This window comes from Winogradskyella undariae, assembly GCF_013285155.1.
Taxonomy (GTDB): domain Bacteria; phylum Bacteroidota; class Bacteroidia; order Flavobacteriales; family Flavobacteriaceae; genus Winogradskyella; species Winogradskyella undariae.
Genome location: NZ_JABTEL010000005.1, coordinates 1 through 57,671, shown reverse-complemented (window position 1 = coordinate 57,671; position 57,671 = coordinate 1). Strand labels below are relative to the sequence as shown.

Sequence of the window (57,671 nt, the reverse complement as noted above, 5' to 3'; positions counted from 1 at the left end):
TGGCAAAATTGAAAGAGATGCAAACTCGTTTTCCTAGTATCGATCATTTTATGATTGGTAGAGGACTCATTGCTGACCCGTTTTTACCTAGCATGATTAAAAACGATACTACAGAATATCCAGAAAATAGATGGGAAATTTTTAGAGAATTCCATGATACTATTTACCATCAGTATGATGAAGCTTTATCTGGGCCAACTCCTATAAAAATGAAAATGCAAGGGTTTTGGGAATATTTTGCTCAGTCGTTTTCAAACCCACAGAAAGCATTCAAAAAAATAAAAAAAGCAAATAATCCTAAAGCTTACCAACAAGCCGTTGCTGAGATTTTAAAGAATGGGTAGATTTCAAACTATATTTGCATCAAACTGTTTCAAATTTAGTTTCATTTTCAACTTCAACACGTGAAAGATCTTTTACTCATAACACCCCCATTCACCCAATTAAATACGCCTTATCCTGGCACAGCCTACCTTAAAGGTTTTTTAAACACGAAAAGTATAGACGCTTTTCAAATGGATTTGGGTATTGAAGTTATTTTAGAACTTTTTACTAAAAGCACATTTAAAGAAATTTTTGAACTTGCTTTTGAAAACAATCGCATTCAAACAGAAAATTGTCAACGTATTTATGCTTTAAAAGAGCATTATTTACAATCGTTAGATGATATTATCTTATTTCTACAAGGGAAAAATCAAACTTTTGCTAGACAGATTTGTACCAATGGTTTTTTACCACAAGCCTCACGTTTTGAACAATTAGATGATATGGATTGGGCTTTTGGCTCTATGGGAAACCAAGACAAGGCTAAACATTTAGCTACGTTATATATTGAAGATTTATCTGACTTTATTGTAGAATGTATTGATCCTGATTTTGGTTTTAGCCGTTACGCTGAGCGCTTAGGACAAAGTGCAAATTCTTTTGATGAACTTTATGAGAATTTACAAGATGACAGTACTTTTATAGATCAAATTACATTAGAAATATTAGACGCTCAAATTAAAGAAACGCAGCCAAAACTGATTTGCTTTTCGGTACCTTTCCCTGGTAATTTATATAGTGCTTTTCGTTGTGCACAATTTATAAAATCTAATTATCCTGAGATTAAAATTGCCATGGGAGGCGGATTTCCGAATACAGAATTGCGTTCCGTAAATGATGTTAGAGTTTTTGAGTTTTTCGACTTTATAACTTTAGATGATGGTGAACTTCCAATTGAGTTATTATATAACGTTGTCCTTAAAAACGAAACTTCTTTTAAACGTACTTTTCTATTAGAAAACGGAAGCATAGTTTATAAAAATAATAGCACAGCCCCAGATTACAAACAACAAGATGTTGGCACTCCTGATTATTCCGATTTATTATTAGATCGATATATTTCTGTTATAGAAATTGCAAACCCTATGCATAGTTTATGGAGCGATGGCCGATGGAACAAACTCACCATGGCACATGGTTGTTATTGGGGGAAATGTACGTTTTGCGATATTTCATTAGACTATATTAAAATTTACGAGCCTGTTGCCGCTAGTCTTTTAGTAGACCGCATGGAAACGTTAATTGAACAAACTGGAGAAACTGGATTTCACTTTGTAGATGAAGCTGCACCACCGTCTTTAATGAAAGCTTTAGCTCTCGAAATTATTAAACGAAACCTCAGCGTTACTTGGTGGACAAACATTAGATTCGAAAAGAATTTTACGCAAGACCTTTGTGTTTTACTAAAAGCATCTGGATGCATTGCTGTTTCTGGTGGTTTAGAAGTAGCTTCCGACCGTTTACTTGCATTGATTGATAAAGGTGTAACTGTAGAGCAAGTAGCACAAGTAACGCGTAATTTTACCGAAGCAAACATTATGGTACACTCGTACTTAATGTATGGCTACCCAACACAAACTGTGCAAGAAACCGTTGATAGTTTAGAAATGGTACGTCAGCTTTTTGAAGTTGGAATTTTACAGTCTGGCTTTTGGCACCAATTTGCATTAACAGCTCACAGTCCTGTTGGTTTAAACCCTGAAGAATATGGCATTTCACCTAATTACAAAAACATCACTTTTGCGAATAATGATGTTGATTTCACGGATTCTACAGGCATTGATCACGCACAATTTAGTTTCGGATTAAAAAAATCACTCTTTAACTTTATGCATGGTATTGGTTTTGAAATCCCTTTACAAGATTGGTTTGAATTCGATATTCCTGAAACTGATATTGATCCTGATTTTATTTATAATTGCTTAGCACAAGAACCTGTTTTTAATATTAAACCAACAGCAAAAATTGCTTGGTTAGGTACATTTCCTTTAGTTCACGAATTTTCTAAAACTAAAAAAGGACATAAAAATGACTTTATGGAAATCACATTTCATGATACCCTAGAAACATTTCAGATTACAACAGAAAAAGAAAAAGGAAACTGGTTATTAGATACTTTAGAACAAATAACCCCTCAAAACAAACCGCAATCTTTTAAACAATTAAAAGTCAGTTTTGAAACACATTTTGAAGATTTTGAATTGTTTTGGTATTCAAAACCTATTCATGTATTGAGAGATCATGGTTTATTGGTTTTATAAATTCAACTTAAAAAACAACAATTAAAGCATGATAAATTATTAGCCTACAATTTGTCATCTCCAAAAATTTCGCAGAACTTTGACGCTTCAAAATGCTGAGTTATAAAACTTAGTTTCAAACTAAAAAAGATAATTTCTTAATGAGAAGACACAAAGCCATTCGATTTTTAATGGTCATATCTGTGTTATTGGTGCTCATCATGTTTTTAACCATGGTGGTCAAAGAATATTACGAATTGAAGGGCACTATTTTTATATCTGCGCTTCTAATTCTACCAACATTAATTTTCGGATACAAATATTTAGATTTACACCACGAAGATTACGCCTACGAGAAAATATCTGTCGTCATTTGGGTTCCTATAGGCGCAGTACTATGCTATCTCTTAAATATTGTTGGTGGTTTAGGTAGTATTTTAGCGGTTGGTATTGTTGGTACAATTGCTGCATTTTTACCTCATCTTAATAAAAGATCTAATTATTTAAAACAATTACCTGCAAGTATTTATTGTGGTGCTTTTGTAGGAATGTCTAGTGTAGAAACAACGCCTCATATTTGGTTTGTAATTGCTGCCGGAACCTTAGCGGGTTTCTTTTTTATGATCTCTAAAAATTTATTTTTAGGTGTTGGCGGTAAGCTAGGAACTATGGCTTTTGGCGGTGTTATTGCTGCTTCATTTATATACTGGTTAATTGTATGAACGAATTTATCCTCATCATATCCGGTATTTTAGGTGCAACACTAACCTTTTTCATTAGTGAAAAACTTAGGCAAGGCGCTGTTAAAGCTTCAGCATTACTGTCTTTAATTGTTGGATTGTTCTTTTATTGCTTTCCAGACTTGCTTAACCCTTACTTAACGAAGCATATTCAAATTGTATTTATAGGCTCATCATTTATCGGCATGGTTTCAGCAAGCACCATGAAGAGTTATACACTATTAGCGATAGCAGGAACACTATTCACTATTATCTATATGAGTAAAAAAAATGTATTTAATGGCTATGGCGGATCATTAGGAACGCTTGCTTTTGTTTCATTACTGAGCACAATGGCATTTGCTACCGCTGTATCTCAGCAAACTAAAATTAAGAATACAATTTCAGTATTTTGGAAAAAGATATTCAAACGTAAAAAGTAATTTCGCTGTTCTTATTTCAAATCTTTTTTTCATCTCAAAACCTTATAAAAAGAATGTCTTATAGATTATAACATGGTCTTATGAAAACTATAACAAACATCCTGTAAGGCTTTAAAGAAATTCTTAACTAACGTATCTTTACAACCTATTTAAAAGTGGAAATTATGCAAGACAATAAAACACTCAATTATATAAAAGATGTATTAGAACAAATGCCTTCAGACTGGCTAAATCTAACAACGCATCGCTTAGATATTTACAATGAAAAATTGGCTAAAACACAGTTTTTAGATCAGTTTGAAACCTTATACAAAGACAATAATTCAGAATCTTCGGCATTAAAAGTTTTACCTACAGCATACGATTATATTCGATTAGGTCACCCACTATCTAGTATTTTAGAATGGGGAATTGCCAACTTAAACGATTTACATTCTGAAAATGTGATTAGTTTTGGTTCTCAAACAGTTCCTGTTTTAGCAATTCTAAGAACCAATTTATTAGAAAACAAAAACACGCAAATTGTTTATACAGATGCATTACCAAAATCTTTTGATGCTGCGCTTATAAAACATGTTTATGGCTACAATTTTGAAGTAAAACAAGTTGAAAAGGTAGACGACATTTCTAAATTTGAAGGCAGTACTATTTTTATTTCTAAAGAAGATAAAATTGGTAATTATGAACTGAATCCTAATATAGATTTCATTATAAGTCTACATGACCACCTTGGAAGTATTTTAGTCGTTAACGGAAAAGAAAACGAACATTATGTTTCCGATATTCAGCATGTAAGACGAAGAGAAACTGTTGCCATGACACCTTCAAATTCACTTATTGCTTTAAAAGCATTAGTTGCTCAAACATTTATAGCGACTAAAGACGATAACGTTGAAGCAAATAAAGCTAGTGTTTTAAATTCACTTAAAGACATTACAGCAACCACAGCATTACCTTTAGTGGCTTCTAGCGGACTTTCTATGCAATATGCCATTATGATGGGATTGGTTGATGATGCGCTAGAAAAACACAAAGGAAAAGCTATTAAATTTATTGTACCACCAAACTGTTATGGCGGCACCAATGACCAAGCCAGACGTGTTGCTGCATGTTTAGATAATGTGGAAGTTGTAGATTTACCTGTGGATGGTGATAACGATATGGTGCAAAGTATTCATACTGTTTTAACTAAAGTTGCTTTAGAAGATGCCGTTCCTTATATCATTGCTGAAATCCCAACAAACCCTAGAGTTGAAGTCCCTGATTTAGACGCCTTAAAAGCAGCCCTAAGTAAAGAACGAAAAACTGCCGACGGTAATATTGCTATTGATCCTGTATTTATACTAGATCAGACTTTCTGCCCTAATGTTCATTTTTTAGGTGAAGGTGAAATATTATCAACGGTAAGAACTATTTCTTACGCTAGTGGATCTAAATTTCCAAGTGGCGGAAAATGTACAGCGGGTTATTGTGTAGCTAACAATAAAGCTGAAGCACTAATTGAAAAAATAGAACTTCATTTAACGTTATGTGATAATGAAGCTACAGATCAGCAATACGAAATCTTAGCAAAGCAATTACCATCTATGAAACAAAGAATTGCGGATGCTTACACTAACACACGCGATTTTGTAAATTATATACATGAAACTCTTCCTGGCGCTAAAATCAATTTTGTTTCTGAAGAATTAGCTGAACAAGGATTTACACCTTCTGTTTTTTCATTAGATCTTCCTACAAAAGGAAATACTGCTGAAGAAAAAGAAACGTATAAACGTGCTTTAAATCATAAGTTAATCAACTTAATGATTACAGAAATCCCTGATGAGAGTAAATACTGTGTGAGTTACGGTCAATTAAAAGGTTGTTATTGGACAATTCCGGCAACTTCTACCCAAGGTACCACAAAAGAAGGCGATAAAGATTATATTGCACGTGTTGCTTTGTCACCAAATATGGATTTAGAATTACACAAAAAAGTGTTTTTAGATTTTGTTGAAAGCATATAAATAATAGTCATCGTCAGTTCGAGTGTTTATTGATTTGAAGTGCAACGGAAAATCAATTAATGTATCGAGAACAATTTGTTTTACTAACCGTTCTCGATACGATTTTAAAAAAACAAAATCACTAGAACTGACGTTGAATATCGATTGAGGATTTCAAAACATACAAGTAAAATCAATTTTAATAAAAAATACAAATGGAAATTTTAGAGTGGATACAAGATTGGTTTAAAGAGAATGCCGATGGCGAATGGGAAAAAGGTGATGCAATCCAAATAACCACTTTAGACACCCCAGGTTGGGATGTAGAAATTGATATTTCAAAAACATCAATAGCTAATCTTGAAATAAAATGGGTTCTTAACGAAAACGGCAGACAAGATTGGTATGGCGTAAAAATTTCTAATAAAAGATTTAGAGCCGCTGGTGATGCCGGAAAACTTATTTTCTTATTAAATCTATTCAAAGAAATGATTGAGAAAATTGAAAACGAATAAGGAAACCTTAAAAGTCTCCCGATTCGTTTTTATATATTTCGTAAAAACAAGATTCTCTACTTGCTAGGAGGCGTTGTTGGTCGCACCTCTATTTTACTAGGTAAAGTTCTAGGATTCATTTTTAATAAATCTACAACCAACTCTCCTATATCTTCTATCTGAATTTTCCATGCTTGATCTTCACTAGGCCTATTTCCGTTAAAATACGTAGAAACAGAACCTGGCATAATTGTACTCACTTTAACTCCATACTTACGCAAATCTAACATTACAGCTTGGGTAAACCCTGTTAATCCAAATTTACTAGCATTATAAGCAGAACCTTTAGCAAAAAAGTTTGCACCTGCTAAACTAGATATCGTAATGTAATATCCTTTAGATTCTTTAAGCGCTTTAACACTCGCTTTTATTGAATTAAATGCTCCAGTAAGATTAGTATCAATAGTATCATTCCATTGCTCTACGGTTAAATCTTCAATACTAGCAAAAAGTCCTAAACCTGCATTTGCAATTACAATATCTAATTGACCAAATGTACTTATCGCTTGCTTTACTGCTTCTTCTTGACTTTCAAGTTGTCTTACATCTGCTTGGACTCCAATTATAGATCCAACACAATTTGTTTTAGAGGCTAACTCTTTTGCAGTTTCATCTGCAGAATTCTTATTTCTACTTGTAATTACAACTTTTAAACCTTGGTTTAGTAATGCTTCGGCCACTCCATAACCTATTCCTTTTGTTCCACCTGTTATTAAGGCTACTTTCCCTTTTAAATTTTTCATTCTTTTCTTTTTACCAAATTTACAAAACAAGAAAGGAAACAATACTTTTAGAATGTTAGGATTATGATAAAATCTACTTAATCTTATCCTTATCTAAAGCTATAAGCTATAAGCTATAAGCTAATCTATATTATTCATTTTGCTTTGGTGGATAACTTGAAAACACCTTTTCTACTATAACCTTAAACTGTTCTTCTCGCTTTTCAGGTATGTCATTATCAGTATAGCTACTTTCAGTTATAGCTTGCCAAAACATCCCTGTTTTTGTATCGTCTACAAACTCGATACTAATTTCTCTTGTTGCTTTATTTTGACCAATTGGAATACCAACAGAAAGTCCACCTCCAAGACGACCTCCGCCTCCACCGACGCCAACTCCGACATTACTATTATTTCGACCTTGAATATTTTGACTTTTAATATCTATGAAGAAATCAGGATTTTCAGATCGCGTTAAGCCCATTGTTTCAAGTTTAGCATCCATAACTCTAATTAAACGTTTATTATCTAATTCAGATAAGCCTGTAGTCATATCATCAAAGTAATTGTAAGATTTGTAAGTATTGAAATCTGTTGCCTTTTCATAGTCGTAATTAACTTTTACAGCACAAGACACTAATAGAAAAGTAATCAATAGAAATTTTAAAGACTTCATATTTTTTATTTTAAAAATATGAAAAATCAAATACTAATACCAAAATGTTTCGCTAATTAAATATTAACGTACTTATTTAAAACTATTCACCTTCATCGTTAGGCTCAATAGCTTTCGTTAAAGAAGATGAAATAATACCCGTTGGAATTGCAACAACCCCTAAACCAATTAACAGCATAAAGAATGTAAAAATCCGACCACCAATAGTAATTGGATAAACATCACCATAACCAACAGTTGTTAAGGTTACGATAGACCACCAAAGACTTGAAAATATAGAAGAAAAATGCTCTGGTTGTGCTTGGTTTTCAAAATAATAAATACCTACTGCTGTAAAATAGATAAGCATCAAAGTAATCATCATAAAAAGAATAATCTGCTCTTTTGCCAAGCGCATGGCATTTGCAAAATGACGCATAGCCTTATTATAACGCACCAGTTTAAACAATCTAAACAAACGGAACATACGCAATAAACGCAGCGAACGTAAATCGATACCGAAAGACAAATAAAAAGGTAGAATAGCTAAAAAATCTACGATACCGAAAAAGCTAAAAATAAATTTAGTCTTATTCTCAGCGACGTAGATACGAGCTAAATATTCGAATGTGAATACAATGACACAAAAAGCCTCAATAGCTTTTAAAACTACATGAATTTGTGGTTTTAAATCAGGTAAAGTCTCAATTGAAAATGTTATAACAGATAATATAATTAGAAACTGAATGAAATAAGCAAACCGTAAACTCCTTTTAGTTCCGTTAAGTTCTACGAGGCTTTTGAGATATGCTTTCATTCTAATAAATAATCATTAATTGTTTAATAATTTCCAAAGTTGATCTTTTAATTCCACTAAACCTTGCTGTGCGACAGAAGATATAAATAGATAATCTACAGATAAATCTTTATCTAATATTGTAGATATTTCAGACTTTAATTCATCATCCAACATATCAGACTTAGAAACCACCACAAGGCGATCTTTATCTAACATTTCAGGATTATAACGTCTAAGTTCGTCTTCTAATATTTCGTATTGCTTAACAATATCTTCAGCATCTGCAGGAATTAAAAATAGCAGAATTGAATTTCGTTCAATATGCCTTAAGAAATAATACCCTAAACCTTTTCCTTCTGCAGCACCTTCAATAATACCAGGAATATCAGCCATTACAAATGACTTAAAATCACGATACTCAACGATACCTAAGTTAGGTTTTAAAGTTGTAAACTCATAATCTGCAATTTTAGGTTTTGCAGAAGTTAAAACAGAAAGTAATGTTGATTTTCCTGCGTTAGGAAATCCAACCAATCCAACATCTGCTAAAACTTTAAGTTCTAAAGTAATATCGAGTTCTTCAAGTGGAATTCCAGGTTGTGCATAACGTGGTGTTTGGTTTACTGAATTTTTAAAATGCCAGTTACCACGTCCTCCCATTCCTCCTTTAACTACAATTCTTTCCTCACCTTCATCGGTAATTTCAAACATTATAGTATCAGTTTCAGAATCACGGACAACAGTTCCTAATGGTACATCTACGTAGATATCTTCACCATCTGCACCTGTACTTCTTCCTGAACTACCATGAGAACCATGGCCTGCTCTAAAGTGTCTTTTAAACTTTAAATGGATTAATGTCCAAAGATTAGAGTTTCCTCGTAAAATTACGTGACCTCCTCGTCCACCATCTCCACCATCTGGACCACCTTTAGCAATATATTTTTCGCGATGTAAATGCGATGATCCTTTTCCTCCGTTACCAGAAGACACATGCATTTTTACGTAGTCTACAAAATTTCCTTCAGTCATATTCATTTCCCACCAAAGTGGGAATCTTTTTAGTTAGATCCCTATTTTATTAGGAATAACAATTTATAATTTATCAATCGCAGCACTTAATCGTACTGTAATTTCTTCAATACTACCAACACCATCAACACCAAAATATTTATTTTGCTCAGCGTAATAATCTTTTAAGATGGCTGTTTTTTTATAGTATTCTTTTATTCTATTTCTAATAATGCTTTCATCAGCATCATCAGCTCTTCCGCTTGTTTCACCACGTTTTAATAAACGTTGTACTAACACCTCATCATCTACTTCTAAAGCTACCATGGCATTAATCTGAGAATCTTTAGTTTCCATTAATTCGTCTAATGCTTTTGCTTGAGCGTTAGTTCTTGGAAAACCATCGAAAATAAAACCTTTTGCATCTGCATTTTTCTCAACTTCCTTATTCAACATGTCAATAGTTACCTGATCTGGCACTAACTCTCCTTTATCAATAAAAGACTTTGCTAACATTCCTAAAGCAGTTTTGTTTTTAATATTAAATCTAAAAACATCGCCTGTAGAAATATGAACTAGATCATATTTTTCCTTTAAAAAATCCGCTTGGGTTCCTTTTCCTGCACCTGGAGGGCCAAATAGCACTAAATTAGTCATGTGTTGTGTAGTTTTTAATTGATATACTGCTGGTAAATCTCTTCCTAATCCATCATAATCAAGACCGTAGCCAACGATGAATTTATTGGGGATTTCCATACCAACATAATGAAGTTTAAAATCTTTATTGTAAGCTTCAGGTTTATAAAACAACGTGGCAATAAGTAATTGTTTTACATTTTCATTTTTAAAAATACGGTGTACTTCCTCTAATGTATTACCTGTATCTATAATATCTTCTAAAATAACAACTGTTCTTCCTGTTAAATCTTGAGTCAATCCAATAAGACGTTGAATGTCTTCAGTTGACTTTACGCCTTCATAAGAAGCTAATTTAATAAAAGTAACTTCGCATGGTTTTGGATATTTCTTTACAAAATCGCTTACCACCATAAATGAGCCATTCAAAATCCCAATAAACACAGGTACTTCATCGCCTAAATCTGCAGCGACATCATTTGCCATTTTCTGTACAATAGTGTCTAATTCTTGTTCAGACACAAAAGGTTTAAAGTATAAATCGTGAAGCTTTACCACAGTCTTTTTATTTTAGAATGGCAAAGATACATATTTGATAGCTGATTGCACATTTTTTGATTTAGGAATTTATAAGTATGTATCATTTTTACCGTATTTTTGCTCTTGAAAAGCAGATATTTAATCCTAAAAAAGTTTCCCTTTCTTATTAAGGGAACAATAATCATTGATGAACTATTTTTCTTCAAATTTTAAACTTGGCATTCTTGGCGGCGGACAACTTGGTAAAATGATGTTGTACGACACTCGTAAATTTGACATTTATACTTGTGTTATAGATCCTAGCCCAGAAGCACCATCACGACTCGCTTGCGATGAATTTACTATTGGTGATTTAATGGATTACCAAACCGTTGTTGACTTCGGAAAAAAAGTAGATGTTTTAACTTTTGAAATTGAAAACGTTAATGTTGATGCTTTAGAAACCCTTGAAAAAGAAGGTGTAAAAGTTTTCCCTTCCTCTAAAACATTAAGAACCATCCATAATAAAGCGACTCAAAAATTATTTTATCGCGATAATGACATTCCAACTGCTGAATTTTCAAGATTTGCTTACACTTCTGAAATTGATGAAGCTATAGATAATGGCGGATTAAGCTATCCTTTTGTATGGAAAAGTGCGCGATTTGGTTATGATGGCACAGGTGTAAAAGTGGTTAGAAGTCTTACGGATTTAAGTAATTTACCAAATGTAGAATGTATCACCGAAAAGTTAATTCCTTTTAAAAATGAATTAGCTGTCATCGTTGCGAGAAACGAAAAAGGAGATGTAAAAACATATCCTGTGGTAGAGATGGAATTTCATCCAGAAGCTAACCAAGTTGAATATGTTATTTGTCCGGCTCGTATTCCTGATGCCATTGCAAAAAAAGCAGAAGCTGTAGCTTTAAAGGTCGCTTCTACTTTTAAACACGTTGGTTTATTGGCTGTTGAAATGTTTCAGACTGAAAATGATGAAATCTTAGTAAACGAAGTTGCACCAAGACCACATAACTCTGGTCATTACAGTATTGAAGCAAGCTACACGTCTCAATTTGAACAACAAATTAGATGTGTCTTAGGATTACCTCTTGGTAATACCGAAAGTAAAGTTGCTGGTGTTATGGTAAATCTTGTAGGTGCTGAAGGCCATACAGGAAATGTAGTCTATAAGAATATTGAAAACATCTTAACGATGGATGGCGTTACACCGCACATTTATGGTAAAAAGCAAACAAGACCTTTTAGAAAAATGGGACATGTTACTATTGTAAATGAAGATATTGCTGTAGCTCGAAAAATTGCAGAACAAGTAAAGCAAACGATCGAAGTGATCAGTGAATAAACTTGATTTAATCACTTTCAATAATTTCATTTAGTAAATCAATACGTTTCATCTTTTAAGAAACACAAAACCTATTTTATTACTTTCTGTTAACGGATTCAAAAAAATTGGTAATACTACCTTAGTTACCTTAACTTTGGTGTTATCATTTTGTACCCTATAAACAAGGGTGCCAAAAGTAATATTATCAAAAAATAATTAACACAGAGAATGAGTAAAGTAGCCGTAATAATGGGAAGTAACAGCGACATGCCAGTAATGCAAGACGCTATAGATATATTAAAAGAATTTGATATTGAAGTTGAAGTTGATATCGTTTCTGCACATCGTACACCCGAAAAATTATTCGATTTCAGTAAAAATGCACACACTAGAGGTATCAAAGTTATTATCGCTGGTGCTGGTGGAGCTGCACATTTACCAGGTATGGTTGCCTCTTTATCACCATTACCAATTATTGGAGTGCCTGTAAAAAGTAGTAATTCTATTGACGGTTGGGATTCTGTATTATCTATTTTACAAATGCCAGGCGGAGTTCCTGTAGCAACTGTAGCTCTTAATGGCGCTAAAAATGCTGGGATTTTAGCGGCTCAGATTTTAGGTAGCGCAGACCAAAGTATTTTAAACAAAATTGTAGATTATAAAGAAGGATTGAAAGCTAAAGTTATTGATTCTGCTAAGGGTTTAAATAACTAAGCACTCAATGTTTCTCGCTGTCTGGTCGAGCGCAGTCGAGACCTATTTGGAGTTCTCGACTGCGCTCGAACGGACAAACATCTGTTGAACGAAACGAAGCAATTGTATGAAATCCTATTTTATTTACATTATTAAATGTTCCGATAATCTATTATACACTGGATTTACAAATAATATTTCGCGACGATTTAATGAACATGCAGAAGGATTAAACAAAACATGTTTCACTTTTAAAAGAAGGCCTTTAGAATTAATATTTCATCAAGAATTTAATGATGTAAATCAAGCTATTTATTTTGAGAATAAAATCAAAAAATGGAGTTCTAAAAAGAAATTAGCATTAGCTAATGATGATTTCGATAGGCTTCAAATTTTATCTGAATGTAGAAATTTCACACATTCAAAATATAAACCTACAGAAATAGAGGTATCGACCGCACTCGACCAGACATACTAATAGATTACAAGTATCAATAATGTAATTCATATCAAAACAGAAAACAATGACAATTCTTAATAAAGCATTTGAAACACCATATAAAACAGCCCCTTTTTCAGAAATAAAAACAGAAGATTATTTACCCGCTTTTAAAGAAAGTATTAAAAAATCTAAAGCTGAAATCGATGCCATAACAGCAAACACTGAAGCACCAACTTTTAAAAATACGATAGAAGCCCTAGATTATTCTGGCGAAGAATTAGATCGTCTTTCTAGTATATTTTTTAATTTGAATTCTGCTGAAACCAATGACGAGATTCAGAAAATAGCACAAGAAGTGTCACCACTTTTATCAGAATTTGGTAATGACATCACTTTAAATGAAGCTTTATTTAAACGTGTAAAAGCTGTTTACGATTCTAAATCGACTTTAGATTTAACAACAGAACAAGCAACACTTCTTGATAAAAGATATAAAGGATTCTCTAGAAATGGAGCAAATTTAGCTGAAGACAAAAAGACCAAACTAAGAGCAATTGACAAGGAATTAAGTCAATTAAAATTAAAATTCGGTGAACATATTCTTGCAGAAACTAATGCTTACGAATTACACCTTACCAACCAAGAAGATCTTTCGGGTTTACCAGAAGGTGCAAAAGAAGCCGCTAAGCAATTAGCAGAAAGCAAGGATAAAGACGGTTGGTTAATTACGTTAGATTACCCAAGTTATATTCCGTTTATGACGTATGCGGACAATAGAAAATTAAGAGAAGAACTCTCTAAAGCTTTTGGTAGAAAAGGATTTCAGAATAACGAATTAGACAATCAAGATATTGTTCTTAAAATTGCCAAGCTTCGTTTTGAGCGCGCTCAACTTTTAGGTTATAAAACGCATGCACATTTTGTTTTGGAAGAACGCATGGCACAAACGCCAGAAAAAGTAACATCTTTTTTAAATGAATTATTAGAAAAAGCAAAACCAGCTGCTAAAGATGAATTTAAAGCACTTGAAGATTTTGCTAAAGATTTAGATGATATTGACCAACTTCAAAAATGGGATTCTGGTTATTATTCTGAAAAATTGAAACAAAAATTATTCAATTTAGATGATGAACAGTTGAAGCCTTATTTCAAATTAGAAAACGTTATTAACGGTGCTTTTACCGTTGCTGAAAAATTATTTGGATTACAATTTGAAGAAATTGATACCATTGATAAATACCACGAAGATGTTTTAACTTATAAAGTTACAGATGCTGATGGCGAATTAGTTTCTATATTCTATGCTGACTTTTTTCCAAGAGCAGGGAAACGAAACGGAGCATGGATGACCTCATACAAACCGCAAATGATTAAAGATGGTAAAAACGAAAGACCACACATTTCTAACGTTTGTAATTTTACTAAACCAACAAAAAGTAAACCTTCTTTATTAACGTTTAATGAAGTTACTACGTTGTTTCATGAATTTGGTCACGGACTTCACGGCATGTTAGCCAACACAACCTACCCAAGCTTATCGGGAACTAGTGTGTATTGGGATTTTGTTGAATTACCAAGTCAGGTATTAGAAAACTGGTGTTACGAAAAAGAAGCTTTAGAGTTATTTGCTACGCATTATGAAACAGGAGAAGTGATTCCGATGGAATTGATTGAAAAAATTAAAGCTTCTGCTACGTTCCACGAAGGTATGCAAACGTTACGTCAGTTAAGTTTTGGATTATTAGACATGGCATGGCATGGTGTTGATCCTTCAGAAATTAAAGATGTAAAAGCTTACGAAGTTAAAGCTTTTGGCGACACAAGTCTATATCCTGATGTTGCTGAGAATTGTATGAGTACAGCATTCTCTCATATATTTCAAGGCGGTTATTCTTCTGGTTATTACAGTTACAAATGGGCCGAAGTTTTAGACGCCGATGCTTTTGAATATTTTAAAGAAGAAGGTATTTTCAACAAAACGGTTGCTGATAAATTTAAAACTTTTGTTTTATCTCAAGGTGGAACTGAAAACCCAATGACTTTATATAAAAAATTTAGAGGACAAGAACCAAAACCTGAAGCTTTATTGAGACGTGCTGGCTTGTTGAAATAAAATGAGAAGCTTATGCGTTCAATATTTATGAAACTATTAAAATTTATTGGACACATTATCATCGTTATAATTTTAACAACAATTACTCAAGTTGGTGGATTAATATGGTTGCTTGCTATTATTATTTCATATAAAATAAAAAAGGGAAAGCGCATTGTTTTCCCTTTACTTTATCTACTCTTCAATCTCGTAATTATTCCACCTATTGCATCTTATTTAGGACGAGAAAAACTACCAACATTTAAAGAGAATTTGAAACCTCATAATTGGTTTTATCCATTAGCGTTTAGAAATTACGTTAATCCAGATTTAAAAAGCGAATTAGAAAAATCCGCACAAGCTTTAAGTGCATCAAATATCAACATAACTTATTTAGATGCCAATTTTCCTTTTATTAATGGATTTCCGTTGCTTCCGCATTTAAGCCATAGTGATGGAAAAAAGATAGATATTTCATTGATGTATTTAGATCAAGATGGAAATTCAACCAATAAAAAACCTTCTGTTTCTGGTTACGGTGTTTATGCTAATTCCAGTAATAATTACACATCCGAAACCTGTATAAAAAAAGGCTATTGGCAATATGATTTCACTAAATATCTTACCCTTGGCACTATTAATAATTTAAAATTAGATGATAAAAACACTAAATTATTAATAGAACAAATACTATCCATCCAAACAACGGAAAAGATATTTATAGAACCTCATCTTAAACAATCATTGGGATTACGTCATCAATCTAAAATTAGATTTACCGGCTGCCAAGCAGTAAGACACGACGACCATATTCATTATCAAATAAAATAAACTTTCAATAATTATTGAAAGTTTAAAAATTATTATATATTTGCGTATGGAATATCAAGAAGCAAAAGAAAAATTTATTAGTACTTGGGGAAGTTTAGGGTCACTTTGGGGCATAAACAAAGCTATGGCACAAATACAAGCATTGCTTTTTATTTCTACCAAACCACTGTCTATGGAAGAGGTTATGGAAGAACTTAAAATTTCTCGTGGTAATACGAGTATGAATTTAAGACAATTGATGGATTGGGGAATTGTTACTAAAGTTTTAGTTTCTGGTGAACGAAAAGAATTCTTTACTACCGAAAAAGATGTACAAGAATTAGCACGTATTATCGCAAAAGAACGAAGCAGAAGAGAAATAAGACCTGTAATAAAAGTTTTAGAAGACGTCTCTTCTATTAAAGATGATGGCACGGAAAAAACAAAAGAGTTAATAAAACAAACCAAAGCTTTAAATCTACTTACACAAGACTTAGATAACTTAATGAATAAAATGGTCAATCAGAAACAGAATTGGCTAACAAAATCAGTTATGAAGCTGATGAAATAGCCCAACTAATAATCTCAATAAAGATTATTAAATGAATGCTCTATATGACAATTGAAAAGCAATAAACAAAAACAAAGGAAATAAGATTATATTTTTTTTAAATAAAACTTTCAGTATTTTCTGAAAGTTTAAAACAAACAAAAAGAATGAAAACACTACAAAACCAAACCTTACTTTACGACAGAGATTGCCCATTATGCAATGTTTATACAAGTGGATTCATAAAAACTGAAATGTTAGATCATAATGGTAGAAAAGCCTTTTGCAATTTAACTGATGAAGAACAAAATTTCATAGATTTAAATAGAGCTTCAAACGAAATTGCTCTTTTTGACAACCAAAGCAAAACAGTAATTTATGGAGTAGATAGTTTACTTAAAGTGATTGGTCATTCAATACCTCTAGTAGAAAGCATAGGGAATTTTAAACCTATAAAGTTTGGACTCAAAAAATCATATGCATTCATTTCATATAATAGAAAAGTAATTATCCCGAGTAAAATAGACAAAACAGAAACGTTACAGTGTGTACCAAGTTTTAATACTAAATACAGGTTAATTTATATTGTATTTGCAGCCATCATTACAAGTATTGTACTCTTTAAATTCAGTAAATTAATTACTATAATTCCGGCATCTAATTTATTAAGAGAAAGTTTAATTGCATTCGGTCAAATTGGGTTTCAAGCTTTATTCATTTCAAAATTAAACTTTAAAAAGCAACTGAATTACTTTGGTAATCTTATGACTATTTCATTAATGGGAAGTTTCATATTGATTCCTGTATTAATCCTAAACCCAATCATAGAACTACCACAAATAGCATTACTTTTTTGGTTTGGGCTAACAGTCTCATTTATGTTGTGTGAGCATATAAGACGTATTAAACTATTAGCGTTACCAAAGCATTTATCTGCAACTTGGATACTTTACCGCCTTCTCGTTTTACTACTAATTTTATTTTTATAAGATGACTTACAACGCCATAACATATCTCTTGTATTTACCTCTAATTAGTTTTATTATGCTTAAGGTTGGCTGGCTGTTTTATAAAAATGGCGAAGTTTTTTTACTGAATTTATTCAACCAAAACCGCCCCTTAGTCACCAGTATTAATAAACTCTTATTAATTGGTTATTACTTACTAAATATTGGATACGTCATCTTAACTATTGCTTATTGGGAACATTTAGAAAGCGTAACAGACATCATCAACTCTTTAAGTCTAACCTTAGGAAGAATTATCATCGCATTAGCAATAATGCACTATAACAACATTTTTATTTTAAAATACATTTACAAACAAAAACTTTTAAATCAATAAATTATGGAAAATTCTAAAATCATTATCGGCTACATTATTTACTTACCAATAGTTATTTTACTAACAATTTACATTTCTAAAATGCTATTTAAAAATGGCAAAATATTTATGATCGATATTTTTAAAGGCAAAGAAGAAATAGCATTAGCAACCAATAAGTTATTCGAAATTGGATTTTACCTCATAAATATCGGGTTCGCATTATATATCATGAAAATCTACTCTAGCGCATACTCAACCATAAGCTATCAAACCTTGATGGAAATATTAAGCAAAAAAATTGGTGGATTCACTATCTATTTAGGCGTGATGTTATTCTTAAATCTATACTTGTTTTTTAGAGGACGAAGAAAATCGAAACAAGTATTCACAACAACTAAAGCGTCTTAACCATGAAAACAATCATCATAGCAGGAGGCACTGGCTTCTTAGGCCAAGTTTTAGAAAACTATTTTACAAGTAATGGTTACGGCATTATAATCTTAACTAGAAAACCCACCAAATCAAATCATATTTACTGGAACGCAAAAAATCTAGACCAATGGACCAAAGCACTTGAGGGTACATATGCACTCATCAACCTTACAGGTAAATCTGTAGATTGTAGATATACTGAAGCTAATAAAAAACTGATTCACGATTCTCGTATAGATTCTACTAACGTATTAGGAAAAGCAATTCTTAAAAGCAAAAAACCACCAAAGGCTTGGCTTAACATGTCTACTTCAACAATTTATAAAGATTCTTATCAAAAACAAATGACGGAAGAAAACGGTGATGTTGGTAACGACTTTTCTATGAATATTGCTAAATCATGGGAAGCTACCTTTAATAGTATAGAAACAACACAGACAAGAAAAGTCATCTTAAGAACCTCAATTGTATTAGGTGAAAACGGAGGTGCATTAATCCCTTTAAAACAATTAACAAAATTTGGATTAGGAGGAAAACAATGGCATGGCAAACAAAAAGTTAGTTGGATTCACGAAACAGATTTTGCAAGAGCTATTGATTTTTTAATAAAGAACAACCTCAACGGAGTCTTTAACATTGTTTCACCAAAACCAACTACAAATACTAAATTAATGACTACACTTAGAAGATCATTTAAAGTTCCTTTCGGAATTCCCCAACCAAAATGGCTCATCAAGTTGGGTGCAAAAATTATAGGTACAGAACCTGAATTGGTTCTAAAAAGTAGAAACGTCATTCCTGAAAAATTAATTCAAAAAGGATTCACATTTAAACATCAAACTATAGAACAGGCTATAAGTAATCTTATATAACTAAATTAATTCTCAATTTTTTAACTTATTTTTGACTTAGTAATCAAATCAATAAATGCCTAAGCACCAAATCAACCCAAACGATTGGGTAAAACTATATTCAGACTACCTCTTCAATTACACCATTACACGTGTAAGTGACAGAGAAATTGCTCAGGATTTAATTTCTGAAACATTTCTTGCTGGATTAAAATCAATGGTTAATTTTAAAGGAGAAGCAAGTGAACGCACTTGGCTAATTTCAATTTTAAAACGAAAGATCATTGATCATTATCGAAAAATAAATTCTAATAAAGGTAAAGCTGAAGTTAGAATGAACTATCATAGTGATACCGAAACGGAAGGCGATTGGTTAGAAGAGCGCGTTTCTGATGCCTCTGACAAAACTGCTGAAGACAAATTAGTAAATTCTGAATTAGGTGATGCGATCTACGATTGCTTAGGTAAATTACCAGAAAAACAAGCCGAAGTTTTTAAAATGAAAACAATGTTAGATTATGATACAGAAACAATTTGTAAAGAATTGGATATTACTGCGTCTAACTTATGGGTGATTATCCACAGAGCACGAACAAGTTTAGCTGAGTGCATGGAAAAAAATTGGTATAATTAAATTGAAAATTCTGTTTACAGAAAAAAATTAAGATGAAAAAAAGTTTTTTATTTGTTAGTTGCGATGAAGCTCAACATATTTGTGATAAAGCACAATACGGTGAAGCATCAACCAGTGAACGATTTAAATTAATGTTACGCTTGCTTTATTGCCATGTAACAAAAACCTATTCTAAAAAAAACACAAAATTATCAGAAACCATAGAAACTTCTAAAGTTCAATGTTTAAAAGCAGAAGAACGAAACAAGCTTCAATCTGAATTTGAAAAAGAATTAAGCAAACAGAAATAAAATTAATAACCAAACTATAGGTAAGCTCTCTACCCAAAAGGCACTGTAGTATTTCGATTGATTTTTATTCGAAAAAAGTAATAATAATAATGTTACAGATGTTATTAGTAATGTTGATAAAACTGTATCTGCAACCAATTCATCTTTAAAAAAATCTAACATAAAGAAAATAGCCAAGAGTGAAACACCAATCACCTTGGTTTTTTTTACGCCTATTTTTTGAGGAATTGTTGCTAATTTTAAACTATCATAATTCAAATCTCTTATCTCAAAAGGGAACATTAAAACAAGAACGTAACATAAACGTTGCAAACCAATAATAAGGACATCAGTGTTAATTTCATAATCTTGATTTACTACAGGTAAAACAACAGCAGTCACCGTCCAAATTAAAGCAATGAGATAAACTTTTAAACCTCCTATTTGCCTTAAGTTTTTATGATCGTCAAATAAATAATGTTTCGGAATCATAATAGGAATAGCATAGAAAAAAGTAATAACACCAAGAACAGCTATACACACTAATGTATTTAACTTAAGCTGAAACAAATAATAGCTCATTGCAAAAAAAGCAAACAAAGAAAATACCTGTATGCTTTTTAACCACCCCGCTAAACTTCTATGGTGAAATTTAGCTACACCAAAAAACTTCACAAAATTGTAGCCTGTTATTGTTGCAAAAAAAACAAAATAGAGCAACTCTTTATCAAATTTTAAATTCAGCTCTATAAGTGTTACCCATGCTAATGCTAATGCTGCAAATGCAACATGAACACTACTATTTAGGTAAAAATTAAAAATCCGTTTCAACACATTCATAAAGCAAAAATAAGCATTGTGTTAATAACCTCTAATTTCGGTTAAAAACTTTAGCTTTCGTTAACTAAAAAATTAGGCTAAATATGTACTTTTGCACAACTCAATAAATTATAATTATTTAATGGATACAACCTCTTTCGCACTAAGACATATTGGCCCAAATTCAGATGAGCAAAAAGCCATGTTAGACACTATAGGTGTTAAAAATATAGCTCAATTAATCACTGAAACTATTCCAGGCAATATTCGTCTAGAAAAAGATTTAGACCTTGATGCTGCTTTAAGTGAACAAGAATACCTAAGCCACATCAACGAGCTATCTCAACGAAATAAAATATTTAAAACTTATATTGGCTTAGGCTACTACCCTACTAATTTACCTGCAGTAATTCAGCGTAATGTATTAGAAAACCCAGGTTGGTATACAGCTTACACACCTTACCAAGCTGAAATTGCACAAGGCCGATTAGAAGCTTTGTTAAATTTCCAAACCATGATTATTGACTTAACAGGTATGGAAATTGCCAATGCATCACTTTTAGACGAAAGTACTGCTGCTGCTGAAGCTATGGGTTTATTATTTGCTGTAAGAGATCGTAGCCAAAAGAAAGCTAACGTTAATAAATTCTTTGTTTCAGATTTAGTTTTACCTCAAACTATTGCTTTATTAGAGACAAGAGCTACACCAATAGGTATTGATTTAGTTATTGGTAACGAAAGCGAATACAATCTTTCAGACGAATATTTTGGTGCACTATTGCAATACCCAGGAAAAAACGGTCAGATTACAGATATTAAATCATTTATAGAACAAGCTAATGCTAAAAATATAAAAGTTGCTGTTGCAGCAGATATTTTAAGTTTAGTAAAACTTGAAGCTCCAGGGAAATTTGGTGCAGATGTTGTTATTGGTACCACACAACGTTTTGGAATCCCAATGGGTTATGGAGGTCCTCACGCAGCATATTTTGCAACAAAAGATGCTTATAAAAGAGATATACCAGGTCGTATTATCGGAGTTACAAAAGACACAAATGGTAATAGAGCTTTACGTATGGCGTTGCAAACAAGAGAGCAACACATTAAACGAGATAAAGCAACCTCTAACATTTGTACTGCACAAGTACTTTTAGCAGTTATGGCAGCAATGTATGCTGTTTATCATGGTCCAAAAGGGCTTACTTTTATTGCAGACAAAATAAAAAACTCAGCATCTACCCTTGCTGATTCTTTAGCAAAATTAGGATTAGAACAAGTTAACTCTCATTATTTTGATACTATACAAATAAAAGCAGATGCGGTTAAAGTAAAATACGAAGCAGAGAAAAAAGAAGTTAACTTTCACTACCCAGATACAAATACAGTAACGATTTCTATTAACGAAACGACAAACGTTTCAGATTTAAATGAAATCATTTCAATTTTTGAAACTGTAACAGGTGAAACGACAGCTAAGATTGAAAGCATTTCTACTAATGAAACGATTCCTGATCATTTAAAACGTGTTAGTGATTTCTTAACTGTAGATGTTTTTAACACTTATCATTCTGAAACAGAATTGATGCGTTACATAAAACGTTTAGAACGTAAGGATTTAGCATTAAATCATTCTATGATTTCGCTTGGTTCTTGTACCATGAAACTAAATGCAGCCTCAGAAATGTTACCTTTAAGCTGGCCAAGTTGGGGAAATGTACATCCATTTGTTCCTTCGGATCAAGCAACAGGTTACAAATTAATGTTAAAAGCATTAGAAGATCAATTATCTGAAATTACTGGTTTTGCAGCCACTTCACTTCAACCAAATTCTGGTGCACAAGGTGAATTTGCAGGTTTAATGGTTATTAAAGCATATCATGAATCTCGTGGAGATCACCATAGAAATATTTGCTTGATTCCTTCATCTGCACACGGAACAAATCCGGCAAGTGCCGTAATGGCAGGAATGAAAGTTGTGGTAACAAAAGCATCTGAAGATGGAAATATAGATGTTGAAGATCTTAGAGAAAAAGCAGAATTACATAAAGATAATCTTTCTGCATTAATGGTAACGTATCCATCTACCCACGGTGTTTACGAATCTGCTATTAAAGAAATCACACAAATTATTCACGACAACGGAGGACAAGTCTACATGGATGGTGCCAATATGAATGCGCAAGTTGGTTTAACCAATCCAGGAAATATTGGAGCTGATGTTTGTCACTTAAATTTACATAAAACATTTGCAATTCCTCACGGAGGTGGTGGACCAGGTGTTGGACCAATTTGTGTTGCAAAACAATTAGTACCTTTCTTACCAGGAAATCCAATTATTAAAACAGGAGGTCACCAAGCAATCTCAGCAATCTCTGGAGCACCATTTGGTTCTGCATTAGTATGTCTTATTTCTTATGGTTACATAAAAATGTTAGGTTACAGAGGTCTAAAGAAATCAACAGAAGTTGCTATACTTAATGCTAACTATATTAAAGAGCGCTTAAGTGAATGTTACCCAACATTATATTCTGGTGAAAACGGAAGAGCTGCTCACGAAATGATTATTGATTGTCGTGGTTTTAAAGCAAATGGTATTGAAGTTACTGATATAGCGAAACGCTTAATGGATTATGGTTTCCACTCGCCTACAGTATCATTCCCTGTTGCAGGAACTATGATGATTGAACCTACAGAAAGTGAAAGTAAAGCTGAAATGGATCGTTTTTGTGATGCTATGATTTCAATTAGAAAAGAAATTGAAACAATTTCTAAAGATGAACCTAATAACATGTTAAAAAACGCACCTCACACCTTAGAGATGCTTACTTCTGATGAGTGGGTTTTACCCTACACAAGAGAAGCTGCAGCATATCCACTAGAATTTGTTAGAGACAATAAATTTTGGCCAAGTGTTAGACGTGTAAATGATGCCTTTGGAGATAGAAATTTAATGTGTAGTTGTGCACCCATTGAAGACTATATGGATGCATAATCCAACTTTATAACATAAAAAAAGTATTCAATTTGAATACTTTTTTTATGTTTTATATATTCACATATAACAATTAGTAAGAATTCATCAAAAATTTAATCTTTAGAACTTTGCAATGGCAAAAGCTCTTTAATATTGATTATTTTTGTAAGTACGAAAATATACACCGATGGCAATTAAAATAGCAGGTACAGGAAGTTACATACCCAGTCACGTAGAAAAAAATGAAGATTTCTACAATCATCAATTTTTAAATGCAGATGGATCTACAATTAAGAATTCTAATGAAGTTATTGTAGAAAAATTTAAAGCTATTACAGGTATCCATGAACGAAGGTATGTTACAGAAGAATTATCAAATTCTGACATTGCTAGTTTTGCTGCCGAAAAAGCTATTGAAGATGCTAAAATAGATCGAGAAACTCTTGATTATATTATTGTAGCTCATAATTACGGTAATGTACAATATAATACAGAACAAAGTGATACGGTTCCTAGTATAGCCTCTCGAGTAAAACATTTACTAAAAATTAAAAATCCAAAATGTGTCGGTTATGACTTACTTTTTGGTTGTCCAGGATGGATTGAAGGCGTTATCCAAGCTAAAGCTTTTATTGCTTCTGGCATTGCTAAACGTTGTTTAGTAATTGGTAGTGAAACCTTGTCTAGAGTTATAGATCCGCACGATAGAGATTCAATGATATATAGTGATGGTGCTGGTGCTGTAATTGTAGAAGAAAATAATGATGAAGGAGGAATTTTAGCACATGAAAGTGCTACTTATGCATTAGAAGAAGCCCATTATATTTTCTTTGGAGAAACCAATGATAAAGACAATGAAGCCAAGCGTAAATACATAAAAATGCATGGTAGAAAGATTTATGAATTTGCTCTTTTAAATGTTCCGAAAGCATTAAAATCTTGTTTAGAGAACAGTGGAAAATCCATAAATGATGTAAAGAAAATTCTAATACATCAAGCAAATGAAAAAATGGATGAAGCCATCATTAAACGTTTTTACAAGCAATATAAAATGGAAATGCCAGAAGGTATTATGCCAATGTCTATAAACATGCTTGGAAATTCTAGCGTTGCAACGGTACCTACATTATTAGATATGATTCTTAAAGGGCAATTAGAAAACCAAGAAATCAACAAAGGTGATATCATTATGTTTGCTAGCGTAGGCGCAGGTATGAATATTAATGCTATTGTATATCAATATTAATTTGATACGATTTCTGATTCTCTAAAAATAAAGATGTACGAAAAAACATATCCAAATAAGCGTTTCAATCTTACGCTTCAGTTTTTAAAAAAACATATCTCTACTTCAGAAACTATCTTAGACTTAGGTGTAAAAAACCCATTCTCAGAGATTATGATTTCTGAAGGTTTTTCGGTTGAAAATACATCTGGAGAAGATTTAGATGAAAATCGTACCGCTCTAGAGACTGCCGAAACTAATGTTGTTACGGCTTTTGAAATTTTTGAACATCTTTTATCACCTTACGAAGTTTTAAAATCAGTTAAAGCAGATAAAATTATTATCAGTATTCCTCTAAGACTTTGGTTTTCTTCGGCATATAGAAGCAAAACAGATATGCGAGATCGCCATTATCATGAATTTGAAGACTGGCAGTTAGATTGGCTTTTAGAGAAAACAGGTTGGGTGATTAAAGACCGTCAAAAATGGACAAACCCTGTAAATAAATTAGGAATTAGACCTATTTTAAGACGCTTTACACCGCGTTATTATATTGTTTATGCAGAAAGAAATGTAAATTCACAAAAGTAAATTCAAAATTCCAAAATGCTTTACTTAGTTTTGGGCTTTCTAATTTAGAATTTGAAGTTTGAATTTTTACATCATCATCCCAGCGCATAACGAAGAAGATTTTATTGGTAAAACTTTAGAGTCTTTAGTGCAACAGACCACACTTCCTAAAGCTGTTGTTGTTGTAAATGACAACTCTAATGACAATACACAAACGATTTGTGAAGATTACGCTTCAAAACATCCGTGGATTTCTGTATTAAACTCTAAGTCTTCAGATAAACATTTACCGGGTTCTAAAATTATTCATGCTTTTAATAAAGGTTTAAATACACTTGACGCCAATTATGACATCATTTGTAAATTTGATGCCGACCTTATTTTCCCTGATAATTATTTAGAAAAATTAACGAATCATTTTAAGGCTAATCCTAAATTAGGAATGGCTTCAGGCTTCTGTTATATTCAAAAAAATAAGGAATGGATACTAGAAAACCTCACCAACAAAGATCACATTAGAGGTGCACTTAAAGCTTATAGAAAAGATTGTTTTGAACAAATAGGACAATTAAAAGCTTCTATGGGTTGGGATACCGTTGATGAATTGCTTGCCAAATATAATGGATGGCAAATCCTTACCGATGAAACACTTCATGTAAAACATTTAAAACCTACCGGAAAATCTTATAATAAAGCTTCAAAATATTTACAAGGTGAAGCGATGTATAAAATGCGCTATGGTTTTTCTATCACCTTAATTTCAGCATTAAAATTAGCTTATAAAAAAGGGAGCTTCCAGTTATTTAAGGATTATATGTCGGGTTATTTTAAAGCTAAATCTAAAGGCATAGAATTTTTAGTATCTAAAGCAGAAGGTGATTTTATTAGAAATTTGCGTTGGAAAGGGATTCTTAATAAATTTAAATAAATAAGATTAAAAAGACCAGCTTTTATAACTCGCAGAAGCTTCCAATTTATTTTCTATACGATCTTCTAATTCTGGAAAGAAATCAATTCCTGTTAAAGTTTCAAGAGAATCCACAGAGACAACAAATTTATACAAAGGTAAATTTGAGTTTTCATGATCCATTAAAAACGCTAACATCTTTATTTTTCCGTTCGTGTTATCTAAAATCACTTTATAGAATTGATTAGGTACTGCTACATTTTCATCTCCGATAGTTTTCAAATTGTCTTTTAAAACACCTCCTGTAACTACAAAAATACCATCATTCTTTTTTGCCCAATATCTAACTTTCTGCTCTAAACGATTCCAAACACCAGCATTAAATTGATGCTCTTGTGGACTAATATTACTTGTTAAAAAAGTTTCATCGTGTGCCGCTTTAGTAAAACGTCTATCTCCAGCAGGACAAAGATGCCCTTTATCGTAACCTGATTTTTTATAATTATTCCAATGTCCTGCTCCCGTTTTTACAGCAGCATCAATTTCAAAATAAGGTCTCTTACGATTTGTAGAACTTAAATGTGCTAACTTTAATTCGTATGCCACCCACTCTGCTTGTTCGTGAGGTTCACTATAAGACAGAGAATAATTTTGATGATGTACAATTTGATTCGTCGTACTTGTAGGCAAATAGAATTCGTTGGTGTTTTCTTTTACAATTTCACCTTCAGTTATAACTTCTTCTTTAGCCTTTTGTTCTATAAAAAAATCATAGCTATAAATACCGATTACGATAATTACAGCTATGATTGTATAAATTGGTTTTCTCTTCAAATTAAAAAAAATTAATCAATCACAAATCCTAAAGGTTGACCTGTTGCTCCGTTAGGAAAACTAATACCTAACAATGCTGACATAGTAGGTGCAATATCTGGAATTATAGTTTTATTAAATGTTTCACCATGCTTAATTCCTTTTCCAAAAAACAACAATGGAACGTGTGTATCATAATTAGAGCTACTACCATGAGTAGAACCTGTTTTTCCATATGAGATAAATGAGATATCATTTACTAAAATTACATCTCCCGAACGTTTTTGGTTAAATCCATTTTCAATAAGCTCCTCCACTCCTACAGAGAAACTAGTCGTACTCATTGTTGTTGCTGTATAAACTTTAGAGATATTTGGATAACTTAATTGCTCCATTGCAATAGCATCTTGAACATCACTTAATTTTAAACCTAATTCTTTAACTTTAGCTCTGTCTAAAAAGATCTGATTGTTACTAATGTTCTCTACAATAGACTCTGTACCGTACGTAGCATTTAAAAAAACATTAAATCTTGCTTTTCTATCTTTATTATCTACGTAACCTGCAGGAACTTTAACAGACTCTAAATAAGCTGGTACATCAACAGCTCCATGATCTGCCGTAAGAAAAACAGTATATTCCCCTTTTCCAACATTAGCATCTAAATAATTAAATAAATGCTCTAAATCTTTATCTAAACGCAAATAAGTATCTTCAACTTCTTTAGAGTTAACTCCAAAATTATGACCGACATAATCTGTTGCAGAAAAACTTACTGCTAAAACATCTGTAATTTGATCTTGACCTAATTTTTCTGCCTTAATAGCTGCAATTGCAAAATCTGTAGTTAAACTATTACCATAAGGTGTTGCTTTCAAAATATCAAAACCTCTATTGTCTTTACTTAACTTTTTTAAATCATAAGGAAATGTTGCTTTATCTTTTCCTTTAAAACCACCTTCAAATGTATTTTCATCAGATCCACTTTCTGTATATGTTGAAATATCATATAATGTATTCCATTCTTTTAAGTAAGATTTTGCACTTTTAGATTTATTGAAATCTTTAACCCATTGTGGTAATTCATTCATATAAAAAGAACTCGTAATCCAAGCTCCTTCATCTTTACCATGAAACCAATAAGCTGCATTTGCAATATGACCTGCTGGTAAAATAGCACCTCTATCCTTTAATGAAATACCAATAGTTTTACCTTTCATTTGTGTAAACAATCTATTTTCATCTCCAAAAGTAGTTGTTTGCATTCTATGTGGTGACATTTTACCTGCTGCATCTTCTGTACCAACAGAAGTTACATTATCATCACCAGCACAATACACCATTTCTTTAGCTTCTTTATCGTACCAATTATTAGCAATTATACCGTGTATTTTGGGAGTTGTACCCGTGTATACAGAAGTATGACCAGGACCTGTATAAGTTGGCACATAATTAAAGTGATTGTTTTTACAATTGAAACCTTCACTTATCATACGGTTAAATCCTCCGTCACCAAATCTAGATTGAAAACGTGTTAAATAGTCGTAACGCATCTGGTCGACAACAATACCTACAACTAATTTTGGCCTTTCATTAATTTCTAAACTTGTAGTTTGGCTTTTAGAATTTGTAGTTGTACTTTGAGCACCACACGAGATAAATATAGCTAATGCAGCTGCTAAGGTGAAGATATTTTTCATTAGTAATAATACATTAAATTGAAGTTCAAAAATACAATTTTTAAACTATCTTAGATTAAATTAACATTATTAACTAATCCTTTTTTATACTTTAGCATTAATAAAATTAAACATGACTTACCTACATAATATTGGTGCCTATTTTATAATGATAAAGGACATTTTTCGCCGCCCTACTAAGTGGTCCGTGATGAAACCTTTAATACTGAAAGACATTGATGATCTCATCATAGGTTCTCTTGGTATTGTAGCATTTATTTCATTTTTTGTTGGAGGCGTTGTAGCCATACAAACTTCACTAAATATGACGAGTCCACTAATGCCAAAATATCTAGTGGGTTTTGCAACACGCCAATCTATAATACTAGAATTTGCGCCGACATTTATATCTATAATTATGGCTGGTAAAGTTGGTTCTTTTATTACATCAAGCATAGGAACTATGCGTGTTACAGAACAAATTGATGCATTAGAAGTTATGGGTATTAACGGAATTAACTATCTTGTTTTTCCTAAATTTATAGCTTTAACACTTTATCCTTTTGTCATCTCTATTGCTATGTTTTTAGGAATATTAGGAGGACTTATGGCATGTGTATACGGCGGTTATGGAACAATGGAAGATTACATAGAAGGCGTTCAGTTAGATTTTATTCCATTTCATTTTATATATGCATTTTTAAAAACCTTGGTATTTGCTTTTCTACTCGCAACCATTCCTTCTTATTATGGTTATTTTATGAAAGGTGGAGCCTTAGAAGTTGGTAAAGCCAGCACAACATCATTCGTTTGGACTAGCGTTATGATTATTATGGTTAATTTTTTACTAACCAGTTTATTATTAGGATAATTATGATAGAAGTTAAAGACCTACAGAAATCTTTTGGAGACTCACATATTTTAAAAGGAATTACAACTTCTTTTGATAAAGGAAAGACAAATTTAATTATTGGTCAGAGTGGATCTGGTAAGACCGTTTTTTTAAAATGCCTCCTTGGATTATTTGATTATGAAGAAGGATCTATTTGCTATGAGGGTAAAAATTTCAGTAAACTATCTCGTAATGAAAAAACAAACCTACGTTCTGAAATGGGAATGGTTTTTCAAGGTAGTGCGTTATTTGACTCTATGACTATTGCCGAAAACGTAATGTTCCCTCTTAGGATGTTTACCAAACAGAGTAAGAGTGAAATGGAAGATCGTGTAAATATTGTTTTAAAACGTGTTAATTTAGATAATGCACATGATAAGAAACCTAGTGAAGCATCTGGTGGTATGCAAAAACGTGTTGCTATTGCAAGAGCTATAGTAAACAGACCTAAGTTTTTATTTTGTGATGAACCAAACTCTGGATTAGATCCTAAAACAGCTATTGTAATTGATAATTTAATTAAAGAAATTACAGAAGAATTTGATATCACTACTGTTATTAATACACACGATATGAACTCTGTAATGGAAATTGGAAAAAAGATAGTTTTCCTTAAAGATGGATTATTAGAATGGGAAGGCTCTAACGAAACTATTTTTAAAACAGAAAACGAAGCCGTTACTGACTTCGTTTATTCTTCTGAGTTATTTAGAAAGGTACGTAAAATGTATCTTGAAGAAGACGCGAAATAAATAAAGCTCTTCATTACATTTAACTTTTCTCTATTAATTTCTCTTAATAAATACGGTATCGACTTTAAGTTCGTTTTTAAGCCACTTTTGTAAATCACGCTCTTTAGTAAACACAATACTATCCGTAAGTTTCACTTTCCATCTTACATTAGCTACACTTACCGTATCAATGTTTATAAAATCTTTAGACTCCAACATTTTAGCATATCCAAAAGACTCTAAATCACTAAATTTAATTTTAGCATCTCTTGATAATGATGTAAATGAAACTGAATTTTGATCTGAACTCTTAGACTCTATTTGCTTATTTAAGTTAGTAATATTTTTCTGTAAATCTTCAATCTGACTTTGAAGACCATTTATAATATTATCTTTTTGATCTAAATCCTTGATTGCTCTATCATAAGCATCAGAAATTTTATCAAAGCTTCTATTTTTATTACCCTTTATAATCAGTTTAAAATCTTTTATCTTATCGTAAGTTTTAATTTCATTATTCAAATCTGCTACCATAGCATCAGAAACCTCACCATTAATATATAACACAATTTCTTTATCTTCCCAATGAGGAATAGCATTCTGGTACCATAACTCATTATTAGACTTTACCTCGTCTTCTATAAACTTTTGATAATCACCATCTAAACCACTTTGAGTAATAAAATTCATAAAAGTCCATATTGCAGGTGCCATAACAAGTATGGCTATCAATGATGCCAACTGAGCTATTCGTTTTCGTTTTTTAGAATTGGCATATTTTAACATTGGAAACCCTAGAACCTTCAACACTATAAATGTCGCTAAAGCAATAAATATAGTATTGATTGTAAACAAATACATTGCACCAATAAAAACCTCCCAATCGTGGGCCAAGCCATAACCTGCAGTACACAATGGAGGCATTAATGCCGTAGCAATAGCGACACCAAAAATCACCGATGCTATGGTACCCTTTTTAGTTCGGGCTATAATAAGGGCAGCACCCCCAAAAAAAGCAATTAAAACATCTCTTAAGTCGGGTTTAGTTCTACCAAAAAGCTCATTGGTCATTAAGTCTGCAGACGGAAAGAACTTGAAAAATAAATAGGCAGTTAATAAACTTAGCACAATCATTGTCGCTAAATTAATTAACGACTTTCTAAGCGTATCAATATCATTTAGCGCAATTGACATTCCAACACCTAAAATAGGCCCCATTAATGGAGAAATTAACATGGCACCAATTACTACAGCTGTAGAATCTGCATTAAGACCTATAGATGCAACAAAAATAGAGCAAACTAAAATCCAAGCTGTTGCTCCTTTAAAAGGAATATCTGCCTTGATTGCAGCTATCGTTGCATCTCGATCTGTGTCTTCTCTAAAATCAAGTAATTCATGTAGAAAAGTCTTAACACTAGCAAATAAACCTTGTGCACCTTCCTTTACAGCCTTTTTCTTTTCCTCAACAGCCTTATCCTTGTCAATTTGCTTCTGTTCGTGCTGCTTATCCTCTTGCTCTTGTTTTTCTTGCTCTTCTTTTTCTTCTTCTGAAAAATTAAATTTATGTTCGTCGCTCATAATTCAAAAAAAATATGGTTTTAGATATCTAAATCTAATTAGACAGTGCTATTATTTAATAACTTCAAAAAATGATTACCCGTATTGTTCACCAAATTCAGCTTTCACATTTTGAAGTACTTTTTTAATATCTTGCTCTTTGGCTTTTGGAAAGATAAGTAAAACTTCTTCTTTATCAACAACGATATAATCTTTTAAACCATCGATAACCACAACCTTACCTTTTTTAGAACGAATCATATTTCCGCTAGAATCTTCTAATAAAGTTTTGGCATTAACAACAGCATTATCATTATCGTCTTTATCTAATTTATCATAGAGACTTCCCCAAGTTCCAAGGTCATTCCAATCAAAAGTTGCAGGAATCACAGAAACATTAGTACTCTTTTCCATCAATGCGTAATCGACTGAAATATTTTCTGCTTTTTTATAATTCTCTTTTATAAATTCTTCTTCAAGTTCGGTGTTATAGGCACTAAAACCACTTTCGAATAATTGAAATAACTCTGGCTGGTTATTTTTAAAAGCAGAAATAACAGATTTTGCACTCCACATAAAAATCCCTGCATTCCACAGAAAATTCCCTTGATCAATAAAAGACTTTGCCGTTTTATAATCTGGTTTTTCTCTAAATTGATTTACTGATTTTATTTCGGTAGAAGAAGATTTATCATATTCAATATAACCATAACCCGTGTTTGGAAATGTTGGCGTAATACCTAAAGTCATTAACGCATCGTTAGATTCGCAATAATCAAAAGCTGTTTTTACGTTATCAGAAAAGGCTTTTTCATCTTCGATCCAATGATCACTTGGTGCTACAATCATTACAGCATCTTCATTTTCTTTCTGAATTTTTAAAGAAGCATATAATATACAAGGTGCTGTATTACGCATTGCAGGTTCTAAAACAACTTGCCTTTTGGTTACTTGAGGTAATTGCTCAAAAACAAGATCATTGTAACGCTCATTAGTTAATATGAAGATATTTTCTTCAGGTATTAATTGCGCTAAACGATTAAATGTTTTTTGAATTAAAGTATCACCAGTTCCAAGCATATCATGAAACTGCTTTGGAAAATCTTGAGTACTGACTGGCCAAAATCTTGAACCTACACCTCCGGCCATAAGGATGGCATAATAATTTGATTTTTTATTATTCATTATTTTTTTAATCTAGGGTTTCTACTTCTGCATTTGGGTTAAACAAATATAATTTTCCTGTGTTAACTTCTACGCATTCAAATCGTTTTCTTCTTTTATTTCCTCTTTTAAAAACTCTTCCATTATCTAGTTTAAAACTTTGATTTAAAAGCACTTCAAAAACATAGGTTTTATCATTGTCTTCATTAAATTGCTTTAAAGCTAAAGCCAATTGAGTATCTGTATCGCTAGATGCCTTAGGATTTTTAAAATGATTAGCTAAAAGTGGCAATAACTCTAAAGGAAAAACTTCGGGCCTTAAAAACGGTAACATTAAATGCTGAAAAGTGTGTTTCCATTCTTTTCCGTGTGGCTTAATAAGCCTACCATAAGTTTTATAAGCTTCAAAATGTGCGATTTCATGAATTAATGTAATTAAAAACCGATAACAATTTAAATTAGAATTAATTGTAATTTGATGCTTTCCGTTTGGTAATCCTCTATAATCACCATGTCGTGTTTTACGCTCCTTCTTCACTTTAACTATCAAATTATCAATAGCCAAAAGTTCAGTAACTAAAGGTTGTGCCCCCTCAGGAATATAATTTAAAAGTGGTGTTTGCATTGCTGCAAAAATAAGCGTTAAATAATTACTATTAAATTCTTTTAATCAAACTTTAAAAAACTCAAAACAGATATCATACAACTTAAAAATACAAAGTTAATCACAATTAAAAAACAGCAGTCTAAATTCATATTAAGAGATCAACAATTAATTTTTTATTTGATAAGTAATATGTCATTATTAATCAAAACAAAAGCCTAAATTATTGTATTTATCTTAACAGCATATACCTTGACATTAACCTGAAAAACAGCTAACTTAGCTGTAGGCAATTAATTTAATTAACCTACATTTTAGATTTAAAATTATGGCATTTATAGACTATTATAAAGTACTCGGTGTAGATAAAAATGCTTCCAAAAGCGATATTAAAAAAGCATATCGAAAATTAGCACGAAAACACCATCCTGATTTAAATCCTAATGATAAAGAAGCGGAATTAAGATTTAAGAAAGTTAATGAAGCTAATGAAGTATTGAGTCATGATGAAAATCGAAAAAAATATGACCAATACGGAGAAAATTGGCAACATGGTGAAGCTGAAGAACAAGCTAGACAATCTCATCAACGCAATCAACGCCGCTCTAACTCTAGCAATTTTGATGATGGAGAATATTCTGATTTCTTTGAATCTATGTTTGGAGGAGGACGCAGCCAAAGTCGTGGAAATGTAAAATTTAGAGGTCAAGATTTTAATGCTCAGCTTCAGCTCAATTTAAAAGATGTTTACACAACTGAAAAACGTGTATTAACCGTAAATGGAAAAAGTATAAGATTAACAATCCCTGCGGGAGTTATTCACGGACAAATTATAAGAATTAAAGGCAAAGGTGGAGAAGGTGTAAATGGAGGACCAAATGGAGATCTACTAATTGAATTTAATATTATAAATAACACCGATTTTAAACGCGATGGTGCTAATCTCTATAAAAATGTTGATCTTAATTTATATAAAGCTGTTTTAGGCGAAGATATTACCGTAGATACTTTTGATGGTAAAGTAAAATTAAACCTAAAACCGTTAACACAAAATGGTACACAGGTTAAGTTAAAAGGCAAAGGGTTTCCTAAATACAAAAAAGACGGAGAATTTGGTGATTTATATATTACTTACAATGTTCAATTACCAAAAAAACTATCTGATAAAGAGAAAGAACTTTTTGAAGAACTCGCAAAATTACAATAGCTATGGAGACTACAGATTTAATACCACTACCTAGTTTATGTACACATTACAAACTAGAAATGTCATTTTTTAATGCGCTAAATGATTATGGACTAATTGAATTAATTTCGGTTGAAAAAACATATTGCATTCATCAAGATAAAATAGCAGATATAGAAAAAATGATACGTTTACATCAAGAACTTCAACTTAATTTTGAAGGTATTGATACGGTTTTTAACCTATTGAATAAAATTGAGGATTTAAAATCTGAATTAATTACAACCCAGAATAAATTAAAACGATTTGAAGATTTATAATATGATTATTTAAACGTCTTATAATTAATTGAACAAGTTATTATTCTAAAAAAAATGAAGCTTGGTTAAATCTATCAAATTATAAACCTCCTATATTAAGGTGTAGAATTAGAAACCTGTAAAACTTTACCGTTATAATATTTATTTCCTGTCAATGCAAAATTCTGAATATAATCAGCCATTTCTACTGGTGTAGTAGAAGCTATATATCCCGGAAAAGCTTCTTCTAGCATTTCAGTTTGTACAGCTCCAAGTGCTAAAACATTAAACTGAGGTCCTGTTTCTTTATATTCTTCGGCCAACAATTCTGTCATTGTAATTACCGCTCCTTTGCTAGAACTATAAGCTGCCAAACCTGGAAATTTCATACTCCCCTGAATACCTCCCATAGAACTTACAGTAACAACATGGCCATCACTTTTCATATGTGGTAAAACTGTTCTTGTTAATTCTGAAACACCAAAAACATTTGTTTGATATACTTTAGTGAAGTCTTGAAACGTTGTTTCAGCAAAAGGTTTATTAATTATAGCTCCTGCATTATTAATTAAAATATCGACTTGCTCCCACTCCTTATTAATAAAATCTATTACTTTTTGATAATCTTCTTCATTACATAAGTCAAAAGCAAAAGACGATACATTATTAATTTTAAGATTTGATATTGGTTTTTCATTTCGGGATAATGCCAAAACATTATGTCCCTCTTTAGCCAATAGTTTAACTAATTCAAATCCAATACCACGGCTCGTTCCTGTTATAATTATATTTTTACTCATCTTTTAAAATCACTTCTTTTGTTGGTGCATTCATTATACCTTCTAATGCAGGTATCATCTTATTAATAAAACTAGCCATATGATCATAATCCATTTTATCAGCCTCATCATCTACATGATGATAATAATCAAAATTTGTAAAATCGAAAGTAGAAATAGCATGAGCAGGAATATTTAACTCTTGATAAAACGGAAAGTTATCGGATCTTCTAAACAATTGCATTTGCTGCGCTTTATCAAAAAAACCAATAATTTCTTCATTAGCATATTCATTCAACTTAGCGGCATAATTAGAGTTTTCAAAACCACTCATATAAGCCATTATTTCACCTTCAGCCCTAGGTACACCAATCATTTCAAAATTAATCATAGTGTATGCATTAAATCCTTCACCTTTTAAACGTGCTGCTAAATGTGCAGACCCTTTAAGACCTAGTTCTTCTCCGTCATACAATGTTATTAAAATACTGCGCTTATTAGTTTTAGTCGCAGCAAAATATCTTCCTAATTCCATCGCCGCAATAGTACCTGACGCATCATCATTAGCTCCATTAGCTATAGAATCTCCTTCTACTGTTTTACCAAAACCTATATGATCGTAATGACCACCAAGAATAATATATTCATTTTTAAGTATTGGGTCATTTCCTTCAATAACACCTACAATATTATAAGCTTCTAAATCATTTAATTTGAAGGAATCTCGATATGTTTTAAAATAAGGTTTAATAGCATTAGACTTTAAATAATTCTCAATAAAGACTGCTGCTTTCTCAATACCCTTACTTCCTGTTGCTCTTCCTTCTAATTCATCTGAAGCTAAATATTCCATACTAGCCTTAATAGAAGCACTCGTAATTTTAGGTATTTGTGACACACCATCCTTACCAGGCTCACCATTTTTCCCTTTAAGTTGAAATGAACAAGAATAAACTAATGCGATTAAAAGAATAAGTAATAATTTCTTCATATTATATTTTTAGATAAGGCTTAAAGATAAAAAATCCTGATTCGAAAAATTATCAAATCAGGATTAAATTATATAGACTCTAAAATAAACTTAGAGTTGAATATTTATATTACAATAACATTGAAATAGGGTTTTCAATAAATCCTTTTAATGTCTGAAGGAATTGAGCACCTGTAGCACCATCAATCGTTCTGTGATCGGCAGCTAAACAAAGTTTCATTGTATTACCAACTACAATCTCACCATCTTTAACAACTGGTTTTTGAACAATTGCTCCAACAGAAAGTATTGCTGAATTAGGTTGGTTAATAATAGATGTAAATGTATCAATACCAAACATACCTAAGTTAGAAATCGTAAAAGTACTACCTTCCATTTCTTCTAAAGATAGTTTTTTAGTTTTGGCTTTGATTGCATATTCTTTTACAGCAGCACCAATTTGAGTCAATTTACGTTGATCAGCAAATTTAACAACTGGTACAAGAAGACCATCTTCTACAGCAACAGCAACTCCAATATGTACATGGTTGTTTAATTTCATTCTATCATCAAACCATTGAGAGTTGACTTGTGGATGTAATTTTAACGCCATAGCACAAGCTTTAACTACAATATCATTAAATGATACTTTAGTATCAGGAATAGCATTTACCTCCTTACGGAAAGCAATTGCGTTATCCATATCAAACTCAACATTTAAATAATAGTGAGGTGCTGTAAATTTAGATTTTGCTAAATTTTTAGCGATAGCCTTACGCATGTTAGAGTTTTTAATTTCTACAAAACTCTCTTCAGAAGCTGGTGTAGAAACTCCGGCAGCGGCAGCAGGTGCAGCAGCTTTAGGTGTAAAGTTTTCAACATCACGCTTAACGATACGTCCATTTTCTCCTGATCCAGGAATATCTGCAATGTTAAATCCTTTTTCTTCAGCCATTTTCTTAGCTAATGGAGAAACAAATAAACGTCCACCATCACTAGATACTTTTGGCGTTGCTACTGACGCAGCAGCTTTAGGAGCAGGTGCAGCCTTAGGCGCTTCTGCCTTTGGTGCAGCAGCTTTAGGCTCTTCTGTTTTTGCAGGAGCGGCAGCAGCAGGTGCAGAACCAAAACCACTAGCAACAGCTGAAACATCAGTTCCTGCTGGGCCAATAATCGCTAATAATGAATCTACTTTTGCAGATTCACCTTCTTCTAAACCAATATATAATAAGTTACCTGATTGGAATGATTCAAATTCCATAGTAGCTTTATCTGTTTCAATTTCTGCTAAAATATCGCCTTCTTCAACCTCATCACCAACTTTTTTCAACCAAGTAGCAACAGTTCCTTCTTCCATTGTATCACTTAAACGTGGCATGGTAACAACTATTACTCCTTCAGGAACTTCAGCACTTGCTGCAGGAGCAGACGCTTCAGCAACTGGTGCCTCAGCAGGCGCTTCTTCAGCTACTGCAGATGCACTACCACCACTAATTAAGGCAGAAATATCTTCACCTTCTTCTCCAATAATAGCCAAAAGTGAATCTACCTTAGCAGTTTCTCCTTCTTGTAAACCTATATGTAATAGAGTACCTTCATTAAAAGACTCAAACTCCATTGTAGCTTTATCTGTTTCTATTTCGGCTAAAATATCTCCTTCTTCTACTTTATCTCCAACTTTTTTTAACCAAGAGGCTACTGTTCCCTCCTCCATGGTGTCGCTCAAACGCGGCATATTTATTACTTCTGCCATAGTTTACTTAATTTTGTGATCTATAAATGGGTAATCTTCTTGTTCGTATACAACATCGTACATTACGTTCTTGTCTGGATATGGAGATTCGTCTGCAAATTTCTCACATTCAGAAACACGTTTTTTAACGTCTTTATCAATCGCTTTTAAATCTGCTTCAGAAGCATAATTATTTTCAAGAATAATATCTTTTACTTGCGTAATAGGATCAATTTTCTTGTATTCAGCAACTTCGTCTTTTGTTCTATAATGTTGTGCATCAGACATAGAGTGACCTCTATAACGGTAAGTTTTTACTTCTAAGAAAGAAGGTCCGCCACCTGTTCTAGCACGTTGAATTGCTTCATCAAATGCTTCTGCTACTTTTATTGGGTTCATTCCATCAACTGGACCACAAGGCATATCATAACCTAGACCTAGTTTCCAAATGTCTGTATGATTTGCTGTACGTGCAACTGAAGTTCCCATTGCGTATCCGTTGTTTTCACAAACAAATACTACTGGTAAATTCCATAACATTGCAAGGTTAAATGACTCGTGTAAAGATCCTTGTCTAGCAGCACCATCACCGAAACAACAAAGTGTTACAGCATCGCTACCGTGATATTTATCACCAAAAGCAATACCAGCACCCAAAGGAATTTGTCCTCCAACAATACCATGCCCACCAAAGAAACGGTGCTCTTTAGAGAAAATGTGCATTGAACCACCTAAACCTTGAGATGTTCCAGTTGCTTTCCCAAACAATTCAGCCATTACTCTTTTTGGATCCACCCCCATACCAATAGGTTGAACGTGATTACGGTAAGCAGTAATCATCTTATCCTTTGTTAAATCCATTGCATGTAAAGCTCCAGCTAAAATAGCTTCTTGCCCGTTATACAAATGAAGGAATCCTCTAACTTTTTGTTGAATATAAACAGCTGCAAGCTTGTCTTCAAACTTACGCCAGAACAACATGTCCTCATACCACTTTAGGTAAACTTCTTTGGTTATTTTTTGCATTTCTTGATGTGTTCTATTAAACTTTAAATAGTATAACAAAAATAACACTTTAGATGATAATGAAGAAACACTATGTGATAAAAAAACAAGAGATTTTTAACTTTTTTTCAACGAAAACACTATAATACTGAACTTTCAAAAAGAAGAGGTAATAAGTTGGCTAAAGAGTGAGATTTCACCACCTTACCTTCAACACCCATAAAATAGATTTCTATAGGCTGATTTTGTTTAATTTCGTACTCAGCGATAGTTTGTCTACAGGCTCCGCAAGGAGGAATAGGCTTATCCGTTAATTGATTTTGTGAAGATGCGGTTATTGCCATCTTTAACATCTTAGCTTTTGGATATTTAGCTCCTGCATAATAAATAGCTGTACGCTCTGCGCATAGCCCTGAAGGAAAACAGGCGTTTTCTTGATTACTACCTATCACTACTTCATTATTGTCTAATAAAATAGCTGCACCGACATTAAATTTAGAATAAGGTGCGTAAGCATTATCTCTTGCTTCTATTGCAGCATTCATTAATACCTGTATATCACTAGAAAGCTCATTAATATTTGTATAAACCTCTAATGTCGTTTCTATTTTAACTTCCTTCATATTTCACAAATTAGTTGAGACAAAAAAACTATTGTTAGCTAAACAATAGTTTTTTTATATAATTTATTTTATTACTTCTTAATTAAAAAGACTTCTAATATTACACCTGGTGATTGAATTTAAAGATCATTTTAATTAAATAATTTAATACTCTCTATATTCACCATCACCAAAATTAAACGTTAAAGAGAAACGTAATGTATTTTCTAATGGACTCGCTACTTTTGAAGCTGAGAATAAATATGATAAATCTACATTTATTGTTGTGTATTTAAACCCAGCACCTAAAGCAAAAAACTTACGTGCACCTTTATCATCTGCTTCATTAAAATAACCTGTTCTTAATGAAAAACTTTTTTGGTAAGTATATTCAGCACTTAAAGCCCAAGTAAATTCTCTTAATTCTTCACTAAACCCTCCTGGAGCATCACTAAAAGATTGAAAAACACCTGTCATAAAACCTACATCTGGATCTTGGCCATCAATAATGATATCATTATTATCTATAGGACTAGTATACTCTTCTCCATCATCATATACACCATTACCATTATCGTCATCATAATTGTATTCTTTACCGTAAATAGGAGGTGTTGGCACTAAGTACTTAGATACTTCAGCTGTTACGGCTAAAGTACTGTATTGATCAAAAATAAAATCGAAACCAGCACCTAATCTTAAGTTGGTAGGTTGAAACACATCTTCACCACCATCATCGTACTTAAACTTTGGTCCTAAATTTTGAATAGCAAAACCGACCCTCCATCTTCCATTATAATCATTATAAGCTTCCTCTTCACTTTGATAATACCCTGTAATATCTGCACCAAATGTACTGCCTGGATTTGCATTATCATCAACCTCACTAAGTCTAAGAGCTGAACGCATATAACGTAAGCCTACTGCCATAGAAAATTGCTGTCCTAATCGTAATGAGTATGCAGCATCTATTGCGTATTCATTAGGTTTTACAGCTACACCTGGATCACTAGCATCTTGTGTTAAAACAATTTCACCTAATGAAAAATATTTAAGACTTGCAGAAAAAGCACTATATTCATTTATTCTGTTAAAGTAAGTCACATAACTTAACGAGATATCATTAACCAATTTTGTTAAATAAGGTGTGTAAGCTAAACTTACGCCTTGTTTTGTTTCTGAAAACACATATTTAGCTGGATTGTATTGTTGAGAAAACCCATCAACAGAAGTCGCAACTCCCATATCTCCTAACGAAGCTGACCTAGCATCTGGAGCAATAAGCATAAAAGGTAAACCCGTAGTAATTACTCTACTGTCTGTAGAGTTAGGTAATATAACAGTACCATCTTGAGCAAAAGCATTACTAATTGTAGCAAAAGCCATTAAGGCTATAAAATATTTTTTCATGTTAAGTTTTTGAAATATTAATACTCTATGAGTAAAATTAATCCGATAGCAAATATAATTTAATATTATAGTATGACAAGTTTTTGAATTTTTTCAACTTGTTTATTTAAACGGTTAGATTTAACTTTTAGTTTATAGACATATACACCTTTTCCTATTTTGTCTCCAAAATCATCTCTTCCATCCCATATAATATCTCTAGATAATGATGAAGAACCATCGTAACAACATTCGTCTGCACTTGTTTGTCCGTTCAATGTTCTTACTAATTTCCCTGAAACTGTAAATATCTGCACCGAAATATCTAGAGGATCTGAACTGTTATGATTAAACCAAAACTCTGTATAACTCACAAAAGGATTTGGATAATTTAAAACGTTATTAATAACCAACCCTTCATCTTCATCAAAAACCATAAACTGAATTTCTGCTGTTGAAGAATTATTATAAACATCCCAAGCTTTTAAAGTTAAAGTATGCAAACCTGGCTCTAAATCTCTAAAAGGATAACTTACCGCTCCGTTAGTATAATCGTCTATATTAGCTTGATAATAATTATTTAAAACCACAGGGTTTGTTTCGTCTCCATCTATAATTGCTGTAATATCATGACCAATTCCACTTGCTGTATTAATTCCGTTATTATCTTGAAGCTTTACAAGAAAAGTAGGAGACTCATTTGTTATACCTCCTGAAACAAAATTTTCATCATTCATATACAAATTAATGATTGGCCCCAGGTTATCTTCGGGTGCATCTTCATTAATACCCCCTATTTGAATATCAAAATTTGATCCTGCCTGATCCGAAGTTGGATTATCGGTTTGCGCATAAAAACTCACCTTACCACTACCTATAGGAATACCGATATCTCTTGGTACAATAAAATCGAATTCAAACTGCCCATTAACAACACTTGCCTGACCTTTAAAAATAACTTCACCCAAGGTTGTAAAATCCATTGTTATAAGCTCATTGTTTGTATCTCTAATTGCATCATTCCCTAAAGTTTGTCGTTCTATTAATTTATCAAAAACCGTTGCTGTTAATACTCCATTATAATTAGATAATAAATTTCCGCTTGTATCAACAACTTCACCTGCTAGTTTTGTATAACTTAAAGCTTTTAGTGTATCTATAGACTGGGTAATCTCTACGTCATTTACTTTAGTTAATTTAATGTCTGGCTGAGCAATTGCTAATTTCATAGCAGGATCACCGATAAAGAATACTAATCTTTTTTGACTAGAACCAACAATATTATTATCAATTTTTGTTAATCTCAGCGCTTCTGCCATAGAAACATAGTCACTAGACCCAAATGCGAATAAATAATCATCTAACACTTCATTAAGCGCCTCACCCACAGAAACAATTATTTGTCGCGTTGTAGTTATTAAACCTACAGCACCACCGTTTTTATTCCAAAAAGTAAATTCTCCTGCAGTTTCTCTACTAGGGTCATCAAATTTAGTATACTCACAGGTTACTGTTATAAACAAATTATACTTACATATATTATTAACTTCCTGAGAATCAAACTTATCAAAAATCCGTTCTGTAGCAAGTCCATCTTCTCCTCCGTGCCCAAAATAATTAACAACTAGCGCTCCTACTTCAATAGCATCCTTAATGGCCTCGTTAACTTCTGGATATCTATTCCCTGCAGATGAAGATTCTTGTTCAAATGCATCTGAATGAATTTTTACAACATTAAAAAATGGTTTTTCGTCATCTATAGTAGTCCCTAAGTCATCTGTAGTTTGCTCTAATCTAGCTTCCCAAGCTTCATCAACATCATCTGAGATCAGTAAAATATTATTTCTCCAACTGCCATAAGATTCAGGTTGGTAATAAGAAATAATCTTATCCACCATTTCAGTAGCACGCTGTACATTTTCGGCTAAAATTCGACCTACAGCAACATCCATACGATCACTAATAGCCATACTCCCTTCGTTATCATCTAACATGGCATAAAAATCATCTGAAACAAACGAGCTTGTTAAACTAAAACTTTCATTGGTATACCATGCAGGGACTAAATTGGTATTATTAGAAACTCTATCTTTATAATCATAAGAGCCATCACCAAATAAACAAAGGTATTTTAACCGCTTGCTCGGTTCGCTAGCATTATCATATACATATTTAATAAAATTTCTTAAAGCTGCAATATCCTGACTACCGGTGCTGAACTCATTATAAACAGTTTGCAAATCAATTACTTTTACGTTAAGACTGTACTGATCTCTATTAATTTGAGCTAAACGTTCTGCTTGTGTTACAAATTGAGATGGAGCTAAAATGATATAATCAACATCTTCAAATTGCCCTTGACTATTCGTAAATATTGTTCCTTTTAAATTCTGATTTGAAACTACAGTTCTAGAATCAGTTTTAGGGGTGAACACATTTGAATTAGAAAAGGCTAAATAAGACCTTTCTTCACCAGACTGAGCCTTAAAAGTCATAGTACTCGAGTTATCTGAATTTATAACATTACTCACATTAAAGCGATCTGTGATATCCCAAATTTCTTCAACTTGACTAGCATTGGTTAAAGTATACTCTGCAACACCAGGTGTAGTAATTACATCTTTATTTTTAAAAACTAATTGTTTGCTATCGTATATTAAATTTCTAGTCGCTTCAATGTTGATATAATCTAAATAAGCATTTGCAGAAGGATTACCGCTATTATTATAATCAAAAGTAACCGTAACAACATCTGTATTTATGTTTTGCTGACTATTATAAGACACAGCAGTTCCTAAAACAGAGCCTGGCGTTATAACTCCTAAAGACATTGTAGTAGCTAAATTGCCATTAATTGTAATTCCCATGGTGGTTGGTAACTCTGAAACAGAACCAATAGCAATACTAAAGTCTACTGGGGAACTGGTTACTAAATTTGGAAATTCAAATTCGTAAGTACGTTGGTTTTCTATATCAAAATCATCACCAAACCAACGACGACCTAATTTTGCAAGGTTATAATCATCAACTTCATAAAATTGATAATCCTGAAATGTTGTAATTTCAATATCAGCAGCTGCAGTAATTTCGGGCATAGAAAGAATACGCTTTCCATTTCCAGAACCTATATTTACGTAGTAATAAGTTTTATCAGTGTATAAATTTAAATTCGTATCACTTTCTTCACTATAAGTCTTAGGTCCTTCACCATAAAAAAGAATGTAATCTGAACTATCAAAACTACCATCATCTTCACCTACAAATTTTATTGCATTCTCAACAACATCAAAAGGATAATTCTCAGAATTCTCTAATGGCAACATCCTTCCTCCATTTCCAAAAATTTTAATGGTCCTTGGGTCTATAGAATTTGTGTTGATTCCTAAATTGCTTAAAAAACTTTTAGACAACTTAAAAACTCCAGATTCTTCAATATAAAAACGATACCATTGACCAGAGCTTAAAACAGAATTGGTAATATCATTTACCCCCATTACAGTGTTAGCAGAACGGCCAGATAATGAATTATAAAGAATAGTAAATGTTGTGATTTTTTTATAAACCCCTCTATCCTTAATAATAGGACTTATTTCAAAATAGTTTGATAATTCACCTCTTGCATTAATATTATATAACCCATACTTAGGAGAACTAGGAATAAGATTGGGATTTAAATTTTTTAATTCTGAAGAAGAAATAGTTTCATAAGTAACATTAAAGAGTGTTACAGAATTTTGATCAATTTGACCAGATGCACTTTCCCATTGTGCAAAATACTTTAACCCATAATTATCGTCATAACTGAAATGATCATCATCAAAAGCAGGAACTTCAATTTTATTATAAGCAGTTTCAAGAATTTTATTTTCTCCCCAATTAATATTGAATTGTTTTTGTTGCCCAAAACAAAGCATACCAAATAAGAGTAAAGAGATTAAATAGCAATTTTTCATTTATTCATTTCAGTTTTAGTCTCAAATAAAACCATCAGGATATAATCATAACGACAACGGTACCTGTAATTTCACTAAATAATAACGACTTTTAAAGCACGATATTATGACCACGTAATTTTTATTCCAAAAATACAACAATAAATCATTTCTTTCCTCGTTATTATTGAGCAAAAACTATCGGTAAATTGTAAAATATCCGATATCCTGCACGATAAAAAGGTTAAAATGCATACTTTTTTTAATTTAGATAAAAAAAAAAGTTGTCAGTTTACCTTTAATTGTTATATTGCGACTCTAAAATTAAACGAGCTTATTTAAACGTATGGATATGAAACATGTGTCAAACCTAAAATTTTTAATAGCAATAACGATTTGTACTTCAATATTGAGCTGCAACCGTTCTTCTAATTCTGGCAATGTAGATAGTGCCACAGGCTGGAAAATAAACGCCCGAGAAGGTGGTTTTCAGTACAATACCCAATTCAAGGAACAAGAAACGCCTCCTGGAACTTCTTTTGTTGAAGGTGGAACATTTACAATGGGAAAAGTACAAGATGACCCAATGCACGATTGGAACAATACTCCAAATCAACAGCATATTCAATCATTTTATATGGATGAAACAGAAGTTACTAACGTAAACTATTTGTTTTATTTAGATTATTTGAAGAATGTTTACCCACCAGATGATCCAAATTATGCTTTAATATACAAAGGAGCACTTCCTGATACTTTAGTTTGGAGAAACAGATTAGGTTATAACGAAATGATGACCGAAAACTATTTACGTCATCCAGGTTATGCTAACTATCCTGTTGTAGGTGTTAGTTGGATTCAGGCTGTAGAATATGCAAATTGGAGAACTGACCGTGTAGCAGAATTATCTTTACAAGAAGCTGGTTATATTAAAAGAGATGCACAATACACTGATGTAAGTGCAGAAAGCACATTCAACACTGATACTTATATTAATGCACCATCACAAACATATGGTGGTAATACTGAAGTATTAGAAGGAGGACAAAGAAGACCACAAACAGATGCAGAAGGAAACCCTATTAACACTTATGCGAATAGAGAATCTGGATTAATCCCTGTAAAATACAGACTTCCTACCGAAGCTGAATGGGAGTATGCAGCTTTAGGAATGAGTGAATTACGTAGCTATAATGTTTATAGAGGTCGTAAAAAATACCCATGGGATGGACAATATACAAGATCTGGAAAACGTGTAAATCGTGGAGATCAATTAGCAAACTTTAAGCAAGGTAAAGGTGATTATGGTGGGATTGCAGGTTGGTCTGATGATGGAGCTGATATTACTGCAGAAGTTAAAACTTACGAACCTAACGATTACGGTTTATACGATATGGCTGGTAATGTTGCAGAATGGGTTGCCGATGTTTACAGACCTATAGTTGATGATGAATTTAATGACTTCAACTACTATAGAGGTAACGTATACACTAAAAATGCAATTAACGAAGACGGAACAGTGAAAATTGTAACTGTTGATGATATTGTTTACGATACATTAAGTAATGGTAAAATTGTAGCTAGAGATTTACCAGGTGAAATTGCTAGAGTTCCTGTTGATGAAGAAGAAACTTATTTAAGAACTAATTTTAGTCAAAGTGATAACAGAAACTTTAGAGATGGAGATAAGAGCTCTTCTCGTTACTACAGAGAAAGTTTTGACGAAACTGAAGGGACAAAACAAGAAACTAGTAAAATGTATAACTCACCTAAACATAGAGTTGAAGTAGATACAACAGAAGGAAAAATGATCAGAGAATATGATCAATCTGACAGTAGAACATCTTTAATTAATGATGAAGTAAGAGTTTACAAAGGTGGTTCTTGGAGAGATAGAGCATACTGGATTGACCCAGCTCAACGCCGTTATTTCCCACAAGATATGGCTACTGACTATATTGGTTTTAGATGTGCTGTTTCTAGAGTAGGTTCTAAAAGTGAACAAGGAGGAAAAAGAAGTCACTAATAAACTTTAAATAATATTTAAAAAAGTCCTGATAATTATATCAGGACTTTTTTATTTTTATACCTCAAAACTAGCCTGTCTAAAAAAGACGTGTGAATGACACTAAAACGGTAATAGAAAGCATAACTCAGGCAGACAAAATTTTAACTATAAACACATGAAAATAGACGAGATATACAATAATTTCAAAACCTGTACTATTGCATCTACAGACACTAGAAAACTACAGCAAAACTGTATGTATTTCGCGCTTAAAGGAGATAATTTTGATGGTAATCAGTTTGTACAAAAAGCATTTGACGGTGGCGCTAAATATTGTATTATAGATAATATTGAATACAAAATTAACGACAACTGTATACTTGTAAAAGATGTACTATCTACACTACAAGAACTCGCTACTTTTCATAGAAAAAAAATAGGTATAGCAATTATATCCCTAACAGGAAGTAATGGAAAAACAACAACAAAAGAATTAATCAATACCGTTTTAAAAACAACCTACAAGGTAAAAGCTACTGTAGGTAATTTAAATAACCACATTGGAGTTCCACTAACCCTACTAAGTTTCACAGAAGATCTAGATTTCGGAATTGTAGAAATGGGAGCTAATCACCTAAACGAAATTGAATTTTTATGCAACATAGCATTACCAGACTATGGTTTAATAACCAATTTTGGCAAAGCACATTTAGAAGGTTTTGGAAGTGTTGAAGGTGTTGTAAAAGCTAAATCAGAATTATACAATTATATAATATCTAATAAAAAAATAGCTTTCATTAATACTGATGATAACAAACAAATCAAACAAATTGGAGCATACTCTAAAATCATAAAATTTGGTAACGGAGAAAAAAATGATTGTATTGTTACATTTAAAGAAGCAAAACCATATGTTACTTTAGTTTACAATGACCTTCAAATAAAAAGTCAACTCATAGGTGATTATAACTACGGAAATATCGCCGTAGCAGTCGCTATTGGAAAACATTTTAAAGTAAGTTCTGAAAACATAAAAAAAGGTATAGAAAATTACCAACCAGATAACAACCGATCTGAAATTATTAATAAAGGAACTACTCAAATTATTTTAGATGCATACAATGCTAATCCAACAAGTATGTTAGCGGCACTTAAAAATTTTAAACAATTTGATGCCAAAAATAAATACTTATTTTTAGGTGATATGTTTGAATTAGGTACTGAAGCAGCAAAAGAACATCAGTCAATTGTAGATTTTATAACATTGAATTTTGATGAAAATATTTATATCATCGGTAATAACTTCTACGATACTAATACAAAAAGTTCTCTTCATAAATTTCGAAGATTTGAAGATCTAAAAGAACTACTAAAATCACTTCAACTTAACAATACCTCAGTATTAATTAAAGGGTCTAGAGGTATGGCTTTAGAACGTATTCTAGACACTATATAAACCAAAAATCATAAACAAACTGTAATTCTATAAATACAGTTTGTTTCTAGCTAGTTTTTAAAAATCATGCAAAATGAAATTAAATTAATAATAAGTAAATACTTAAAGTCATTAGTTAGCTTATTAAAGAAATACAATGTTAGATTACCTTATTTAACTATTTCATTAATAGCAATACTTATTGTAGTTGGTGGAATAAATTTATTTATTGAATTAACCGAGAACTTAAAAACGACAACGTTAGCCCAATTTGACACCAACGTAATAGAATATATACATTCTTATAGAACTCCTACACTTACAAAATACTTTGTTTTTATAACTGATATAGGAGATGTATACGGTTATTTAATTGCTTTTATACTCTGTATAATAACATTTCTCATGATTTTTAAGAGTTGGCAATATGTTATTCAACTCATTGTTGTTATGGCCTTAGCTTTAAGCTCAAATTTAATCCTTAAAAGAATAATAAATAGATCAAGACCAAATCAAGAACATTTAGTCACCGTAGAAACACTTAGCTATCCTAGCGGACATGCTATGGCTGCAATGGCTTTTTATGGGTTTTTGATATACCTCTTCTTTCATTTTAAAATTAATCTAATATTAAAATCAATTATAATTACATTATTGATTTCAATTATAATCAGTATAGGAATAAGCCGCATATACCTTGGTGTACACTTTCCTTCAGATATTATTGGAGGTTTTATTGCTGGATTTATATGGGTTATTCTTTGTGCGCTGATGTTTAATTTGATAAGAGTATACAAAAAAGCAAATAACAAATAAATAGAACTCTAAGCGAGCTATTAGCTATATTTAAGAGAGATAAATACAGGATTTAGTATCGTTCCCTAAAAGATATTTATTAACTATTCTAAATCGCTAATTAAAGATTTACATTGATTAAAACAACGATTAATTACATATCAGTACTAAGAGAATTATATTAAATCAATTTTTAGTTAAATTAAAACATCAGGATTAAGCCATAAAAATAACTTAACCCTAATGTTTTGAACTAACGCACTTTTTAGAATAGTCCGTTTAATCAAATAAGATTACCAATTTCGAGTAAGAATACCAATTCCCGCTTGAATATATGTTTCTCCATCAATAAATGATGCTCCTCCTTTTAAAGCTAAAGCTTTACCTATCTTAATTTGAATACCTGTTTCATAATAAAACAAGAATCCTTTTAAGTCTTTTATTTCCCATCCCTCATCTTCGAAAAAAAACTCCCTATACTTTAGACCTCCTCCACCATAAACCCAAATTGGATTTACTATTTTAACAGTTAATCCAAAACTAGCTTTAAGTATTGACTCTTCGAATACAGATATACTTTGCCCCACTGAATCGGCTTCTTGATCAGCAGAAAATTTTAATTTTGAAACAGATTCATTACCACTTAAATTAAGATACGTTCCGACTTTATTCTGACTCAGCTTACCAAATTGTATCCCATAGGTTTCATCAGTAGCATAAGTAAGCATAAAATAATTTGCAGAAGTTATATTATCAATTCTGTTTTGTTTATCTATTCTTTTTTGAATTATATCAAGATTATCATTAGTTGTTTGAACATGCTTTCCTTCAGGAAATTTTCTCAAATAATCATTATAACTTCTTTGAGCTAGAAGGTTACTCTCATTTTTAAATTCGGTATTAGCTTCATTTATCATTAAAGCTTCTAATCGTTCTAAGATTTCTTCTTTATGCTCAGATTGTGGGTAAATCTTTAAATGTCCTTCTATAAAATCTATACTACTACTCGTTTTAACTTTATTATAAGATTCAACTTCTTTCGCTATATTTAATTTACTATTAACCTGAACTTTATAAACACCTCTTGGAAACAGATCTAAATAATCTTCATAATACTTTACCGTATCCATTTTTAATGCTGTATTATAATATTGAGTCTCTTTTTCTTCTAAAGCCAATTTAACACGACCAACCTCTTCTGACTTAGGATACTTATTAATATATGCTCTAATTTGATCTACACTACCATTAGTTATAGCTGTATTATACATTCTCTGCTTAATAGCAAGCTCATTATTTATTATTTCTTCGTGCTCTATAACTATAAGACTCACTTCTTCTATTCTATCATCACTTTGATCTGCATTTTCAAGAAACATATAAGATAAAGATTTAATAAGACTGTCTTTTTTATCAATTTTAAACCTTACTAAAACTTCTAAATAAGTTATGTCTGGATTTGTGTTACCTAACTCTTTTTTTGTGCTTTCTATATATTCAAGTGATTTGGTAAAGCTATTTGTAGCATAAGATTCTTTGGCTTTGTTATAATAACCTTTAGCAATATTCATATTCTGTGAAATTGAAATATTAGCGCTAAATAAAATTAATAATAGTAATGTGTTTTTAATAAATCTCATGACAATAGTTTCAAGTTTATATTTGGTTAGTTTTGCTCTTCTTTTTTAACTTTTATGACTTTACCCCAATAATTAGTTGCTTTATTATCCTTTATTGGTTTCAACTCCTCACTGGTTTCTTCTTGTTTCTGATCTTCCTCTTTCCAATAATTTAAATTACCAGCTTCATCTTTAAAATCTGAAACATGCTCTTTATTCTTATCTCCCCAATAACTTATACCTGTTATTTGATTCTTTTTATTATTTAAATCAATTAGTAAGTCATCTGGAAAAATCAATTCAAAATAAGAGTTAGAAACCAGTTGTATATTCTGATTATAATGTTGATCTATAAGATCATAATTAGACTCCCAATTGTAAACAATATATGTAGACGTAGGATTTGTATGGAATTTAGATTCAATATCAGAAAGGATATTTTTTAGAAAATCAAATTCTCCATTGCTTTTAGGATGTACAGCAATAATTGGAGAAAATACCACTTTTGGACTTTCATGTATATCAACTTCTATAGTATTAGGAAAGTGAATATTTTCGTTATAATTATCATAACCTTGTTTAATTTCAATAAAATAAAAATATATAGGTTCATGATTTTGAGTCTTTACATCATAAGTTAACTCATAACTTGTACGAGTATCAGCTATGGATTTACGTTTCTTTAAAATAGCGTTTTTTTGTTGTTTAATAGTATTAGCCAAACTATAAAACTCTTGTTTTTGTGCTTTTAACGCTGCTTCTTGTTTTCTTTGAATTTCTCTTTGCCTTTGTAATTCTGCCTGTCGCTTTTGTTCTGCTATTCTTTTTGCTTCCTTATTTTTTGCTATAGCACTAAAAATTTCTAAACCAACTCCAACAGCTGCTGTAGCTATCACACCATCTTTATTACCCTGTTTTGCAAATTCATTCATTAGGTGTTTACTACCTTCTATATAATTGCCATTTGCCCATTGCTCACCTGTTTCATCTGCTGCTTGATTTATAGCTTCACTTTTTCTTTTATTTTCGGCAATTTGAGCCTGAATTTTCTGATATTGCTCTTGTTGCTTACGTTGAAATTCTGCTTTTTTTTGTTCTAACTCTAACTGTTGTTGTTGTCTTAAATTATTTAAACGTGCAACTTCGCTTTGCCTTTTGTTATCTGTAATTTTAATCTTTTCAGCTACTTTATTTTTTTGTTCTTGTGCTAATTTTTCGCTATTCTCAACTTCTAACTCCCGTTTCATTTGGGTATCAATATTTGAAATCTGATTGCTATAGCTGTTATTTTTATCTAATATATCTAACGTATTATAAAGTGATTTTTTATTTATTAGATCCTCATTACTAGCACCTAACGCATTAATTTCATTTTTTAAAGATGTAATTTTTTCTTTATCTATTTTAGCTTGTGCTTTCGCTTTTATTAAGTCACTTATCTCATCATTTATACGAGAAAATTGATCTAAATACTCAACACTTTCTAATTTTGTATTATATGCTCTAATACCTAGTTTTTTAACTTCACTAATAGCATCACAAGTAATACAATCTCTTTTATTAGGGTCAATACCAAAAGTATTAAACAAACTACTCAATTGAGATTGTGACAAATAATCTGATCCATTAGGCTGAAGGTTTTTTGCCGTATAAGTAGTAACTCCCTTATAAAACTGAATATCAGCCGTGGCTTTACGTGTAAAATTATCTATACGGATAGGAAATGAAACCCCTACTTCTGTTGCATTAATACCGTTGTATTTGTAAGATGTAATTTTAAAATTAGTAACTTTTCTATACACTATAACATCTACTAACAAGCCTTCTGTTGCAAACCTAAATTCTACATTAGCAGTATACGTGTACGTCCCACTATTAGCCGTTTCCTCACCAGAAATATTAACAGAAATTTTATTCTGAGCAAAGCAAAGACTCATTGTAATTAAAAACAAAAAGCTGATAAGAAGTTTTATTTTAAACATATGTACACGATTAATATTACACACTCTATAAATCAATAAAAAAGCTCTATTGAATAGAATAACAAAACAAACTAAAAAAGAATACATAGAATAGTTACCATAAATTCTACGATATTAACACCCCTTAATATGAAGCTATAAACTTAGTTTAGTAATATTTTTAATACAATACCCAATAATGGGTATATTGAATCAATCTCAAAAATTATGTTTACAATTAAAATATAGATTTAGTTAATCATACCAAAACTAAGAAAGTGGAGTATTTGTATTTTAAAGGATACAATACGTAAAGAAGAAAATAAACACTATACCTAATGTTATATATAAGAAAGAAGGAGTTTATAATACCATTCATATTAGATCTATAAATAGTATAGTTCAGATATAATAATAATAATATCTATAAAAAACAAAACCCTTACAATCTTACGATTATAAGGGTTAATGCGGAGAAAGAGGGATTCGAACCCCCGGAGGTATGACCCTCAACAGTTTTCAAGACTGCCGCATTCGACCGCTCTGCCATTTCTCCAGATGTCTCATCAGGTATTCCCTGAATGCGGGTGCAAATATACAATCCTTTTTCATTTAGACAAATATTTTTACACCTTTTTTTACTAGATATAACTAATAAGCTGATATACAACACAAAATAAATTCATTATACATAAAAAAAGATATTCTTCAAACATCATAAAAAGATATATTATCCATTATTAACAAGTCAAAATAAAAAAACTTCTAAACGTTTAAAATCGAAAAGGTCTTAAAATAAATAAGATTTAAAAATCTAAGCTATTGTAAGAAAACAATAAATCATTTTATCTTACTTTTGGCTAAATCAAATAGTTACAAATGAAAATACTTTTTGCATCTGTACTCTTACTTGTGGGGTCTTGCGCCACCATAAGACATAGTGAAAAAATCAATAATTTAAAAAATAGCATCACTTACAAAGATGAACCTATCGTTACAAAATATTTGAATACTATAAACAAAAATGATCTAAAAGTACATCTTAAAGAAGTCGCTTCCGATAAATACAACGGTAGAAAAACAGGAGAAGAAGGCCATAATCAAGTTTGTGATTACATCAGAAAGCAATATGAAAATCGAAATATTAGCGCACCAGAATCTCATCCTAATTATTACCAAAAAGTACCAAAAGAGGCCTTACCAAATGATTTAAATGCTTCTCAAAATATTATAGCGTTTATTAAAGGTTCTGAGTTCCCGGAAGAATATGTATACATCTCAGCACATTCAGATCATGAAGGTATAATTGATGGTGAAATTTATAATGGAGCTGATGACAATGGATCTGGAACAGCAGCCGTTTTAGAAATAGCAGAAGCATTTAACTTAGCCATTAAAGATGGTTATAAACCTAAACGAAGTATTGTATTTATACATGTAACAGCTGAAGAAGTAGGATTATATGGCTCTAAATATTATACAGAGAATCCAATATTCTCCCTCCAAAATACAATTGCAACTTTAAACATTGATATGATTGGTCGTGTAGATTACAAACATAAAGACAATGAAAATTATATATATATCATCGGAGCAGACAAAATAAGTACCGAACTCCATTTTATTGCACAGAAGGCTAACGCTACATTTACAGGTCTTAATCTTGATTACACCTATAATAAAGATACTGATCCTAATAGATACTATTACCGTTCTGATCATTATAATTTTGCATCACAAGGCATCCCTGTGATTTTCTTTTTTAATGGCGAACATGTAGACTACACCAAACCTACTGATACAGAAGATAAGATTAATTATACATTGCTAGAAAAACGCACAAAATTAGTTTTTGCTACTGCTTGGTATTTAGCTAACTCTAAAACACGATTGCAAAAAGGCATCCTTTGATGTTAAATTTTGTTAAATACATTAAAGCTAAACTCAATGCCTATTCTATTTTGTAGATTTAAGGCTAACATAATTTTAAAAATCACAAAATTTATTTACTTCCTTTATATGAAAAAAATACTATTCTTAAGCTTTGCATTAGTAATAGCAACCAGTTGTGGCACGTCTAACAAAAATACTAATACTACAAAACCAGATACAACTGAAGTAATAGATCCTTCAGCATATGCTTCAACAATTTCTGAGGGCGAATTAAAGACTATGCTTTACAAATTTGCTTCAGATGAATTTGAAGGAAGGGATACAGGTGAAAAAGGACAAAAAATGGCTATTGAATACTTAAAGCAAAAGTATTTGGCAATGGGTATTGGCACACCATTAGAAGGAGATGATTATTTTCAAGAAGTCTATTTAGAAAAAAAGAAAATTTCTGAAGCAAAATTAACCGTAAATGATATAGCGTATAAAAGCTTTGAAGAACAAATTGTTTTAGCTGTTTCAAAAAATCTAAAAACCTCTATGGAGAGTATTATCTATGTTGGCTATGGCATTGATGATGATAACTATTCGGATTATAAAGATATAGATGTAAAAGGAAAATTTGTTTTAGCAAAAGCTGGAGAACCAAAAGATGCTGAAGGTAATTTTATGACTTCAGGTAATACAGATGAAACTAAATGGACAAATGGACGAGAATCATTAGCGAATAAAAAGAAAGCTGCAGAAGACAATGGCGCTTTAGGTATTCTATATATGGACGAAGGTTTATTTTCAAAATACGCTCCATTTTTCCAACGACAAATCGCTTCAGACACAGAAAGCAGACTATCATTAAAAACTAATGATGATGAAATTACTATGCTAATGATAAATGAAAAACTAGGTAAAGCCTTGTATAGTTCAATATCTGAAGATTCAACTCCAAAAGAAATTAAAAACAACATTAACTTAGAAATTGAAAATAAATCTGAAAATGTTATTTCTGAAAATGTTGTTGCCTTTATTAAAGGCTCTGAAAAACCAGATGAAATAGTTGTAATATCTGCACATTTAGACCATGAAGGAATTAAAAATGGTAAAATATATAATGGAGCTGATGATGATGGTTCTGGTACTGTAGCAATATTAGAAATAGCACAAGCATTTAAAGCTGCTGAAAAAGCAGGTCATGGACCAAAGCGTTCTATTCTATTTCTACATGTTACAGGTGAAGAAAAAGGCTTATTAGGATCTAGGTACTATACAGATATAGATCCAATATTCCCTCTAGAAAATACTGTAGCAGATCTAAATATTGATATGATTGGCCGTGTTGATCCAGAACGAACTATAGGCACAAGAAATTACATCTATTTAATAGGTAGCGACAAATTAAGTAGCGATTTGCATAACATTTCAGAAGAGGCAAATAAAAAATATACACAAATAGAATTAGACTATAAGTTTAACGACGATAATGATCCAAATCGTTTTTACTACCGATCTGATCATTATAATTTTGCTAAAAACAACATCCCCGTTATCTTCTATTTTAATGGTACACATGCTGATTACCATAAACCATCAGACACACCAGATAAAATAGAATACGACTTATTAGAAACACGAACAAAATTAGTGTTTTACACAGCTTGGGAAGTTGCAAACAGAGCCGATAGAATTATTGTAGATAAAGCGACTAAATAAAACTAAAGTTCTATTACACTTTAATATTAAAAAAATCCACATTTACATGTGGATTTTTTTTGTGGGTTACATTCAATTCTAATAAACAGATTTCAGCAACTCTAACTTAACTAATGTATTTTAATCACTTAAATATAGCGCATAAAAAAAGTCCACATTTCTGTGAACTTTTGTGGGCGACAAGGGATTCGAACCCCTGACCCCTTGGGTGTAAACCAAGTGCTCTGAACCAACTGAGCTAGTCGCCCTAATAAATCAATTTCTGTATAAAAAAAGCTCACATTAAAGTGAACTTTGTGGGCGACAAGGGATTCGAACCCCTGACCCCTTGGGTGTAAACCAAGTGCTCTGAACCAACTGAGCTAGTCGC

51 protein-coding genes and 3 tRNA genes (1 of these 54 running past the window's edge) are annotated in these 57,671 nt (G+C 31.8%); 31 read left to right on the top strand and 23 right to left on the bottom strand.

All coding sequences use genetic code 11. The features are described 5' to 3' along the window. The 6 genes from HSX10_RS08720 to HSX10_RS08695 all read left to right on the top strand — a co-directional run. Nucleotides 1-344 carry the end of a tRNA dihydrouridine synthase gene (locus HSX10_RS08720; protein WP_173587835.1) on the top strand. 601 nt of this gene lie to the left of the window's left edge, so the window shows 344 of its 945 coding nt (coding positions 602-945); its start codon lies beyond the left edge, outside the window; its stop codon occupies nt 342-344. Between the two features lie 60 nt (nt 345-404). Next, nucleotides 405-2,585: a B12-binding domain-containing radical SAM protein gene (locus HSX10_RS08715; RefSeq protein WP_173587834.1), complete on the top strand. Its 2,181-nt coding sequence runs from the start codon at nt 405-407 to the stop codon at nt 2,583-2,585. 140 nt (nt 2,586-2,725) lie between these two features. After that, nucleotides 2,726-3,286 carry a hypothetical protein gene (locus tag HSX10_RS08710; RefSeq protein WP_173587833.1) on the top strand — a complete coding sequence of 187 codons (561 nt, stop codon included), beginning with the start codon at nt 2,726-2,728 and terminating at the stop codon, nt 3,284-3,286. Then, nucleotides 3,283-3,726, top strand: coding sequence for a hypothetical protein (locus tag HSX10_RS08705; RefSeq protein ID WP_173587832.1), 444 nt, complete (start codon nt 3,283-3,285; stop codon nt 3,724-3,726). Before HSX10_RS08710 ends, HSX10_RS08705 begins: the two co-directional genes overlap by 4 nt. A 164-nt stretch (nt 3,727-3,890) precedes the next feature. Next, complete coding sequence (locus tag HSX10_RS08700) at nt 3,891-5,735, top strand: PLP-dependent aminotransferase family protein (protein ID WP_173587831.1); 1,845 nt, start codon at nt 3,891-3,893, stop codon at nt 5,733-5,735. 194 nt (nt 5,736-5,929) lie between these two features. After that, a complete protein-coding gene (locus HSX10_RS08695) occupies nt 5,930-6,229 on the top strand; it encodes an immunity 53 family protein (protein ID WP_173587830.1) in 300 nt (99 codons plus the stop codon). A gap of 56 nt (nt 6,230-6,285) precedes the next feature. Here the strand turns inward: HSX10_RS08695 and HSX10_RS08690 are convergent, their stop codons facing one another. The 5 genes from HSX10_RS08690 to HSX10_RS08670 form a co-directional block, all read right to left on the bottom strand. After that, nucleotides 6,286-7,011 carry an SDR family oxidoreductase gene (locus HSX10_RS08690; RefSeq protein ID WP_173587829.1) on the bottom strand — a complete coding sequence of 242 codons (726 nt, stop codon included), beginning with the start codon at nt 7,009-7,011 and terminating at the stop codon, nt 6,286-6,288. Nucleotides 7,012-7,141: 130 nt separating this feature from the next. Then, nucleotides 7,142-7,666 (bottom strand): DUF4136 domain-containing protein, encoded by a 525-nt coding sequence (locus HSX10_RS08685; protein ID WP_173587828.1) that lies wholly within the window; start codon nt 7,664-7,666, stop codon nt 7,142-7,144. An 82-nt stretch (nt 7,667-7,748) separates the two neighbouring features. Continuing rightward, nucleotides 7,749-8,462 carry an ion transporter gene (locus HSX10_RS08680; protein ID WP_173587827.1) on the bottom strand — a complete coding sequence of 238 codons (714 nt, stop codon included), beginning with the start codon at nt 8,460-8,462 and terminating at the stop codon, nt 7,749-7,751. A gap of 15 nt (nt 8,463-8,477) precedes the next feature. After that, the gene (gene obgE / locus HSX10_RS08675; RefSeq protein ID WP_173587826.1) at nt 8,478-9,476 is read right to left on the bottom strand and encodes a GTPase ObgE; all 999 of its coding nucleotides are present in this window, start codon (nt 9,474-9,476) and stop codon (nt 8,478-8,480) included. Nucleotides 9,477-9,539: 63 nt separating this feature from the next. Further along, nucleotides 9,540-10,649, bottom strand: a complete 1,110-nt coding sequence (locus HSX10_RS08670; protein WP_173587825.1) for an adenylate kinase — start codon at nt 10,647-10,649, stop codon at nt 9,540-9,542. Nucleotides 10,650-10,818: 169 nt separating this feature from the next. Here HSX10_RS08670 and HSX10_RS08665 point away from each other — a divergent pair, with 169 nt between their 5' ends. The 12 genes from HSX10_RS08665 (at nt 10,819) to HSX10_RS08610 (ending at nt 20,075) form a co-directional block, all read left to right on the top strand. Then, nucleotides 10,819-11,973, top strand: coding sequence for a 5-(carboxyamino)imidazole ribonucleotide synthase (locus HSX10_RS08665; protein WP_173587824.1), 1,155 nt, complete (start codon nt 10,819-10,821; stop codon nt 11,971-11,973). A gap of 210 nt (nt 11,974-12,183) precedes the next feature. After that, on the top strand, nt 12,184-12,669 hold the full coding sequence (purE, locus tag HSX10_RS08660) for a 5-(carboxyamino)imidazole ribonucleotide mutase (protein ID WP_173587823.1): 486 nt from the start codon (nt 12,184-12,186) through the stop codon (nt 12,667-12,669). 106 nt (nt 12,670-12,775) lie between these two features. After that, nucleotides 12,776-13,126, top strand: coding sequence for a GIY-YIG nuclease family protein (locus HSX10_RS08655; RefSeq protein WP_173587822.1), 351 nt, complete (start codon nt 12,776-12,778; stop codon nt 13,124-13,126). Nucleotides 13,127-13,172: 46 nt separating this feature from the next. Next, nucleotides 13,173-15,203: a M3 family metallopeptidase gene (locus HSX10_RS08650; RefSeq protein WP_173587821.1), complete on the top strand. Its 2,031-nt coding sequence runs from the start codon at nt 13,173-13,175 to the stop codon at nt 15,201-15,203. 12 nt (nt 15,204-15,215) lie between these two features. Next, the gene (locus tag HSX10_RS08645; protein ID WP_254453220.1) at nt 15,216-16,013 is read left to right on the top strand and encodes a hypothetical protein; all 798 of its coding nucleotides are present in this window, start codon (nt 15,216-15,218) and stop codon (nt 16,011-16,013) included. 46 nt (nt 16,014-16,059) lie between these two features. Then, nucleotides 16,060-16,563: a GbsR/MarR family transcriptional regulator gene (locus HSX10_RS08640; RefSeq protein ID WP_173587820.1), complete on the top strand. Its 504-nt coding sequence runs from the start codon at nt 16,060-16,062 to the stop codon at nt 16,561-16,563. A 146-nt stretch (nt 16,564-16,709) separates the two neighbouring features. Beyond that, entirely contained in the window at nt 16,710-17,531 is an 822-nt protein-coding gene (locus HSX10_RS08635) for a thiol-disulfide oxidoreductase DCC family protein (RefSeq protein ID WP_173587819.1), read from the top strand. A gap of 1 nt (nt 17,532) precedes the next feature. Further along, nucleotides 17,533-17,886 carry a hypothetical protein gene (locus tag HSX10_RS08630; RefSeq protein ID WP_173587818.1) on the top strand — a complete coding sequence of 118 codons (354 nt, stop codon included), beginning with the start codon at nt 17,533-17,535 and terminating at the stop codon, nt 17,884-17,886. A 3-nt stretch (nt 17,887-17,889) separates the two neighbouring features. Then, entirely contained in the window at nt 17,890-18,276 is a 387-nt protein-coding gene (locus HSX10_RS08625; protein ID WP_173587817.1) for a hypothetical protein, read from the top strand. A gap of 2 nt (nt 18,277-18,278) precedes the next feature. Further along, nucleotides 18,279-19,172: a TIGR01777 family oxidoreductase gene (locus HSX10_RS08620; protein ID WP_173587816.1), complete on the top strand. Its 894-nt coding sequence runs from the start codon at nt 18,279-18,281 to the stop codon at nt 19,170-19,172. Nucleotides 19,173-19,227: 55 nt separating this feature from the next. After that, the gene (locus tag HSX10_RS08615) at nt 19,228-19,785 is read left to right on the top strand and encodes a sigma-70 family RNA polymerase sigma factor (RefSeq protein WP_173587815.1); all 558 of its coding nucleotides are present in this window, start codon (nt 19,228-19,230) and stop codon (nt 19,783-19,785) included. Between the two features lie 32 nt (nt 19,786-19,817). Beyond that, nucleotides 19,818-20,075 (top strand): hypothetical protein, encoded by a 258-nt coding sequence (locus tag HSX10_RS08610; RefSeq protein ID WP_173587814.1) that lies wholly within the window; start codon nt 19,818-19,820, stop codon nt 20,073-20,075. On the opposite strand, the gene HSX10_RS08605 is transcribed toward HSX10_RS08610, so the two are convergent. Then, entirely contained in the window at nt 20,058-20,894 is an 837-nt protein-coding gene (locus HSX10_RS08605) for a UbiA prenyltransferase family protein (protein ID WP_173587813.1), read from the bottom strand. The genes HSX10_RS08610 and HSX10_RS08605 overlap by 18 nt on opposite strands. Nucleotides 20,895-21,015: 121 nt before the next feature. Here HSX10_RS08605 and gcvP point away from each other — a divergent pair, with 121 nt between their 5' ends. The 4 genes from gcvP to HSX10_RS08585 all read left to right on the top strand — a co-directional run bounded on the left by gcvP (nt 21,016) and on the right by HSX10_RS08585 (nt 26,570). Next, on the top strand, nt 21,016-23,865 hold the full coding sequence (gcvP, locus tag HSX10_RS08600; protein ID WP_173587812.1) for an aminomethyl-transferring glycine dehydrogenase: 2,850 nt from the start codon (nt 21,016-21,018) through the stop codon (nt 23,863-23,865). Between the two features lie 169 nt (nt 23,866-24,034). Further along, nucleotides 24,035-25,093 carry a 3-oxoacyl-ACP synthase III family protein gene (locus HSX10_RS08595; RefSeq protein ID WP_173587811.1) on the top strand — a complete coding sequence of 353 codons (1,059 nt, stop codon included), beginning with the start codon at nt 24,035-24,037 and terminating at the stop codon, nt 25,091-25,093. 33 nt (nt 25,094-25,126) lie between these two features. Next, nucleotides 25,127-25,663 carry a methyltransferase gene (locus HSX10_RS08590; protein WP_173587810.1) on the top strand — a complete coding sequence of 179 codons (537 nt, stop codon included), beginning with the start codon at nt 25,127-25,129 and terminating at the stop codon, nt 25,661-25,663. A 58-nt stretch (nt 25,664-25,721) separates the two neighbouring features. After that, complete coding sequence (locus HSX10_RS08585; protein WP_173587809.1) at nt 25,722-26,570, top strand: glycosyltransferase family 2 protein; 849 nt, start codon at nt 25,722-25,724, stop codon at nt 26,568-26,570. A gap of 6 nt (nt 26,571-26,576) precedes the next feature. On the opposite strand, the gene HSX10_RS08580 is transcribed toward HSX10_RS08585, so the two are convergent. Continuing rightward, the gene (locus tag HSX10_RS08580; protein ID WP_173587808.1) at nt 26,577-27,383 is read right to left on the bottom strand and encodes a DNA/RNA non-specific endonuclease; all 807 of its coding nucleotides are present in this window, start codon (nt 27,381-27,383) and stop codon (nt 26,577-26,579) included. Nucleotides 27,384-27,394: 11 nt separating this feature from the next. Further along, nucleotides 27,395-29,062 (bottom strand): alkaline phosphatase PafA, encoded by a 1,668-nt coding sequence (gene pafA, locus HSX10_RS08575; RefSeq protein WP_173587807.1) that lies wholly within the window; start codon nt 29,060-29,062, stop codon nt 27,395-27,397. 112 nt (nt 29,063-29,174) lie between these two features. Between pafA and HSX10_RS08570 the strand changes: the two genes are divergently transcribed. Both HSX10_RS08570 and HSX10_RS08565 read left to right on the top strand, forming a co-directional pair. Continuing rightward, nucleotides 29,175-29,912 carry an MlaE family ABC transporter permease gene (locus HSX10_RS08570; RefSeq protein WP_173587806.1) on the top strand — a complete coding sequence of 246 codons (738 nt, stop codon included), beginning with the start codon at nt 29,175-29,177 and terminating at the stop codon, nt 29,910-29,912. Between the two features lie 2 nt (nt 29,913-29,914). After that, nucleotides 29,915-30,685 (top strand): ABC transporter ATP-binding protein, encoded by a 771-nt coding sequence (locus tag HSX10_RS08565; protein WP_173587805.1) that lies wholly within the window; start codon nt 29,915-29,917, stop codon nt 30,683-30,685. Nucleotides 30,686-30,718: 33 nt separating this feature from the next. Here HSX10_RS08565 and HSX10_RS08560 read toward each other — a convergent pair whose 3' ends face one another. From HSX10_RS08560 to HSX10_RS08550, 3 genes are all read right to left on the bottom strand, one after another. Beyond that, on the bottom strand, nt 30,719-32,245 hold the full coding sequence (locus tag HSX10_RS08560; protein ID WP_173587804.1) for a DUF389 domain-containing protein: 1,527 nt from the start codon (nt 32,243-32,245) through the stop codon (nt 30,719-30,721). 75 nt (nt 32,246-32,320) lie between these two features. Then, nucleotides 32,321-33,409 carry a mannose-1-phosphate guanylyltransferase gene (locus HSX10_RS08555; RefSeq protein WP_173587803.1) on the bottom strand — a complete coding sequence of 363 codons (1,089 nt, stop codon included), beginning with the start codon at nt 33,407-33,409 and terminating at the stop codon, nt 32,321-32,323. 7 nt (nt 33,410-33,416) lie between these two features. Next, entirely contained in the window at nt 33,417-34,013 is a 597-nt protein-coding gene (locus HSX10_RS08550; protein ID WP_173587802.1) for a SprT-like domain-containing protein, read from the bottom strand. 307 nt (nt 34,014-34,320) lie between these two features. Here HSX10_RS08550 and HSX10_RS08545 point away from each other — a divergent pair, with 307 nt between their 5' ends. Together HSX10_RS08545 and HSX10_RS08540 are read left to right on the top strand one after the other, a co-directional pair. Then, the gene (locus HSX10_RS08545) at nt 34,321-35,199 is read left to right on the top strand and encodes a DnaJ C-terminal domain-containing protein (RefSeq protein ID WP_173587801.1); all 879 of its coding nucleotides are present in this window, start codon (nt 34,321-34,323) and stop codon (nt 35,197-35,199) included. A 2-nt stretch (nt 35,200-35,201) separates the two neighbouring features. Then, nucleotides 35,202-35,498: a chaperone modulator CbpM gene (locus tag HSX10_RS08540; RefSeq protein ID WP_173587800.1), complete on the top strand. Its 297-nt coding sequence runs from the start codon at nt 35,202-35,204 to the stop codon at nt 35,496-35,498. Nucleotides 35,499-35,593: 95 nt separating this feature from the next. Here HSX10_RS08540 and HSX10_RS08535 read toward each other — a convergent pair whose 3' ends face one another. The 7 genes from HSX10_RS08535 to porU form a co-directional block, all read right to left on the bottom strand. Beyond that, a complete protein-coding gene (locus HSX10_RS08535; protein WP_173587799.1) occupies nt 35,594-36,277 on the bottom strand; it encodes an SDR family NAD(P)-dependent oxidoreductase in 684 nt (227 codons plus the stop codon). Next, nucleotides 36,270-37,247 (bottom strand): M28 family metallopeptidase, encoded by a 978-nt coding sequence (locus tag HSX10_RS08530; protein ID WP_173587798.1) that lies wholly within the window; start codon nt 37,245-37,247, stop codon nt 36,270-36,272. The genes HSX10_RS08535 and HSX10_RS08530 overlap by 8 nt, the downstream gene beginning before the upstream one ends. 109 nt (nt 37,248-37,356) lie before the next feature. After that, nucleotides 37,357-38,979: a dihydrolipoyl dehydrogenase family protein gene (locus HSX10_RS08525; protein ID WP_173587797.1), complete on the bottom strand. Its 1,623-nt coding sequence runs from the start codon at nt 38,977-38,979 to the stop codon at nt 37,357-37,359. Nucleotides 38,980-38,982: 3 nt separating this feature from the next. Further along, entirely contained in the window at nt 38,983-39,984 is a 1,002-nt protein-coding gene (gene pdhA / locus HSX10_RS08520; RefSeq protein ID WP_173587796.1) for a pyruvate dehydrogenase (acetyl-transferring) E1 component subunit alpha, read from the bottom strand. Between the two features lie 119 nt (nt 39,985-40,103). Further along, entirely contained in the window at nt 40,104-40,586 is a 483-nt protein-coding gene (gene cdd / locus HSX10_RS08515) for a cytidine deaminase (RefSeq protein WP_173587795.1), read from the bottom strand. A gap of 144 nt (nt 40,587-40,730) precedes the next feature. Continuing rightward, on the bottom strand, nt 40,731-41,975 hold the full coding sequence (porV, locus tag HSX10_RS08510; RefSeq protein ID WP_173587794.1) for a type IX secretion system outer membrane channel protein PorV: 1,245 nt from the start codon (nt 41,973-41,975) through the stop codon (nt 40,731-40,733). 65 nt (nt 41,976-42,040) lie between these two features. After that, entirely contained in the window at nt 42,041-45,907 is a 3,867-nt protein-coding gene (gene porU / locus HSX10_RS08505) for a type IX secretion system sortase PorU (protein ID WP_173587793.1), read from the bottom strand. 325 nt (nt 45,908-46,232) lie between these two features. Here porU and gldJ point away from each other — a divergent pair, with 325 nt between their 5' ends. The 3 genes from gldJ (at nt 46,233) to HSX10_RS08490 (ending at nt 50,145) form a co-directional block, all read left to right on the top strand. Then, complete coding sequence (gldJ, locus tag HSX10_RS08500; RefSeq protein WP_173587792.1) at nt 46,233-47,912, top strand: gliding motility lipoprotein GldJ; 1,680 nt, start codon at nt 46,233-46,235, stop codon at nt 47,910-47,912. Between the two features lie 157 nt (nt 47,913-48,069). After that, a complete protein-coding gene (locus tag HSX10_RS08495; protein ID WP_173587791.1) occupies nt 48,070-49,350 on the top strand; it encodes a UDP-N-acetylmuramoyl-tripeptide--D-alanyl-D-alanine ligase in 1,281 nt (426 codons plus the stop codon). A gap of 66 nt (nt 49,351-49,416) precedes the next feature. Beyond that, nucleotides 49,417-50,145 (top strand): phosphatase PAP2 family protein, encoded by a 729-nt coding sequence (locus HSX10_RS08490; RefSeq protein WP_173587790.1) that lies wholly within the window; start codon nt 49,417-49,419, stop codon nt 50,143-50,145. Nucleotides 50,146-50,417: 272 nt separating this feature from the next. On the opposite strand, the gene HSX10_RS08485 is transcribed toward HSX10_RS08490, so the two are convergent. From HSX10_RS08485 to HSX10_RS08475, 3 genes are all read right to left on the bottom strand, one after another. Continuing rightward, nucleotides 50,418-51,764, bottom strand: a complete 1,347-nt coding sequence (locus HSX10_RS08485; RefSeq protein ID WP_173587789.1) for an outer membrane protein assembly factor BamD — start codon at nt 51,762-51,764, stop codon at nt 50,418-50,420. A 26-nt stretch (nt 51,765-51,790) separates the two neighbouring features. Next, nucleotides 51,791-53,725: a cell envelope integrity protein TolA gene (locus tag HSX10_RS08480; protein ID WP_173587788.1), complete on the bottom strand. Its 1,935-nt coding sequence runs from the start codon at nt 53,723-53,725 to the stop codon at nt 51,791-51,793. A 450-nt stretch (nt 53,726-54,175) separates the two neighbouring features. Next, a tRNA-Ser gene (locus tag HSX10_RS08475) sits at nt 54,176-54,260 on the bottom strand. Between the two features lie 323 nt (nt 54,261-54,583). Between HSX10_RS08475 and HSX10_RS08470 the strand changes: the two genes are divergently transcribed. Both HSX10_RS08470 and HSX10_RS08465 read left to right on the top strand, forming a co-directional pair. Next, nucleotides 54,584-55,615 (top strand): M28 family metallopeptidase, encoded by a 1,032-nt coding sequence (locus HSX10_RS08470; protein WP_173587787.1) that lies wholly within the window; start codon nt 54,584-54,586, stop codon nt 55,613-55,615. Nucleotides 55,616-55,723: 108 nt separating this feature from the next. Next, nucleotides 55,724-57,301, top strand: coding sequence for a M28 family peptidase (locus tag HSX10_RS08465; RefSeq protein WP_173587786.1), 1,578 nt, complete (start codon nt 55,724-55,726; stop codon nt 57,299-57,301). Nucleotides 57,302-57,474: 173 nt separating this feature from the next. Here HSX10_RS08465 and HSX10_RS08460 read toward each other — a convergent pair. Both HSX10_RS08460 and HSX10_RS08455 read right to left on the bottom strand, forming a co-directional pair. Continuing rightward, nucleotides 57,475-57,549: transfer RNA gene (locus HSX10_RS08460), tRNA-Val, on the bottom strand. Between the two features lie 49 nt (nt 57,550-57,598). After that, nucleotides 57,599-57,671 (bottom strand) — tRNA-Val (locus tag HSX10_RS08455).

Coding starts and splice junctions, on each gene's coding strand:
- HSX10_RS08710 (WP_173587833.1), top strand. CDS start 2,726: ATGAGAAGACACAAAGCCATTCGATTTTTAATGGTCATATCTGTGTTA.
- HSX10_RS08705 (WP_173587832.1), top strand. CDS start 3,283: ATGAACGAATTTATCCTCATCATATCCGGTATTTTAGGTGCAACACTA.
- HSX10_RS08700 (WP_173587831.1), top strand. CDS start 3,891: ATGCAAGACAATAAAACACTCAATTATATAAAAGATGTATTAGAACAA.
- HSX10_RS08695 (WP_173587830.1), top strand. CDS start 5,930: ATGGAAATTTTAGAGTGGATACAAGATTGGTTTAAAGAGAATGCCGAT.
- HSX10_RS08690 (WP_173587829.1), bottom strand. CDS start 7,011: ATGAAAAATTTAAAAGGGAAAGTAGCCTTAATAACAGGTGGAACAAAA.
- HSX10_RS08685 (WP_173587828.1), bottom strand. CDS start 7,666: ATGAAGTCTTTAAAATTTCTATTGATTACTTTTCTATTAGTGTCTTGT.
- HSX10_RS08680 (WP_173587827.1), bottom strand. CDS start 8,462: ATGAAAGCATATCTCAAAAGCCTCGTAGAACTTAACGGAACTAAAAGG.
- obgE (WP_173587826.1), bottom strand. CDS start 9,476: ATGACTGAAGGAAATTTTGTAGACTACGTAAAAATGCATGTGTCTTCT.
- HSX10_RS08665 (WP_173587824.1), top strand. CDS start 10,819: ATGAACTATTTTTCTTCAAATTTTAAACTTGGCATTCTTGGCGGCGGA.
- purE (WP_173587823.1), top strand. CDS start 12,184: ATGAGTAAAGTAGCCGTAATAATGGGAAGTAACAGCGACATGCCAGTA.
- HSX10_RS08655 (WP_173587822.1), top strand. CDS start 12,776: ATGAAATCCTATTTTATTTACATTATTAAATGTTCCGATAATCTATTA.
- HSX10_RS08650 (WP_173587821.1), top strand. CDS start 13,173: ATGACAATTCTTAATAAAGCATTTGAAACACCATATAAAACAGCCCCT.
- HSX10_RS08645 (WP_254453220.1), top strand. CDS start 15,216: ATGCGTTCAATATTTATGAAACTATTAAAATTTATTGGACACATTATC.
- HSX10_RS08640 (WP_173587820.1), top strand. CDS start 16,060: ATGGAATATCAAGAAGCAAAAGAAAAATTTATTAGTACTTGGGGAAGT.
- HSX10_RS08635 (WP_173587819.1), top strand. CDS start 16,710: ATGAAAACACTACAAAACCAAACCTTACTTTACGACAGAGATTGCCCA.
- HSX10_RS08630 (WP_173587818.1), top strand. CDS start 17,533: ATGACTTACAACGCCATAACATATCTCTTGTATTTACCTCTAATTAGT.
- HSX10_RS08625 (WP_173587817.1), top strand. CDS start 17,890: ATGGAAAATTCTAAAATCATTATCGGCTACATTATTTACTTACCAATA.
- HSX10_RS08620 (WP_173587816.1), top strand. CDS start 18,279: ATGAAAACAATCATCATAGCAGGAGGCACTGGCTTCTTAGGCCAAGTT.
- HSX10_RS08615 (WP_173587815.1), top strand. CDS start 19,228: ATGCCTAAGCACCAAATCAACCCAAACGATTGGGTAAAACTATATTCA.
- HSX10_RS08610 (WP_173587814.1), top strand. CDS start 19,818: ATGAAAAAAAGTTTTTTATTTGTTAGTTGCGATGAAGCTCAACATATT.
- HSX10_RS08605 (WP_173587813.1), bottom strand. CDS start 20,894: ATGAATGTGTTGAAACGGATTTTTAATTTTTACCTAAATAGTAGTGTT.
- gcvP (WP_173587812.1), top strand. CDS start 21,016: ATGGATACAACCTCTTTCGCACTAAGACATATTGGCCCAAATTCAGAT.
- HSX10_RS08595 (WP_173587811.1), top strand. CDS start 24,035: ATGGCAATTAAAATAGCAGGTACAGGAAGTTACATACCCAGTCACGTA.
- HSX10_RS08590 (WP_173587810.1), top strand. CDS start 25,127: ATGTACGAAAAAACATATCCAAATAAGCGTTTCAATCTTACGCTTCAG.
- pafA (WP_173587807.1), bottom strand. CDS start 29,062: ATGAAAAATATCTTCACCTTAGCAGCTGCATTAGCTATATTTATCTCG.
- HSX10_RS08570 (WP_173587806.1), top strand. CDS start 29,175: ATGACTTACCTACATAATATTGGTGCCTATTTTATAATGATAAAGGAC.
- HSX10_RS08565 (WP_173587805.1), top strand. CDS start 29,915: ATGATAGAAGTTAAAGACCTACAGAAATCTTTTGGAGACTCACATATT.
- HSX10_RS08560 (WP_173587804.1), bottom strand. CDS start 32,245: ATGAGCGACGAACATAAATTTAATTTTTCAGAAGAAGAAAAAGAAGAG.
- HSX10_RS08555 (WP_173587803.1), bottom strand. CDS start 33,409: ATGAATAATAAAAAATCAAATTATTATGCCATCCTTATGGCCGGAGGT.
- HSX10_RS08550 (WP_173587802.1), bottom strand. CDS start 34,013: ATGCAAACACCACTTTTAAATTATATTCCTGAGGGGGCACAACCTTTA.
- HSX10_RS08545 (WP_173587801.1), top strand. CDS start 34,321: ATGGCATTTATAGACTATTATAAAGTACTCGGTGTAGATAAAAATGCT.
- HSX10_RS08540 (WP_173587800.1), top strand. CDS start 35,202: ATGGAGACTACAGATTTAATACCACTACCTAGTTTATGTACACATTAC.
- HSX10_RS08535 (WP_173587799.1), bottom strand. CDS start 36,277: ATGAGTAAAAATATAATTATAACAGGAACGAGCCGTGGTATTGGATTT.
- HSX10_RS08530 (WP_173587798.1), bottom strand. CDS start 37,247: ATGAAGAAATTATTACTTATTCTTTTAATCGCATTAGTTTATTCTTGT.
- HSX10_RS08525 (WP_173587797.1), bottom strand. CDS start 38,979: ATGGCAGAAGTAATAAATATGCCGCGTTTGAGCGACACCATGGAGGAG.
- pdhA (WP_173587796.1), bottom strand. CDS start 39,984: ATGCAAAAAATAACCAAAGAAGTTTACCTAAAGTGGTATGAGGACATG.
- cdd (WP_173587795.1), bottom strand. CDS start 40,586: ATGAAGGAAGTTAAAATAGAAACGACATTAGAGGTTTATACAAATATT.
- porV (WP_173587794.1), bottom strand. CDS start 41,975: ATGAAAAAATATTTTATAGCCTTAATGGCTTTTGCTACAATTAGTAAT.
- porU (WP_173587793.1), bottom strand. CDS start 45,907: ATGAAAAATTGCTATTTAATCTCTTTACTCTTATTTGGTATGCTTTGT.
- gldJ (WP_173587792.1), top strand. CDS start 46,233: ATGGATATGAAACATGTGTCAAACCTAAAATTTTTAATAGCAATAACG.
- HSX10_RS08495 (WP_173587791.1), top strand. CDS start 48,070: ATGAAAATAGACGAGATATACAATAATTTCAAAACCTGTACTATTGCA.
- HSX10_RS08490 (WP_173587790.1), top strand. CDS start 49,417: ATGCAAAATGAAATTAAATTAATAATAAGTAAATACTTAAAGTCATTA.
- HSX10_RS08485 (WP_173587789.1), bottom strand. CDS start 51,764: ATGAGATTTATTAAAAACACATTACTATTATTAATTTTATTTAGCGCT.
- HSX10_RS08480 (WP_173587788.1), bottom strand. CDS start 53,725: ATGTTTAAAATAAAACTTCTTATCAGCTTTTTGTTTTTAATTACAATG.
- HSX10_RS08470 (WP_173587787.1), top strand. CDS start 54,584: ATGAAAATACTTTTTGCATCTGTACTCTTACTTGTGGGGTCTTGCGCC.
- HSX10_RS08465 (WP_173587786.1), top strand. CDS start 55,724: ATGAAAAAAATACTATTCTTAAGCTTTGCATTAGTAATAGCAACCAGT.